We start from the raw sequence: 56,697 nt of genomic DNA, 5'->3' as shown, positions 1-56,697 counted from the left end.
TGGCGACGGCCGATCGGGAGCCCGTGCGCCTGCTCGACGTCGACGAGGTAGCGGTGCTCTAGTTCAGAGAGAACGCCGTCCCGCAGCAGCGTCACCGCGTCCGTGATGGCGCGACGATGACGTGTCGGCCGGCGGAGATCGATCGCCTGCTCGAGGGCGAGCGGATGGACGCCGGCATCGAGGGCGAACTGGTGGGCCCGTCGCATCGCTTCCCGCGCGTCCGGCGCCGCCACCGCGAGGTCCAGCACCGTGTGCACCCGGCTGGTGATCGGCGGGTCACTGCCGTCGACACCGATGTGGGCGAAGGCGCGGGATCGGTGCACCTTGACGCCGTCCAGCCGCACAGCCGAGCAGCCATAGCGAACGGTGACGTGGACCGGTTGCTCCGGATCGGGCTCCAGGAAACCGTGCAGCTCGCCCGCGGTCTCGTGGCTCAGCAGGGCGCCGCCCCGGCACGCCAGCAGCGCCGCGGCGCGCTTCGCCTCCGGCGACAGCGGGCCGGTGAAGAGCGCGTAGACGCTCTCGCGCACCCGTTCCCATCGATTCGCGTCCAGCTGGGCCTGGATCCCGTCGTCGGTGAAGCCCTGCGCGAGCAGCTGGGCCCGCGTCACGATGCGGTGCTCGGCCGCCAGCATCCGCTGCCAGTCGTCGAAGTCGTCCATACGACGTTCGACGCAGGCCGGTGCCGTCCGGCTCCATCACTCGGGGTATGTGAGCGAACTTTGGTGCTATGGCCCCAAAGTTCGCTCACATAGGTCGCTCACGTCGCCAAGGCGTCGACGGCGGAGACGCCGCGGTCGGGGAGGGCCGTCGGGGATTCCTGGTGGTACGCGCCGCCGGGCAGGATGCCCGCCGCGCCGGACCGCGCCATGACCTGCTGCTGAGAGTAGACGTCTTCCCCGTGCGCGTCCGGGGGCACGTCGCGCCAGAACTCGAACCCGCCGGCCTCCACCAGGCGAGCGCGGTCGAACAGCACGCACCCGGCCACCCAGGCCACCTTGTAGGGCACGTAGACCTCGGACGACGGCACGGCGCGCCCCGGCCCGTCGACGTCCACCGCCTCGGCGAGGTGCAGCCCGTTCGCCGCGTTGTGCAGGCGCCAGCGGTCCCAGCCCGGGCCGTCCTTGACCAGCCTCTCCGGCTCCACGGGGCCGTCCCAGACCGAGAACGACCCCACCTCGTGCGGCCGCCGGTCCTCGGCGTGCCCGAGCGCCTGCATCGCCGCCCCGACCATCCCGCACCGCAGCTCCCCCAGCGCCCGGTGCAGCCGCGCCAGCGCGCCGGGCTCGAGCCACACGTCGTCGTCGAGGTAGAGCACCTCGGGCGCCGACGCGCACGAGAGCAGGAACGCGCGCTGCTCGGCCATCCCCCGCGCGGGGAGGTGGCGGTGCAGCGCCACCGGGACGCCGCGCCGGCGCAGCCACCGGATCACCGTCCACGCCGACGGCGTCTCCCACGAGGCGTCGCCGTCGGACTGGTCGGAGATCGTCAGCGAGAAGTCCACCCCGGTCTGCGCCGCGAGCCCGGCCAGCGTGGTCGCGAGCTCAACGGGTCGATTCCGCGTGGGCACCAGGACGTCGATCACGGAAGATCACCGCGGATCCGCTCCACGATCGCGCTCGTCGACCGGTCGGGCAGGTAGTCGAGGATGACGACCCGCCCGCCGTAGGCGCCGACCGTCGCGGACTCGCGCAGCATCTGGGGCGTGTAGTCGCCGCCCTTCGCGTAGACGTCGGGCTCGAGCAGCTCGAGCAGCTCGGCGGGGGTGTCGTCGTCGAACACGGTGACGTGGTCGACGCAACTCAGCGCGCCGATCACCGCCGCCCGGTCGGCGAGCGGGTTGACCGGCCGTGACGGGCCCTTCAGCCGCGCCACCGAGGCGTCGGAGTTCAGCGCCACGATCAGCACGTCGCCGAGGCGCTTGGCCTGGTTCAGCGACGCGATGTGCCCGCGGTGCACGACGTCGAAGCAGCCGTTGGTGAACACCACCCGCCGCCCCGCGACGCGCTGCTCGTCGACGATCGCCGCGAGCGATGTCGCGTCGAGCAGCGGGCCCTCCGCAGCGGCGACGCGCTCGGCGAGCTCGCCGGTCCCGCACACCGAGGTCCCGGGCCGGCCCACCACGACGTCGGCGGCGGCCTGGGCCAGCTCGACGGCGGTGGCCGCCGGGGTGCCGGCGGCGAGCGCGAGCACCAGCGCGGCGGTGAACGTGTCGCCCGCCCCGCACGTGTTGGCCTCCGGCGACGGGCGCGCGAACGTGCGATGGGCCGGAGCGTCCCCGTCGGAGGGCAGCAGCAGCGCGCCGTCGCGGTCGAGGGTGACGACGACCGCGCCGGCCCCGGAACGTTCCCGCAGCTCGGCGCCCGCGGCCTCGGCGGCGGCGACCCGGTCGGGCCCACCGAGATCCCGGCCCAGCAGCGTCGCCGCCTCGCCGGCGTTGGGCGTGACGACGTCGGGGCGCGCCGGCGTCCAGCGCGCCGGGTCGTGGGCGTCGACGACGAGCCGGTAGGAGCGCTCCCCCGGCGGGCCGAGGAGGTCGACGACACCGTCGAGCGACCCGCCGTCGTAGTCGCAGACGACCACCGCGTCCGCGCCCTCCACGGCCCGGCGGAAGGCGGCGTGCACGGCGTCGCGCGCCGCGTCGCCCAGCCGGCCGCGGGTCGTCGTGTCGAAGCGGGCGACGAGCGCGTCGTCGGCGAGCACCCGGCGCTTGGCCGCGGTGGGACGGGTCGGGTCGGTGACGACGCCGTCGGTGCCGACGCCGTACGTCGCGAGCAGTTCGCGCACCGTCGCCGCGTCGGCGTCGTCGCCGAGCACCGAGACCAGCTCGGTCCGCGCGCCCAGCGCCGCGAGGTTGGCGGCGGTGTTGGCGGCGGCGCCGGGCGAGCCGCGGGTGTGGTCGACCTCGACGACCGGCACCGGCGCCTCGCGCGACAGGCGTTTCGACGGCCCGGTCAGCCACTGGTCGAGCACGGCGTCGCCCAGCACGACCACCCGCGGGGCCGCGGCGGCCAGGCGGGCGGGCAGGTCGGCGGCGAGCGGTGCGGCGTCCAGGGTCGTGGTGGCGCGGTCGATCTCCGGCGCGGCCATCAACCATCCGTCCTTCCGGGGGAACCCGCACGGGTGCGGTCGGCGGCACGCGTTCCCGCCGTACGGCGTGGGGCAGGCGGCCTCGGTACTGTCGCCCTTCGTTCTGTCGCTGACGGGGTGACTCGTCCGTCCCGGGAGTGCCGATGGCCGACGACCAGCCGACACCCGACACCGCCGTGTCCGCGGGCCTGCTGAGTCCGGAGATCGCGGTGGTGCGCCCGGTCGGCGACGTCGACACCGCCACCGCGACCCCGCTGCGCAGCGCGATCCAGCAGCAGGTGCAGGCCGGCGCCCGGCACGTGGTGCTGGACCTCTCCGGCGTCGAGTTCATGGGCTCGGCCGGGCTCGCGCTGCTCATCGCCGAGCGCGAGTCCGCGATCGCCCGCGAGGGCGAGCTGCGCCTGGCCGGGGTGCCGCGCACCGCGGGCCGCGCGCTGAGCCTCACCGGGCTCACCGAGCTGTTCGACACCTACCCCGACGCCGACGCCGCGGTCGCCGACCTGCGCTGACACCCGGATCACGGGTACGAGCCCTCCTCCGACGAGGTGGCCACCAGCTCGCGGATCTCGCTGCCCGCGGGGCGGGTCAGCGCATAGAGCACGGCGTCGGCGGTCTGCGCGGGGTCGTTGAGCTTGGCGTCGGCACCCGGCTTGTACTGGTCGGGGCGGTCGTCGAAGAAGTGGGTCCACATGCCGCCGGGGACCAGCAGGGTCACGCCGACGCGGCCCGCGGTCTCGGCGGCGAGCGCGCGGGTGAAGCCGACGACGCCGAACTTCGAGGCGCAGTAGGCGGTCGCGTCGGACACCGCCTTGACCCCGAGGGTCGAGGAGACGGTGACGACCTTGCCGCGCCGCGACTCCAGCTCGGGCAGCGCGGCGCGGACGACGGCGGCGGTGCCGAGCAGGTTGACCGCGATCACGCGGTCCCACTCGCCGGCGTCGACGTCGACGAGCTTGCCGCAGCGGTCGATGCCGGCGGCGGTGACGACGGCGTCGAGGCCGCCGACCTGCTCGCTCGCGCGGGCCACGGCGGACTCGGCGGCACGGGTGTCGGCGAGGTCGACCTCGACGAAGGCGTGCCCGGCGTCGGGGGCCTTGAGGTCGAGGACGACGGGGGTGCCGCCCGCGGCGGCGACGGCGTCGGCCACGGCGGCGCCGAGGCCGGACGAGCCGCCGGTGACGAGGACGGTGCCGGGGTTGCTGGTCATGTCGTTCCTCCCGAAGGGACGGGGTCGGTGGTCGGCTCGAGGCGGGCCAGCAGCCGGGTCGACGAGCGGCCCGCGTGGTACGGCACGGCGACGACCTCTCCGCCCCAGCTGCGCACCAGCGGGGTCTCGAGAAGTTCGTCGGTGGCGTAGTCGCCGCCCTTGACCCAGACGTCGGGGCGCAGGCGGTCGAGCACGGCGCGCGGGTCGTCCTCGTCGAACACCTCGACGGCGTCGACGGACGCGAGCGCGGCGAGCATCTCGGCGCGGTCGGCCTCGGCGACCACGGGCCGGTCGGGACCCTTGAGGCGGCGCACCGAGGCGTCGGAGTTGAGGCAGACGACGAGCACGCCGTCCTCGCCGGCCAGGCGTCGTGCGGCGGCGAGGGTCCGGGCGTGCCCGGCGTGCAGGAGGTCGAAACAGCCGCCGGTGGCGACGACGGTGGCGCCGCGGGCACGGGCGGCGGCGACGACGTCGGTGTCCTGCTTGGCGGGCTCGGGTTCGTCGTCCAGCCCCGCCGCACCCCCGGCGGCGACGAACGCGGCGGCGTCGGCGACCCCGCGGCGCACGGCGTCGTCGACGGCCGATCCCTCGGCGAGGGCGACCGCGACGCTCGCGGCGAACCGGTCGCCGGCGCCGCAGGGGTCGCCGCCGGTCGCGGGGTCGGCGGGCGTCACCGAGGTGCCGGTGGCGCTGCGCAGGACCGCACCGTCGCGCCCGGCGGTCACGGCGACGGCGTCGACGTCCCAGTGCTCGCGCAGCGCGTCCCCGAGCTCGGCGGGCTCCTGCGGGAACCCATGTGAGTGGAATTCCCGGCTATAGCCGGGAATTCCACTCACATACCCACGGGCCTCGGACAGGTTCGGGGTGACGAGCGTGGCGCCGGGGATCGGCGGGGCGCCGTTCGGGTGCGGGTCCCAGACGACGGGCACGCGCGTGGCCGCCTCGGTGAGCGCCTCGCGGATCGCCGGGTCGGCGGTCATACCGCGGCCGTAGTCGGAGACCAGCACGACGCCGGCGCCGGCGATGGCGTCGACGGCCGCACCGTCGGCCGCGGCCGAGGAGAGGCCCCCCGAGTCCACGCGCATGAGCACCCGGTCGTCGGCGAGCATCCGCGTCTTGGTCGGCGTCGTGCCCTCGCTCGGCACGGCGACGACGTCGACACCGGCCAGCAGCGCGCGGAGCTCGGGCTCGTCCGACCCGAGCGCGGTCACCAGGCGCACGGGGCGCCGGGTGCTGCGCGCGGCGAGCAGCGCGGTCAGCCCCGCGCCGCCGGGACGTTCCCGACGCTCGCGGAAAGACAGCACCGGCGCCGGCGCGTCCGGGCACAGCCGCTCCACGGCGCCGACGACGTCGACGTCGCGCAGGCAGTCGCCGACCACCACGATCGAGGCGCGCGTGCGGGGGCTCACGACACGAGCTCCTCGGCGACGGCCCGGGGAGAGGGCGCCAGCACCCGGTCGACGACCTCGCACAACAGGTGCACGGTCACCAGGTGCGCCTCCTGCACCGACGGGGTCTCGCCGGGCAGGCACAGCGCGTCGGTCGCGGCGGCGGCGAGCGGGTTCGGGCCCGGCCCGGTCATCGCCCAGACCGTGACCCCGAGCGCGCGGCCCGCCTCGGCCGCGGCGACGAGGTTGGGGCTGCGCCCGCTCGTCGAGAGCAGGACGAGGACGTCGCCGGGGCGCCCGTGGGCGCGGACCTGGCGGGCGAAGACCTCGTCGTAGCCGTAGTCGTTGCCGAGCGCGGTGACCGCCGAGGTGTCGGCGTGCAGCGCGATCGCCGACAGCGGCTCGCGCTCCCCGCGGTAGCGCCCGACGAGCTCGGCGGTCAGGTGCTGCGCCTCGGCGGCGCTGCCCCCGTTGCCGGCGGCGAGCAGCCGCGAGCCGTGGCGCAGGCGGGTGGCGAGCTCGACCCCCCAGCGCTCGAGGCGCTCGGACTCGCCGGCGAGGCCGTCGAGCGTGCCCCGCAGCCCGCCGAGGTGGCGCCGGACGATCTCGTGGCTGACGATCTCGTGGCTCATGCGGGGCTCCCCGTGGTGAGGCTGGACAGGGCGGGGACGGCGGCGGCGACCTCGCCGTAGACGCGCTCGTGCGCGGCGGCCACCTGGTCCCAGCCGTACTCGGTCTCGGCGCGGCGCCGTCCGGCGCGCCCCAGCCGGCGGGCCCGGCGCGGGTCGGCGCGCAGGCGCTCGAGCGCCGCGGCCACCGCCCCCGGGTCGCCCGCGGGGACGTGGTGGCCGGTCACGCCGTCGACGACGGTGTCCGCGAGCCCGCCGACCGCGGCCGCGACCACGGGGCGGGCGCACGCCATCGCCTCGAGCGGGACCAGGCCGAACGGCTCGTAGGCGGGCACGCAGGCCACGGCGTCGGCGGAGCGGTAGAGCGCCGGTAGCGCGTCGTGGCCGACGGCGCCGAGGAATCGCACGCGGTCCGCGACGCCCAACGAGGACGCCAGCGACCGCAGCCGCGCGACCTCCGGATCGTCGTCCAACGCCGCGAGGGCCGGACCCCCGGCGATCACGAGCTCGGCGTCCCGGGGCAGGCGGGCCAGCGCGGAGATCACGGTGTCGACGCCCTTGCGCGGCACGAGCCTGCTCACCGACAGCACGCGGAAGCCGCGGTGGTCATCACCAGGGCCGGGCGTGAAGTGCCCGACGTCCACGCCGCACGGCACCACGGTCGCCTGGTCGGCGGGCACGCCGAGGGCGACGAGCTCGTCGACCTCCTCGCGGCAGGTGGCGAGCACCCGGTCCACCGAGGCACCCAGGTCGCTCTCGACGGCGACGCGGCGGGCGGGGCTCGTGTCGTCGGCGCCCTGGTGGCGGCGCTTCACCGACCCGAGCGCGTGGAAGGTCTGCACGACCGGCACGCCGAGCACGCGGGCGGCGGGCAGCGCGGCGAGCCCGGACATCCAGAAGTGGGCGTGCACGACGTCGGGTCGATCGGCACGCCAGCTCGCGGCGAGCTCGGCCGAGAACGCGTCCATGTGGTCGACGAGGTCGTCCTTGGGCAGTTGGCGGGGCGGCCCGGCGTCGACGTGGTCGACGGTGACGCCCTGGGCGAGCGCGACGCGGCGCGGCGATCGCCGATCCGTCCGCCGTGTGTGGACGACGATCTCGTGGCCGGCGTCGGCCAGGGCCAGCGCCAGCGCGCGCACGGCGACGTTCTGGCCGCCGGCGTCGGCGCCGCCGAGCCCGCTCGCGGCCGCCAGCGGACTGGCGTGCTCGGACACCATCGCGATCCGCATGAGCACTCCTCCCTGGGGCGCGCAGGGGCGCGCCGGGGTCCGTGAAGCGAGGTGGCGACGCCCGTGGCGCCACCGAGACGTGCGAGTTCCGGGGGCCGGCCCTGGTCTGGACCGGTCCCTCGCTGCCTGCGGGCTCAGCCCGCGGAGACGAGGTGCGGTGGCCGGGGCGCGAGGCCCCCGTCGACCACCTCGGCGAGCAGCCGCTCCCAGTCGTCGGTGAAGCGGTCCACGCCGTGCCGGGCCAGCGCCGCGGCACGGGCGGCACTGCCCGCCTCGCGGGCGAGCCCGGGATCGTCGCGGTAGGTGCGCAGGCCCTCGTGCAGGACCCGCAGGTCGGTGGCGACGACGCCGGCCTCGGCCGGGACGTCGACCGCGGCCTCGGTGGTCGCCAGCGCCACCACCGGCATCCCGAGCATCATCGCCTCGATCAGCGACAGGCCCAGCGACGTCCAGCGCACCGGGTGCAGGTAGACGCGGTGACGCGCCATCTCGGTGTGCAGGCGGTCCTGGGGCAGGTCGCCCCCGATCGCGACGCCGGGGTGGGTGACGGCCTCGCCGAGGCGCTCGCTGCCGATCCCGTAGACGTCGAGACCGATCGTGTCGGCGAAGCCCGCGAGCAGGTCGGTGCCGGTGACGCGGTGGCGCCGCACCGGCTCGTTGACCACGACCGCCGCCCGGTCCAGCTCGCCGGTGTAGCGGTCACCGGGGTCGAGCACGCCGTGCTCGATCACCCGGACCGGCGCGCGTCCCGTGTCCCACATCAGCGCGTTGAAGTGCGTGACGTGGACGACCGGGATGTCGTCGCGGTCGGCCATCGGGTGCCGGGACGTCGGCACGTCGCCCTTGGGCGTGTTGTGCTCCACGAACACCGCGGGGAGGTCGACGCCCGGGCGCCGGCCGGTCCAGCGCTCGACGAGCTCGATCTCCTCCGGGCGCTGCAGCACCACGGCGTCGATCTCGTCGGCGCGCTCCCGCAGCTGCTCCGGGGTGGCCTCCTCGGCGCGGGCGGGCCAGTCCCAGGCCGCCGGCCTGCCGCCGCCCCACGGTCCGCCCTCGGGCAGCACCGGCAGCAGGCACGTGTGCCGACCCTGGACGAACGCGGTGGTCCAGGAGCCGTGCACGTGCCAGTGCAGCACGGTCCGCGCCGGGGCGGAGGGGGACGAGAAGGTCACCGGCGAGGTATTGGTTCCGCGTCGGACCCATAAACTCCACCGACCGAACTACTACTCTCCGTCGATCAGTCGGGCGACGGCGTCGACGACGTGGCTCCCCCGGATGTCGTCGAGACACGGGTGACCAGGCACGGGACAGTTCCGCGCCCGTGTGCCCCGGCACGGGGCGCCCTGATCTCCGAGCAGAATTCGTCGCACTCCGTAAGGAGCCCACCGTTCCGGGGGAACGACGGGAGCGAAGAGGGAGACGACCGGCACACCCACGGCGGCCGCCAGATGGGCGGGTCCGGTGTTGCCCACCACGACCGCCCGCGCCCCCGCGAGCACGGCTGCGAGCGCACCGAATCCCGTGCGCCCGCCGAGATCCACCCCGTCGTGTCCCGCGACCTCCGCGGTGAGCGCCCGCTCCCCCGGCGCGCCGGTCACGACCACCCGGTGCCCGGCGGACGCGAGCGCCGCGACACCCTCCGCCGCCCGGTGCGGCGACCACGCCCGCGCCGGCACCGAGGCCCCGGGGTGCAGCACCACGTACTCGCCCGTGACGTCGTGCGCGGCGAGGGCGTCGGCGGCCTCCCGGCGGGCGTCGGCGTCGACGGTGACCGCGAGCCGCCCGTCGTCACCCGGCGGCAGCGTGTAGCCCGCGCGCTGCGCGATCGCGAGCGCGCGCTCGGCCTCGGGGAGCTCCTCACCGAGGTCCTCGCCGGGGCGCAGCCGGACGTCGAGCAGGCTGCCGGGGTAGTCGACCGAGGCCGCGGTGATCCGCGCGACCCCGGCCAGGCGCAGCACCAGCGCGGTCGGCAGCGGGGACTGGTGGAACGAGGTCAGCACGACAGCCTCGTCGGCGTCGAGGGCCGCGAGCATCGCGACCGTCGCCTCGGTGTCCTCGCGCGTCACGGGCGGCGGCTCGGCGTCCACCCACGGGCAGCGCCACTCCGCGACGGCATCGACGCCCGGGAGCAGCCCGGCAGCCTGGCGTCCGCGGGGCCCGACGACGGCGACGACCTCGTCGGCGCCGGCGGCGACGGCGCGGACCGCGGGCCCGGAGAGCAGGACGTCGCCGTCGCTGTCGAGGCGCACGACGAGGACGCGCTTCATGCCCGGAACCCCAGCAGCTCGACCGCGTCCAGCAGATCTCCGGCGAGACGCCCGCGCGCCCGGGCGTCGTCGACCTCCTCGCGGCGGGTGCGCCCGGTCGGCACGAGCACGGCGCGCGCCCCGGCGGCGTCGGCGGCGCCCACGTCGGCGGCGATGTCGCCGATCACCGCGACGTCGGCGGGCGGGACGTCCAGCGCCGCCGCCGCGTCGAGCACCATCCCCGGCGCGGGCTTGCGGCACGCGCAGCCGTCGTCGGCGCCGTGCGGGCACCAGCGCCACACCGCGAACGGGCCCAGCAGCTCCTCGACCCGGGCGTTCACCGCGCTCACCTGCGCGGCGTCGAGGAGGCCGCGGGCGATGCCGGACTGGTTGGAGACCACACCGACCGGTGTGCCCACCGCGCGGACCCGCTCGAGGGCCTCGGTCGCGGCGGGCATCGGGCGCACGGCGGCGGGGTCGCCGTTGTAGGGGACGTCGACGACGAGGGTGCCGTCGCGGTCGAACAGGACCGCCCTGGGTTGATCGATACCGGGCCGGACGCTCACGGCGTGGGAGCACACCACGCGGAGGTGCCCACTGCAGGGGATGACCTGACCTGGGCGTCGGTTTGTGGGCAGGGGCCCCGGGTACACGCCGGGAGACCGGAGCCTCGCCGGTCCGTCCGACGCCCAGCCGGGCGTGACCGACCTGGAGGGACCCCCGTTGATCCGCCCGCAGCCACCCGATGACCGGGTACCGGGTGCGCCGCGTGACGTCGAAGTGCGCGTCCTGCCCGTGCCGGAGGCGCTCGTCACCGTGCGCACCGTCGCCGGAGACCTCGCGGCACGCGCCGAGTTCCCCCTCGACTCGGTCGACGACCTCCGTCTGGCCGTGGACGAGGCGTGCACGTGCCTCGCCGCGCTGGCCCGGCCCGAGACGAAGCTGACGGTGACGTTCACCGTCGACGACGACCGGATCACGATGACCGCGTCGGTCCTGACCACCGGACCGACCACGCTGCCGACCGACACGTTCGCGTGGCGGGTGCTCTCCGTCCTCGCCGACGACGTGCGCGTGCTCGCCGAGGCGCCGTCGGCCACCGGTGGTGCGCACCGCCTGGCACTGCGCGTGATCGTCCAGCGGATGACCGACGTGCCGCTCGAGGACGTGCTGCCCGACACCGGCGCCGCCGAGGTCGCGGCCGAGGGGGCGTCGGTGGCGCTGCTGGCCGACCGCAGGCCCGGGTCCGCGGGTCCGTGACGTCGCCCTCCGCCGGCGGGCCGCCCGACACGCGCGTCTCCCCGTCCCCCTACTCCACGGATGTGAGCTCGATCGACGCCATGACCGACACCGCCGGCGCCACCGGTGAGAAGACCGCCGACGGTGACGTGACGGCGCAGCAGAGCAGCACCCAGCAGACCGACGGACACCAGCAGGACGACCGGCAGAACGGTCGCCGCAACGGCAACCGCTCCGGATCGCGCGGCGAGTACGACCACCTCATGCCCAAGCTCGCCGAGCACGCCGCGCTCGAGAAGGGCTCGCCGGAGCGCCTGCGGCTGCGCGACGAGCTGGTGCGCGGGCACCTGCCGGTGGCCCAGCACATCGCGCGGCGGTTCTCGCGGCGCGGGGAGCCCGAGGAGGACCTCGAGCAGGTCGCGACGCTCGGGCTGATCAACGCGGTCGACCGCTACGACCCGGAGCGCGGCACCGACTTCCTGTCCTACGCGGTGCCGACGATCACCGGCGAGGTGCGGCGGCACTTCCGCGACCAGGCCTGGTCGATGCGCGTGCCGCGCCGGCTCAAGGACCTCAACGTCACGCTGTCGGCGGCGATGTCGCAGATGTCGCAGACGCTGGGCCGGGCGCCGAACGCCGCCGAGCTCGCCGAGCACCTCGACATCGGCAAGGAGGAGGTGCTCGAGGCCCTCGAGGCCTCGAACGCCTACCGCAGCGGCTCGCTCGACGAGATGCTCGTCGACGACCCCGACTCCGGCACCGTGTCCGACCTGCTCGGCGAGGCCGACGCGGCGCTCGAGCAGGTCGAGTACCAGCAGTCGCTGGCCCCGCTGCTCGAGAAGCTCCCGCAGCGCGAGCGCACCATCATCAAGCTGCGCTTCTTCGGGAACATGACCCAGTCGCAGATCGCGGAGCAGGTCGGCATCTCGCAGATGCACGTCTCCCGCCTGCTCGCCAAGACCCTCGTCCAGCTCCGCGAGGGGCTCGGCGACGCGCGGTGAGCTCGGGGTGACCTCTCCGACCGCCGTGGTCCTGCGCGACCTCGGCCTCGGTGACCTGCTCGTCGCGGTGCCGGCGCTGCGCCTGCTGCGCCGCGCGCTCCCGGACCACGAGATCGTCCTCGTGGCCCCGGCCGCCCTGTCCCCGGTGGTCTCGCTGATCGAGGCGGTGGACACCCATGTGCGTGATCTTCTGAGCTATAGCTCAGAAGATCACGCACGTCCGGACGTCGCCGTCAACCTCCACGGCCGCGGACCGGAAAGCCACGCGCGGCTGGACGCGCTGGCGCCGCGACGCCGGATCGGACATGCCGCGCCCGGCTGGGACGGGCCGGCGTGGACCGAGGACCCCGCCCGCTCCGAGCGCCGACGGTGGTGCGATCTCGTGGCCGCCGCTCTCGGCGTCGACGGTGCGGCCGACGACCTCCGCCTCCCCGGCCGCCGCGCGGTCCGGGGCGGCCCGGTCGTCGTGCACCCCGGCGCCGCGTTCGGGTCGAAGCGCTGGCCCGCCGCGCGGTTCGCGGTGTGCGCCGCGGTCCTGCAGGCGCAGGGGCACGCGGTGGTCGTCACCGGCTCCGACGACGAGCGGCGCCTGACCGCCGAGGTCGTCGCCCGCGCCGGCCTGCCACCGGACGCCGACCTCGGCGGGCGCACCGACCTCGCGGGCCTGCTCGACCTCGTCGCCGCCGCGTCGCTCGTCCTCGCCGGCGACACCGGCGTCAGCCACGTGGCCACGGCGTTCGGCACGCCCTCGGTGACGCTCTTCGGGCCCGTCCCGCCGACGCAGTGGGGACCGCCGCCCGGGGGGCCGCACGTCGTCCTCGGCGACGACACCGTCCGCCGCGGCGAGCGCTTCGCCGACGACCCGGACCCCGCGCTGCTCGCCGTCACCCCGGAGGACGTGCTCGCCGCGCTCCCGTCCCCGCTGGGCACCGTCCCCGCCTAGCATCACCGACCGTGAGGCTGCGCTACGAGCTCCTGGGCTGCGCGCTGCACGGGCACGCGCTCGTCGGCACCGACGCCGCGACCGTGCGTGCCCGGGACGCGCTGCTCGTGCGCGAGGACGACGCCGGCCAGCGCTGGTACCGGTGCCTGCGCTGCGACGCCTGGGAGCCCGGCCCGACGCCCGCCGAGCCCGCCCGCGACACCGTGCCCGGGCCCGACGAGGTCGAGGTGCCGCTGCGCGGGCGCCCGCTGCGCGACCGCTTCGTGCTGCGCCTCATCGCCCTCGACCGCGCCGTGCACGTCGTCGGCCTGGCCCTGCTCGGCACCGCGGTGCTGCTCTTCGCGGCCTACCGCGAGGCGTGGGGCGAGACCGCCGGGCAGATCGTCGGGGTCCTGCAGGGCGCGCTCGGTGGACCCGTCGGCCACGGCGGGCCCACCCTGCTCGTCGAGGTCGAGCGGGCCTTCGCCGTCCCGAGCGCCACCCTCTACTGGCTCGCCGTCGCCCTGCTCGCCTACGCGGTGCTCGAGGCCGTCGAGGCGGTCGGCCTCTGGTACGCCCGCCGCTGGGCCGAGTACCTGACCTTCGTCGCCACCACCGTCCTGCTGGTGCCCGAGGTCTGGGAGATCAGCCACGGCCCGACGCCGACGAAGATCGTCGCGCTGGTCGTCAACCTCGCCGTCGTCGCCTACCTCCTCGTCGCCAAGCGGCTGTTCGGGCTGCGCGGCGGCGGCCGCGCCGAGGACGCCGAGCGGGCGCACGACACCGGGTGGCCCGCGGTCGAGCGCGCCGGACCGGACCTCCATCGGCTGACGCCGGGCTGAAGACTCGTCACATCACGGGCACGGGGGGCTGCCCCGGGTGTAGGACGATCAGGTGACGACAACGCCGGTCGGCGCCCGGCGGGGGTTCGACGCCGACTGGCACGACGCGCCCGGCCACTGGTCGGAGCGCCTGGGCCGCGTGGGCCTCGCCGCGTACGGCGTCGTGCACCTGCTGCTCGCCTGGGTCGCGGTGTCGATCGTCGTCGTCGGCGGGACCTCGCCGCTCGACCAGCGCGGCGCCGTGGCGGTCGTCGCCCACGGCGGGATCGTCGGGCGGGCGCTGCTCGGGCTCGCCGCCGCGTGCCTGGTGGTCTTCGCGGTGTGGCAGGTCCGGGCCGGGGCGATCGGCTTCCGGTGGGTCGAGGGTCGCGGGCTGCGCTGGCGCAAGCGCATCGGCGCCTTCGCCAAGGCCCTCGGGGTCGGCGGCGTCGCCTACCTCGCCGTGTGCGTGATCGTCGTGCCCCGCCGCGACGGGTCCGACCTGCAGGTCGTCGCCGGCGAGGCGTTCGCCCTGCCCGGCGGACGGGTGCTCGTCGCGGTGGCCGCGGTGATCGTGCTGATCACGGCGGTCTCGACGGCGGTCACCGGCATCCGCGCGACCTTCCTCGGCGACCTCGTCCCCGAGAAGCTCACCCCGCGCGTGCGGCTCCTGGCGCGCTGGCTCGGCGCCGTCGGCAACCTGACGCGCGCCGTCACCTTCGCCGTCGTCGGCGTCCTCGCGCTCGACGCCGTGGTCGACGACGCCCCGGACGAGGTCGGCGGCATCGACCTCGCCCTGCGGACCCTCGCCGACCACACCCTCGGCACCACGGCGCTCGCGATCGCCGGCGTCGGCTTCGCGGCCTACGGGCTGTACTGCCTGGTCGACGCCTACGCCCGGCATCCCTGAGCCTGCGCCGCCTCCCGCACCGGGCCGGGCACGCAGGCCCCGGCCACCGCACCCGCGGCCACGATCGCGACGCACACCCAGATCGCCGGCACGAACCCGGCGAGGAAGCCCGCCGGGCTGTCGTAGCTGCCGAACGGCGCGAACACCGCCACCAGCACCGCGAGCCCGAGGACGCCGCCGAGCTCGCGCAGCGTGCTGTTGACCCCCGCCGCCTTGCCGACGTCGTCCGGCCCCAGCCCGCCGAGCACGGCGTTCGCCGCGGCGGGCATGGCCAGCGAGCCGCCGATGCTGGCGACGACGAAGCCGGGCACGAGGTCGCCGTAGGACAGGCCCGATGCCGCCGCGGCCACCCAGGCCATGCCGAGCGCGGTGAGCGCGAGGCCGACGGTGAGCGGGATCCGGTTGCCGAACCGGTCGGCGAGCACCCCGCCGACCGGGCCGAGCACGAACAGCGCCGACGTCCACGCCATCAGCCCGAGCCCGGTCTGCAGCGGCGTGAAGCCCAGGCCCACCGCGAGCAGCTGGCTGAAGAAGAACAGGCCGCCGAACACCGAGACGAACAGGGCCGCGGTGGCGAGGTTGCCGGCGACGAACCCCGGCGCGCGCACCAGGCGTCCCGGCAGCAGGGGCAGGACGGCGGCGCGCTGCCGGAGCACGAACGCGACGGTCAGGACGGCCGCGAGCCCGAACGCCGCGAGCACCTCGCCCGACGCCCAGCCCGCGACGTTGCCCCGGGTCAGCGCCCACACGACGCCGAGCGCGGCGCCCGCGAGCAGCACCACGCCGGGCGCGTCCATGGTGACGTCGCCGCCGCGCGACTCCGGGACGACCGCGAGCACCAGCGGCACCACGACCAGCCCGATCGGCACGTTGAGCCAGAACACGAACTCCCAGCCCACGAGGTCGGTGACGACGCCGCCGAGCCCGGGCCCGGCGAGCACCGCCAGGCCCGCGACGCCCTCGAGCACGCCGAGGGCACGGCCGCGCTGCTCGGGCGGGTAGGCGGCGCCGACCAGCGTCATCCCGAGCGCGGTGCCCGCCGCGGCGCCGACGCCCTGGACGGCGCGGGCGACCACGAGGGTCCCGACGTCCGGGGCGAGCGCGCAGCCCGCCGACGCGACGGTGAACAGCGCCAGCCCGGCGACGAAGACCCGCCGTCGCCCGAAGCGGTCGCCGAGCGCCGCGGCCGGCACGAGCAGCACGGCGAGGGTGAGGTTGTAGGCGTTGACCGTCCACTCCAGCGACTCGACGCTCGCGCCGAGGTCGTGGCGGATGGTGGTCAGCGCGGTGGACACGACGAGCGTGTCCAGCGCGGCCATCAGCGCGGTCACCGACACGAGCAGGAGCACGCCGGTGCGCTGTCGCGGGCTCATGAGGCCTCCCGACGACGTGGCGGAGCCTCTCCCCGCCCTCACCGGGTACGACTCGATAGCACTCCAGGACTCATCGGTCCTTGTCGAGGATTCTTCCCATGTGAGCGAACTTTGGTGCTATCGGACTGAAGTTCGCTCACAGACGCCGGACGGCCCAGCCCTGCTGTGACCCCGGTCGAGCTCGGTTGTGGGCACCCAGGGCGGGGTACGCCCGGCCGGTGCACGATCCCCTGTCCCGCGCCCCGGCCCTCGTGCGGAGCGTGGTCTCGGGCGTCGCGGAGACCCTGCACGGGCGTGACCTCGCTGCCGTCGCCGCGGGTCTGACCTACTTCGCCGGGCTCGGGGTCGTCCCGTGGCTGCTGCTCGCGGTGTGGGGCGCGGCGCTGATCAGCTCGCCGGCCACGGTCGCCGCGTACCTCGCCGACCTGCGCCTGCTCGTGCCGCCGGAGATGGGCGCGCGCCCGGTCTGGGACGCGCTCGTGCGCGCCGGGCTCGACCTCGGCCCGTGGGGCGCGCTGATCACGATCCTGCCCGCCACCTTCTACGGCGAGGGCCTGCGCCGCGCCTGCCTGCGCCTGTCCCCGCGCCACGACCGCTTCACCGGCTGGCGCGCGCGGCTCGCCCTGCTGCCGCTGGTGCTCGCCGTCCCGGTGCTCGCGCTCGGGGTGTTCGCCAGTGCCCCGCTGCTCGGCGACCTCGCGCGCGCCGGGGGCGTCGGCGGCACCCTCGGGTGGATCGTCGTCGCCTTCCACGTCTCGTTCGTGGCGCTCGGCGTCGTCATCGCCTGGGGCTTCCGGGTCGTCGCGCCGGGCCGTCTCGGCTGGCCCGCCACCCTGCTCGGCGCGTTCGGCACCGCCGCGGTGATCGCCGGGTTCCTGCAGGGCTTCCTGCTCTTCCTCGCGCTGCCGATCGACCTCGGCATCCCGTTCGGCGGGCTCGACGTCATCGGCGCGACCGTCGCGGTCGCCCTGTGGCTGTTCGTGCTGCACATCCTGCTGCTGGTCGGGTGGGCGACGACGGACGCGCTCGACCGGCGGTGGGGCACACCGGCACCGGTCGAGACCGCGAGCCCGGTCCTCGCCGGAGCCGGCCGATGAACCGGCTCGCCCCCGTCCGCACCTACGTCGCCGACCTCCCCCGCCGCCACCTCGTGCCGTGGCTGCTCGGCGCCGGCGCGGTAGCCGTGCAGATCGCGTTCCCGCTCACCGGCGGCGGGACGCCGACCCTGACCGTGGTCTCCGTGGCCCTGTTCGCGCTCGCGTCGATCAGCCACGCGCTGCTGACGCGCGGGCCCGGCGCGGCCGTCGGGCTGGTCGTCGTCGCCGGTGGCGGTGGGCTGGTGATCGAGGCCGTCGGGCTCGCGACCGGCCTGCCGTTCGGGGAGTACCGCTACACCGACGCGCTCGGCTTCTCGGCCCTCGGCGTCCCGCTCGTGGTGCCCGCGGCCTGGACGATGATGTCGTACCCGGCGCTCGTCGTCGGGCGACGGCTGGCGACGGCGCTCGGGCGCGGACGCGGCGTCACCACCGTGCTCGGCGCGTGGGCGCTGGCCAGCTGGGACGTCTTCCTCGACCCGCAGATGGTCGACGCGGGCAACTGGTACTGGCTGGACCCGACCCCGGCGCTCCCCGGCGTCCCGGGGATCCCCGTCTCGAACTTCGCCGGGTGGCTGCTCGTCGCCCTGGTCATGATCGCCGCGCTCGACCGCGTCATGCCGACCCGCCCCGCGACCGACGACCGGCTGCCGCTGGCCCTGTGGCTCTGGACGTTCCTGTCCTCGACCATGGCCGCCGCCGTGTTCTTCGGGCGCCCGTCGGTCGCGCTGGTGGGCGGGGTGCTGATGGGCCTGGTCGGCGTGCCGCTGATCGTCGTGCTGCGCCGCCACGGCAGCGGCGCCCCGTCCCGGCCGGCGCGGGACCGGGTCGCGGCATGAGGGCTCCGGTCGCCCTCGGCTCCGCCCTCGCCGCGGCCTCGCTGGCCCTGACCGTCGACAACCTGCGCCGCCTGCGGGTGCCCGACCCCGCCGCCGCACCGCCCCGCGAGCGCGTCGCCGTGCTCGTCCCGGCGCGCGACGAGGAGGAGCAGATCGGCGGCTGCGTGCGGGCGCTGCGCGCCGCCGTCGCCGGGTGGCCGGTGCCGGCCGAGATCCTGGTGCTCGACGACGGGTCCACCGACGCGACGGCCGCCCGCGCCCGGTCCGCGGGCGCGCGGGTCCTCGAGGGCACCGAGCCCCCGCCCGACTGGCTCGCCAAGCCGTGGGCGTGCGCGCAGCTCGCCGAGGCCACCCGCGCCGACGTGCTCGTCTTCGTCGACGCCGACGTCCGCGTCGCCCCGCACGGCCTCGCCGCCACCGTCGACCTGCTGCGCCGCAGCGGCCTCGACCTCGTCTGCCCGCATCCCCGTCAGGTCGCGGTCACCCTCGCGGAGCGCCTGGTCCAGCCGCTGCTGGCGTGGTCGTGGCTGTCGACGCTGCCGCTGGGCATCGCGGAACGCTCGCCCCGCCCGACGCTCACCGCCGCGAACGGGCAGCTGCTCGCCGTCGACGCCCGGGCCTACCGGGACGCGGGCGGGCACCCGCGCGACGCGGTGCTCGACGACATCGCCCTGCTCCGCACGCTGAAGGCGCACGGCTCCCGGGGTGTCGTCGCCGACGGCACCGACGTCGCGGCGTGCCGGATGTACGCCGGCGCCGCGGAGCTGCGCGCGGGCTACACGAAGTCGCTGTGGGCGGCGTTCGGCACCCGCCCGCGGGCCGCCGCGGTGATCGGGCTCCTGGGGCTCGTGCACGTGGTGCCGGCGCTCGCGGCGCTGGGCGGGTCGCGGATCGGGGTCGCGGGCTACCTCGCGGGCGTGGCGAGCCGGGCGCTCGCGGCGCGGCGGACCGGGGCGCGGGTGACCGACGCCCTCGCCCACCCGGTCTCCGTGCTGGCCCTGGCCGCGCTGACGGCCGACTCCTGGCGCGCGCGCCGTGCGGGCACGTTGCGCTGGCGGGGTCGCCGGGTGACACCGGCCGCGGCGTGACCACCGTCGTCGTCGGCGCGGGCCTCGGCGGGCTCGCCGTCGCGGCCCGGCTCGCCGCGAGCGGGCACGAGGTCACCGTGCTGGAGCAGGCCGAGCGGGTCGGCGGCAAGCTCGGGACGCTCGAGGTCGGCGGGTACCGCTTCGACACCGGCCCCTCGCTGGTGACCATGCCGCCGGTGCTCGAGCGGCTCTTCGCCGACACCGGTGCGCCGCTGCGCGAGGTGCTGGACCTGGAGCCGCTGGGCGTCGCCGCCCGGTACCGGTTCGGGGACGGGACCACGCTGGACCTGCCGGGGCGCCGCGAGGACGTCCCGGGCGCGCTGGACGCGGCGCTCGGCGACGGGGCGGGCGCGCAGTGGGCGGCGTTCATGAGCCACGCCGAGCGCGTCTGGCACGCCACGCACGAGCACTTCCTGGAGTCGCCGGTCACCCCCGCCGGGCTCGCGCGCCTGTCGCTGCGGGTCCGTGACCTGCTCGCCGTCGCGCCCTGGCAGAGCCTGCGCGGGGTCGGCGCGCGGTACCTGCGCGACGAGCGCCTGGGCATGCTCCTCGACCGCTACGCCACCTACTCGGGCTCCGACCCGCGCCGGGCGCCGGCGGCGCTCGCCGTCGTGCCGTACGTGGAGCAGGAGTTCGGGTCCTGGTACGTGCGCGGCGGGCTGCGGCGCCTGGCCGAGGGGGTCGCCGACCGGTGCCGCGCACTCGGGGTGACGGTGCGGACCGGGGCGCGGGTGAGCGGGATCGAGGCGGACGACGGGGTGCGCGGGGTGCGTCTGGGGTCCGGGGAACGGCTGCCCGCCGACGTCGTCGTGGCCAACGCCGACGCGGCGACCGTGTACGGGGCCGGCGGGCTGCTGCCCCACCGTGCGTCGGCGCGGCGCCTCGCCCGCACGACGCCGTCGTCGTCCGGGTTCGTGCTGCTGCTCGGGCTCGCGGGGCGTGACCGCGCAGGTTCCGGGGCGCCGCACCACCGCGTGCTCTTCCCGCCGACGCGCGCGGTCTACGACGGCGAGTTCGACGCCTACCGGCACGGGGCACCGGCCTCCTCGCCCGCGGTGTACGTGCACGCGCCCGACGACCCGGCGCTGCGCCCGGACGACGACTCGGAGGCGTGGTTCGTGCTGGTCACGGCTCCGCGCCACGACCCCGTGCGCGGCGTGGACTGGGACGCGCCGGGCCTCGCGCAGCGGTACGCCGACCGCGTCCTCGCGCTGATGGCCCAGCGCGGCGTCGACGTCCGCGACCGCATCCGCCACCGCGTCGTCCGCACCCCCGCCGACCTCGAGCGCGAGACGCTCTCGCCCGGCGGCAGCATCTACGGGACGTCGTCCGACGGCGCCCTCGCGGCGTTCCTGCGCCCGGCCAACCGCTCGCCGGTCGACGGGCTCTACCTCGTCGGCGGCTCCGCCCACCCCGGCGGCGGCCTCCCCCTCGTCACCCTGTCCGCCGAGATCACCGCCCACCTCGTATGTGAGCGCTTTCCGGCCCGATAGGGGCAGGAAGCACTCACATACGGAGGCGGCGGCGGACCGTCACGAGCACCTGGACGAACCCGACGACCGCGAGCACCGCGGCGATGAGGACAGCGATCGTCGCCACCGGCAGCCCCGGACTCACGACGGTCCCCAGCAGGCCCAGCGCCGTGACGATCACCCGCGACGGCCGCTCCCACACGCTGACCACGCCCACGTCGGGCAGCCGCGCCGACGATCGCACCGACTCCTGGAGCAGGGTCAGCGTCCCCACACCGACCGCGAGCCACCCCGGCGCGCCCGCCAGTACCAGGGCCACGAGGAACGCGACGTCGCCGATGCGGTCGACGAGCGGGTCGAGCACCCGCCCCCACGCCGTCGCCGTGTCGGTGAGCACCGCGACCGCCCCGTCCAGCCCGTCGAGCAGGGCGCACAGGACCGCGAACACCGCGCCGACCAGCGGCAACCCGCCGAGCACGAAGCAGGGCACCGCCACCCCGCACGCACACGACAGCGCCGTCAGCACCCACGGCGGCACGCCGCGCCGCGCCAGCGGGCGCGCGACGACGTACACGACCCGCAGCCACCCCAGCACCAGCCCCGACGGCTCGATCCCGCCGTGGGCCGCCGACCACCGCGCGAGGAACGTGTTCACTGCTCCCGCACGACGTCGCCGGGGTCCTTGTCCTCCCGGAGCCCCTGGTAGCGCGGGTGGCGCAGCCGGCCGTCGGTCGTCCACTCGCCGAAGCCCACCGCGCACACGAGCTCCGGGCGCACCCAGTGCAGGCCCTTCTCGTGCACCGCGTCGACGAACGGGCTCGCGTCCGCGGCCAGCCCGTCCAGCCGGTCACGCAGCATCGCCAGCGTCGCCGCGTCGTACCCGGTCCCGACCTTCCCGGCGTACCGCAGGTCCCCGCCGGCGTAGTACCCGACCAGCAGCGCCCCCAGCCCGCGCCGCGACCCGCTCGGGTCGGTCCAGCCGCCGACGACGAACTCCTGGTCGCGGACGCACTTGAGCTTGAGCCAGTCGCGGCTGCGCCCGCCGACGACGTACGGGGCGTCGCTGCGCTTGGCGATCAGCCCCTCCCAGCCGTCCCCGCACGCCTCGGCGAGCAGCTCCGACGGCTCGCCCTCCAGCGCCGGCGACCGGAACAGCGGCGCCGAGAACGACACCACCGCGTCGAGGATCCGGTGCCGCGTCGACTGCGGCAGCCGCGTCACGTCGATCGCGTCGAGCACCAGCAGGTCGAACAGGTGCGCCTCGACCTCCACGCCGGTCCGGCGCGCGCGGTTCGGGTCCTGGAGGTGCATGCGCGCCTGGAGGCTCGAGAACGTCCCGTCGGCGGCGGTGATCTCCCCGTCGAGGACGAACTGGTCGGGGCCCTGGTCGCCGAGCGCCTCGACGATCTCCGGGTAGCTCCCGTCCATCGACTTCTGGTTCCGCGACCACAGCCGCGGCGTCTGCCCCTTCTCGCGCGTGGCGATCACCCGCACGCCGTCGAGCTTGCGCTCGAAGATCCAGCCGGCCCCCGGCGGGTGCTCCTTCGACAAGGTCGCGAGCATCGGCGCGCGGAACCCGACGCCGTCGGCCTTGCGCAGCGCTCGCTGCTGCTCGGCGGGGAGGTCCCACACGTCGTCCGGCACCCTGCCTTCCTACCCCCTACCGTCGGGCCCCATGAGCGAGCAGCGCAACGACGCGGCGAACATCGAGCAGCGCTACGTCGCCGAGTACAACGAGGAGGAGGCGCTGGTCGAGGGCCTCGACCCGGCGAAGTCCGGCGACGAGAAGACCACCGACCAGGTGAAGGCCGCCGGGGACGACGTCGAGGAGCAGGTCGACGAGATGGCGGATCCGGAACGGTGAAGCAGAAGTGACCCGCCGGTAGGCGCCTCTCGGTGCGCTGTGCCACGATCCTGCGCCATGCGGTATCTGGTGACCGGCGGTACCGGGTTCCTGGGGCGCACGGTGCTCACGCGCCTGCTCGCCCGCGACGACTGCGAGGCCGTCTACGCGCTCGTGCGCGAGGGCTCGCGCGACCGGCTGCTGCGCCGGCTCGCCGACGTGGAGGGCCACGACAAGGTCGTGCCCGTCGTCGGCGACCTCACGGCACCCCGGCTGGGCCTGCACGACGCCGAGGTCGACGGGCTGCGCGACCGCGTCGACCACGTCCTGCACCTCGGCGCCGTCTACGACATCACCGCCGACGACGCCACCAACCACGGCGCCAACGTCGACGGCACGCGCGGCATCACCGAGCTCGCCGCGAAGATCAACGCGGGAACGCTCCACCACGTCTCCTCCGTCGCCGTCGCCGGCGAGTACGAGGGCACGTTCACCGAGGACGACCTCGACGTCGGCCAGCGCTTCGGCAACCCGTACCACCGCACCAAGTACGAGGCCGAGCGCATCGTCCGCGAGGAGTCGACCACCCCGTGGCGCGTCTACCGCCCCGCGGTCGTCGTCGGCGACTCGCAGACCGGCGAGATGGACAAGGTCGACGGCCCGTACTACCTGCTCACGGCCATCTCGCTGCTGGGCCGCCTGCCGAGTGCACTGCGCTTCGCCATCCCCGAGCTCGGCGCCACCAACGTCGTCCCGGTCGACTTCGTCGCCGACGCGATGGTCCACCTCGTCCACGAGCCGGGCCTCGACGGCCGCGCCTTCCACCTCGTGCACCCGCGCCCGCAGCCGCTCTCCGAGGTCTACAACGCGCTCGCGGGCCCGCTGGGCGCCCCGAAGGTGCTCGCGACGATGCCGGAGGCGATCGGCGGGCTCCTCAAGAAGGCGACCGACGCCGCCTCGACCGTCCCCGCCCTCGCCGCCGCCCGCGACATCGGGCTGGCCGAGCTCGACATCCCGCCCGAGATCCTCCCGCACCTCACGTTCCCGACGCGCTTCACCGCGGAGAAGACGGAACAGGCACTCGCCGGGTCCGGCCTGCGCAGCCCCGAGATCGAGGACTACGCCCCCGCCCTCGTCGCGTGGTGGCGCGAGCACCTCGACCCCAACCGCCACCGCCGCTCCCGCGAGGGCGGCCCGCTGCAGGGCCGGCGGGTCGTCATCACCGGCGCCTCGTCGGGCATCGGGCGCGAGACGGCGCTCAAGGTCGCGCGGGCCGGCGGGGTGCCGCTGCTGGTGGCCCGGCGCACCGAGGAGCTCGAGCTGGTCAAGGGCGAGATCGAGCGCGACGGCGGCCAGGCCTGGGTGTACTCGTGCGACATCACCGACGCCGAGTCGGTCGACGCGCTGGTCAAGGCCATGCTGAACGACCACTCCGGGCCCGACACCGGCATCGACATGCTGGTCAACAACGCCGGCCGGTCGATCCGCCGCGGCGTGCGCCTCGAGCTGGAGCGCTTCCACGACTTCGAGCGCACCATGTCGATCAACTACTTCGGCGCCGTCCGGCTGACGCTCGCCCTGCTCCCGCACATGCTCGAGCGGCGCTTCGGCCACGTCGTCAACATCTCGTCGATCGGCGTCCAGACCGGCCCGCCCCGCTTCTCCGCCTACGTCGCGAGCAAGGCGGCGCTCGACGCGTGGACGTCGATCGTGGCCACCGAGACCCTGGGCGAGGGCGTCACGTTCACCACGGTGCACATGCCGCTGGTGCGCACGCCCATGATCGCCCCGACGCGCATCTACGACGCCTTCCCCACCGACTCCCCGGAGGAGGCGGCGGACAAGGTCATGCACGCCCTGGTCGACCGTCCCAAGCACGTCGGCACGCTGCTGGGCACGCTCGGCGCGGTGGCGGGCGCGCTGACGCCGCAGATCAAGGACGGTGTCATGCACGTCGCCTACCGCGTGTTCCCGGAGTCAGCGGCGGCGCGTGAGGGTAGTGACCAGGCGAGCCACGACGACGCACGCACGCTCGACACGGGCCCGCTCTCGCGTGGCGCCCAGGCCATGGCCCGACTTCTCCCTGGAGTGCACTGGTGAAGACCCCGTTCGGCACACCGACCGAGCTCGCCACCGGGCTGCGGCTGCTGACCGGAGCGGGCGTCATCGCCCCGGTGGCGCCGCACCGTGCCGCGCTGTTCCCGACGGCGCTCTACCGCTACGGCTTCACACCGACCACGGCGTTCGTCGTCGGACGGTGGCGCCACCCGGAGCGCGTCGCGGTGGTCGACGACCGCGGCACCGTCACGTTCCGCGAGATCCACGAGCGCACCGACCGGCTGGCCCGCGCCCTCGCCGACCGCCGCGTCGGCCCCGGCAGCCGGGTCGCGGTGCTCTGCCGCAACCACCGCGGGCCGATCGAGACGATCCTCGCGGTCAGCAAGGTCGGCGCGGACGTCGTCCTGCTCAACACCGGGCTGTCGCCGGCGCAGATGAAGGCCGTCGCCGAGGAGCAGGAGATCACGACGATCGTCGTCGACTCCGACCTCGCCGACCGGCTCGACGAGGTGCCCGCCGAGGTCAAGCGGATCACCGCCTGGACCGAGGGCGTCGGGTGCTGGGGCGACGACACGCTCGAGGGGCTCATCGAGGCGGACGGGTCGCAGGCGCTGCCGACGCGGCCGCCGCAGGGCAAGACGATCGTGCTGACCTCGGGCACCACCGGCACCCCGAAGGGCGCCGAGCGCCCCTCCCCCAACGGCATCGGCGTCGTCAACGCGATCCTCTCGCGCATCCCGCTGACCGCCCAGGAGCCCGCGCTGGTGTCCGCGCCGCTGTTCCACACGTGGGGCTTCGCGGCGTTCCAGATCGGGTCGCTCATGGGCTCGACGCTGATCCTGCGCCGCAAGTTCGACCCCGAGGACGCGCTGGCCCAGCTCGCGCAGCACCGGTGCACGGCGATGTTCGCGGTGCCGGTGATGCTGCAGCGCATCCTCGAGCTCGACGACGAGGTCAAGGCTCGCTACGACACGTCCGCGCTGGCCACGGTCACCGCCACCGGCTCGGCGATGCCCCCGGCGAAGGTCACCGCGTTCCTCGAGACCTTCGGCGACAAGCTCTACATGCTCTACGGCTCCACCGAGGTCTCCTGGGCCTCGATCGCCAAGCCCGAAGAACTGCGCTCCGAGCCCGGCACCGCGGGCCGCCCGCCCGTCGGGACGACCGTGAAGATCCTCGGTGAGGACGACGCGGAGCTCCCGGCCGGCGAGACCGGGCGCATCTTCGTCGGCAACGACATGCTCTTCACCGGCTACACCGGCGGGCGCGGCGAGACCGAGGTCGTCGACGACATGCTCGGCACCGGTGACCTCGGGCACTTCGACCGCAACGGCCTGCTGTTCATCTCCGGCCGCGCCGACGACATGATCGTCTCGGGCGGCGAGAACATCCACGCCGGCGAGGTCGAGGGGCTGCTCGCCGACATGCAGGGCGTCAAGGAGGCGGCGGTCGTCGGCGTCGACGACGAGGAGTACGGCCAGCGCCTCGCGGCCTACCTCGTCCTGGAGCCGGGCGCGTCCGTCGACGCCGACGGCGTGCGCGACCACGTCAAGAACCACCTCGCCCGCTTCGCCTCGCCGCGCGACGTGGAGTTCCTCGACGAGCTGCCGCGCAACAACACCGGGAAGGTCCTCAAGAAGGAGCTCGGCTCCTCGGCGTCCTGATGTTGGGCAGACTGGTCCGGTGACGACGCCGGGGACGGGCGAGCGGCGCCTGCGCGCGCCGGCGCACCGCGTGAGCCCGCGCGCCCGGCGCTGGTGGGCGCTGCGCTCGGCGCTCGGCACGCTCGCGCTGCTCGTCCCCCAGGTCGTCGTCGCGCTGCTGTTCCCCCGCTACGGCCAGCTGATGCTGCTCACGGGCGCCGCGACGGTCGTGGTCGGCGTCGTCCACCTGCTCGTCGTCCCGCGCTGGCGCTACGCGCTGCACCGCTGGGAGATCACCGACGACGCCGTCCACACGCTCTCGGGCTGGCTGCGCCTGGAGTGGCGGATCGCCCCGATCTCGCGGGTGCAGACCGTCGACACCGACCGCGGCCCGCTGCAGCGCCTGCTGGGGCTGTCGTCGGTGACCGTGACGACGGCGTCGTCCTCGGGGGCGCTGACGATCGACGGGCTGGAGGCCGACGCCGCGGTCACCCTCGCCGACCGCCTCACGCGAGCGACCGAGCACCTCGGCGAGGACGCGACGTGAGCACGCCGGTTCCGGACTGGCAGCGCCTCGACCGCCGCATGCTCGTCGTCCACCCCGTGGTCGACCTGGCGAAGCTGGTGCCGGTCCTGCTCGTCATCGCGATCACCGGCGGGTCCGCCGACGACCGGTGGCGGCTCTGGGGCGGGCTCCTGCTCGCCGCCGCGGTGCTCGCGTTCGGGATCTCGCGCTGGTTCACGACGACCTACCGCATCGGCGCCGACCGCGTGGAGCTGCGCACGGGCCTGCTGCGCCGCCACCACCACGCCGTGCACCGCGACCGCATCCGCACCGCCGACCTCACCGCCAACCCGGCGCACCGGCTCTTCGGGCTCGCGGTCGTGCGGGTCGGCACGGGACGCCGCGAGGGCGGCGACGACGCCGAGCTGACCCTCGACGCCGTGGGCCGCGGCGAGGCCGAGCGCCTGCGGGCCCTGCTGCTCGGGGAGGCGGCACCCGGCACCGCCGAGGCACCCCTGCTCGCCCGTCTGCGCTGGTCGTGGGTGCGTTTCGCCCCGCTGACGTTCTCGGCGATCGCGGTCGTCGGCGCCGTGTGGTTCGGCCTGCTCCGCCTCGCCGAGGAGTTCTCGTTCCGCCCCGGGCGCCAGGTCCTCGAGGAGACCGCGGGCCGGGCGCCGATCTGGCTGGGCGCCGCCGCGCTGGTCGTCACCGCCGTGCTCGGCGCGGCCGTCGTGTTCGTCGAGGGCTGGTGGGGCTACCGGCTCACCCGCGCGGACGACGGCGGCCTCGTCGTGCGCCGCGGGCTGCTGACCCGCCGCACGCTCTCGCTGGAGGGCCGGAGGGTGCGCGGCGTCGAGGTCGACGAGCCGCTGCTGCTGCGCCTCGGCCGCGGCGCGCGCCCGCTCGCGCTGACCACGGGCCTGCACTCCGACGGCTCCGGCGAGCACGTCGGCGCGGTCGGCCCGGCGATGCCGCGTCGCGAGGCCCACCGGCTGGCGGCGGGCGTGCTCGGCGTCCCCGAGGACGACGCGACCCGCACCCCGCTGGAGCGTCACCCGCGCGCCGCGATCGTGCGCCGCTGGACCCGCGCGCTGGGCCCGACGCTCGTCGTCGCCGCCGTCCTGCTCGCGCTGCCCCAGGCACCCGCCGACGGGATCGTCGTCCCGCTCCTGCTCCTCGGGGCCACGCTGCTCGGGCTCGACCGCGTCCGGTCGCTCGGCCACGCGCTCACCCGCGACCACCTCGTCGCCCGCCAGGGCGCGTGGGTGCGCCGGACCGTCGTGCTGCGCCGCGCCGGGGTGATCGGCTGGCGGCTCACCCAGACGATCACCCAGCGACGGACGGGCCTGGTGACGCTGCACGCGGTCACCGCGGCGGGCCGGGGCCGCTACGAGGTGCTCGACGTCGACGCCGCCCGCGCCCTCGATCTCGTCGACGACGTCACGCCGGGCCTGCTGGCACCCTTCGTGATCGACGGTGGAGGGGCCGGGCGACTCGCGCGCCGTTAGGGTCGGACGGGTGAACGCCCGTCTGGTGTGGATCGACTGCGAGATGACCGGGCTCGACCTGCGGAACGACGCGCTGATCGAGATCGCGGCCCTGGTGACCGACGCGGACCTCGTCCCGTTCGGCGAGGGTGTCGACGTCGTCATCCACGCGTCCGACCCCGCGCTCGAGGCGATGCCGGACGTAGTCCGCGACATGCACGCCAAGTCGGGCCTGACCGACGAGGTCCGCCGCTCGACGGTGACGATGGCCGAGGCCGAGAAGCTGGTCCTCGACTACATCCGCGAGCACGTGCCCGAGGGCCGCTCGGCGCCCCTGTGCGGCAACTCGATCGCCACCGACCGCGGCTTCATCGCCCGCGACATGCCCGAGCTCGACGGCTACCTGCACTACCGGATGGTCGACGTCAGCTCGATCAAGGAGCTGTGCCGGCGCTGGTACCCGCGCATCTACTACGCGCAGCCCGAGAAGGGCCTCGCCCACCGCGCGCTCGCCGACGTCCGCGAGTCGATCCGCGAGCTCGAGTACTACCGGCGCACGGCGTTCGTGCCGATGCCGGGCCCGAGCAGCGAGGAGGCGCAGGCCGCGGCGTCGTCGGTGGTCGCCGACGACCGCGCGGGCGTCAACGCCGCCGAGGCCACGGAGAAGGGCCCGGCCGGCGGTCAGGCACCGCCGCCCGGGAGCTGATCCCGCACCACGCAGCGGAACCCGAGGTGGCTCATGCCCGTGTCCACGGGCTGGGGCCGGCGCGCGGCCGGGCGGTAGCGCGAGCAGTACTCGTCGGCGCAGAGGAACGAGCCACCCTTGACGACGTGGCTCGGCTCGGCCGCCCCGTCCCATCGGTCGGCCGTCCACTCCCAGACGTTGCCGGCCATGTCGACGAGGTCGTAGCCGTTGGGCGGGAACGTGCCGACCGGCGTCGTCGCCCCGTAGCCGCGCTCGGCACGCCACGGGAACGCGCCGTGCCAGTGGTTCGCCATGCCGTCGCGCGGCTCGTCGCCCCACGTGTACGCAGCGCCGTCCAGCCCGCCGCGGGCGGCGGCCTCCCACTCGGTCTCGGTCGGCAGCGCCCGCCCCGCCCAGGTCGCGTACGCGGCGGCGTCCTCGTGGGCGACGTGCACGACGGGGTGGTCGGCGCGCTGGGCGAGCGACGACCCGCGCCCCTCGGGGCGGCGCCACAGCGCGCCGGGCGTCCAGGCCCACCACTGCGCGAGGTGGCGCAGGTCGACCGGGCCCGGGGTGCCGGTGAAGACCATCGAGCCCGGCACCAGGTTCTCCGGCGGGGCGCCCGGGAAGTCGGCGGGGTCGAGCGGGCGCTCGGCGACGGTCCGGTAGCCGGTGTCGCGGACGAACGCCGCGAACTGGGCGTTGGTCACCGGGTGCCGCTCGATCCAGAACCCGTCGACGCTCGCCGGGCGCGCCGGCGCCTCCTCGGCGTGGTGGCGGTCGGAGCCCATGGTGAACGTCTGGGCGGGGACCCACCGCAGATCAGTCAAAGACCTTCTCCCAGTCGTCCTTCATGCTGACGACCGTCCATCCTTCCTGCTCCGCGCGCGCCAGCAGGTCCTCCGCGCCACCGGAGTCGTCGGCCTCCCGCTCGGCGTCGTCGTGGCGCACGACCAGCCGCAGCGCCGGGAGTCCTCCGCCGGCGAACTCGAGCATCGGCAGGTCGCCGTTGGCGTTGCCGATCGCGATCACCGGGCGCCGCCCGATCCGGCTCCAGATCCGCACCGGCTTCTCCGGGCCGTCGTCGAAGAAGTCCATCTCGGCGCGGTAGAGCAGCTGCCCGTCCCGATAGTCGATCCCGAGCGCGCTGCCGATCACCCGCTCCGGCGGCACCCCGTAGAGCTCCGGCGCGATCGGGCGCATGAAGTCCCGGTCGCCGCCCGAGGCGATGTAGACGGTGAAGTCGTGCGCCTCGAGATAGCGCAGCAGCTCGACCATCGGCGCGAAGCCGCACGTCCGGTACGGGCGCTCCAGCGTCGGGTGGTCGGCCTCGGCGAAGAACGCCCGCACCGCGCGGTCGTACTCCTCGACCTCGACGGCGTCGAACGCGCTGGTCACGGCCGCCTTGAGCAGGCCGAGGTCGGTGTCGTCGCCGCGGTAGTGCTTGACCATCGCGGTGCCCATCCACCGGATGTCCCGCTCGTAGGCGGCCCGGTACGGCTGCTGGTCACGCAACGACGGGTCGGCCGTGGCCAGCACGCCGAGGCGCCGGACGAGGAAGTCGAGCTGGATCGGCATCGGCTTCTCGCACCACAGCGTGCCGTCGTTGTCGCTGACGACGATCCGTTCGTCGCTGGGGATCACCTCGGGCGAGGCGGGGTCGGTGGTGCGGCGGACGAAGTCCTCGATCGCCCGTCGCGCCGGCCCGTCACGCCAGGAGTCCAGCACCGTCAGTCCTTGGCCAGGAACTTGTGCAGCTTCTCCACGGCGTGGGTGATCGTGAAGCTGGCCGGCTCCTGGCGCGGCGGGAACTCCCGGAACGTCTCCAGGAACGCGGTGACGATCCCGCCGCCGTAGAGCGCGATGTAGTCGTGGTCGAGGAACCAGTCCCAATAGGTGTTCGACGTGGCGTCCGCCCGCTCGAAGGGGTCGGTGCGCAGGTTGAACAGCTTCGGCACCCGCAGCACGGTGAACGGCTCGGCCCAGATGCCGAGCGTGCCCTCCTTGCGCTGCTCCTGGAACACGATCTTCCAGTTCTCGAAGCGCAGGCCCAGCACGTCGCCGTCGTCGGAGAAGTACACGAACCCGCGCCGCGGCGAGTGCTCGACCTCGCCGGTCAGGTAGGGCAGCAGGTCGTAGCCGTCGATGTGGACGCGGAACCCCTGGTGGCCGGTCTTGAGCTTCTCCACGATGTCCGGGTCGCCGGCCGCGGACAGGAACGTCGGCAGCCAGTCGTGGTGCTGGACGATGTCGTTGGAGACCACCCCGGCCGGGATGTGGCCGGGCCAGCGGATCACCTCGGGGACCCGGAACGCGCCCTCCCAGTTGGTGTCCTTCTCGCTGCGGAACGGGGTCGTCGCCCCGTCCGGCCAGGTGTTGGCGTGAGGGCCGTTGTCGGTCGAGTAGATGACGATCGTGTCCTCGGCGATGCCGAGCTCGTCGAGCAGGTCGAGCAGCTGCCCGACGTTGCGGTCGTGGTCGATCATCGTGTCGTGGTACGGCGACTGCCAGAAGCCGGCCTGCCCGAGGCTCTCCGGCTTCGTGTGCGTCCGGAGGTGCATGTGGGTCATGTTCATCCAGCAGAAGAACGGCGTCTCGGCTTCGTGCTGCTTGCGGATCCAGCCAGCGCACGCCGTCGTGAACTCGTCGTCGCAGGTCTCCATGCGCTTCTTGGTCAGCGCGCCGGTGTCCTCGATCCGCTGCTTGCCGACGCGCCCGTACTTGGGGTCGACGGTGTCGTCGTCCTCCTCGGTCGCCCAGCAGTGCAGGACGCCGCGGGGGTACAGGAACCCGTGCAGCCGCGGGTACGCGTCCTTGCCCGGGTAGTCCGGCAGCTCCGGCTCCTCCTCGGCGTTGAGGTGGTAGAGGTTGCCGAAGAACTCGTCGAAGCCGTGCACCGTCGGCAGGTACTTGTTGAGGTCGCCGAGGTGGTTCTTGCCGAACTGCCCGGTGGCGTAGCCGAGCGGCTTGAGCAGCTCCGCGATCGTGGGGTCGGCCGCGTTCAGGCCGACGTCCATGCCGGGGAACCCGACCTTGCTCATGCCCGTGCGGTAGACGCTCTGCCCGGTGATGAACGCCGCCCGCCCGGCCGTGCAGCTCTGCTCGCCGTAGGAGTCGGTGAACCGCATGCCCTCGTCCGCGATCCGGTCGATGTTCGGCGTGCGGTAGCCCATCAACCCGTCGCTGTAGCAGGACAGGTTGGTGATCCCGATGTCGTCACCCCAGATGACGAGGATGTTCGGCTGGCCACCGGGCATGGGTCCTCCTCGGGTTGCTGCTGTCTCACGGGGTCGGCTCGATCTCGCCGGGCTGCCACGTCTTGTCGAACCAGCCCTCGAGCGGGCCGTAGAGCCGCAGGATCGTGAACCACGACTTGCCGGGCACGGTCTGCACCCAGTTGGCCTCGTGCCCCGCGGGGGCGGTCGGGCCGAACCAGACGTCGGCGCTGCCGTCGGGGTTCACGGCGACGCGCTCGTCGAGGCTCATGACCGACGGGTAGGGGTCGTCGGTCTCGAGCAGGGAGCGGGTCTGGGTGTCGTAGACGTCGACCGACCAGAAGTTCTTCGCCGGGATGCCGGCGGACAGGTGCAGCCGGTAGGAGCGCCCGCCGTCGAGCCACGCGCCGTCGGCCGCCTGCGCGGTGTAGACGTAGGCCGACCCGGCGCCGACCTGCGCGTGCGCCATCGCCGGGGTGATGACGGTGGCGACGTAGTGGAACTGGACCCGCGCGTCGAGCAGGCGGGCGTGGTCGCGGAGGAACTCGTAGCTGCCGCTGGGGAAGAGGTCGAGCCAGTTGCTGCCCGGATAGCGGTGGGCAGCCGGGTCGCGGGGCGCGTAGACCAGGGCACGGGACGCCGCGGCCGCGAGGCGCGCGCCCTGCTCGAGGATGCCGCGCATCCGCTCGTCGGGGGCGAACGGGCGACCGTGGACGATGCCGATCGCCTCACACTGCCCGGCCCGTTCCGGATCCAGGGCCTCGGGCGGCTCCTCCTGGACCAGCGTGTCGATCTCCTCGTAGAACGACGCGTCGTTGGCGTGGACGGTGTTGAAGTGATGGACCGCGATGTCGATGTAGGTCATGGCGGGCGGGTCGGCCGCCTTCTCCAGGGGATAGACGCGCGTCCTCGTGATGTCGTCGACCCCGCCGAGCGCCCGCACGACCAGCCAGTTCGTGAACGTGGGCGGGCGCAGCACGACGTATCCGTCCGGCTCGGGGCCGTCGTGCCCGGGCGGCAGCAGGACGTACTTCCCGCCGGCGCCGCGGTCGGGGCCGGCGATCCCGAGGTCGGCGACGTAGCGGAACCAGAAGTCGTCGAGGACGCACAGCGAGTTCGGCGGGTTCTCGACGACCAGCGGGCCGTCGCGCAGGTCGAGGAACATGGTGCCGTAGGTCGTCTCGGTGTTCGGGGTGAGCGCGAACGACCTCGAGTTCGCGCGCGGCGCCGTGTAGCCGAGGACGGTGTTGCCGTCGACGCCGATGCTGCGGAAGCCGCGGCGCATCGCCACCAGCGAGGCCCCGGGCACGGTGTTCAGGTAGACCTCGATCGCCCGCGTCAGGTCGAGCATGTCGTAGATCGTGGTGATCGAGTCCTGCGTCGGGACGCCGTCGAAGAAGCGCAGCTCGCCGAACGGCGAGTCCACGCGGTCGGGCACGGCGATCGTGGCGCGGGCCTGCTCGAGATCAGCCATGGACCCACCGTCGCGGGCGGGCACCGTGCGGGTCCTCATCCGCCGCGGATGAGCCGTCACGCCAGCCCGGCGATCCCGTCGCCGACGAGCTTGAGCCCGATGACGAGCAGCAGGACGGTCATGATCGCCGTGTTGTGCGCGGACATCCACCGCCGCAGGCCGTCGAGCACGTGCGCGCTGCGCGCGCCGAGCGCCACGTCGATCGCGACGGGCAGGCCGGGGCCGAGGGTGCCGAGCACGACGAACACGGCGAGGGCGACGGCCTGACCGCCGGCGCCGACCCCGGTCTGCGCGATGGCGGCGGCCGCCCCGACCGTCAGCAGCAGGTTCTTGGGGTTGACCGCCGAGAGCAGCACGCCGAGCCCGGCCGCCTTGCCCGGCCCGAAGGTGTCGATGGTCGCCATCCAGCCCGGCAGCGCGGGCTCCTCGCCGCCGCGGGGACGGCCGCGCCACTGTCGGAGGGCCAGCACCAGCAGGCCGAGACCCAGCACGATCTTGACCACGTCCACCCACGTGGCGGGCTGCGACGGCCCGTCGGACGCGCCGGCGCCTGCCGAGACCAGCAGCACGATCGTCCCGGCCGCGGCCAGGCCCACGATCCACCCGGCGAGAAACGCCGGCCCGTTCACCCGTCCTCGCGGAGTGGCCAGCATGAGCACCACCGCGATGATCGGCACCGGGCTCAGCGCGACACCGATGCCCAGCGGCAGCACCGCCCCGATCGCGGCGTCCACGCCGGTCAGCGCTTCCGGCGCCGCAGCATCAGGCCGATCAGCAGCCCGATGATCAGCGTGATGGTCAGCGCGGCCCACTGCGGCATGACGACCACGGGGATGAGCAGGCGGATGGTCACGAAGGCGCGGTTCTCGAGGATGAAGATGATCACGAGGACGGCCAGGACCACCGGCAGGAACCAGCGGGAGCGGTAGAAGGGCGTCGACTCGGCCGCTCGGGCGGCGTTGCGGGGTGGGGTGTCGGTCATGGTTCGCTCCTCAGGGTTCCTTCGTGAGTGACAGGACCGCCTCGTCGACGGTCGGGAACACGGTCGCCGCGGACTCGTCGGTGAGTCGCAGCAGGTCACGGACCTGCCCGATGTCGCGGGCGATCGCGAGCGTCACGCCCTGCGCGCGCAGCGTCGTCGTGAGCTCGATCAGCATCCGCGCGGCGGTGACGTCGATGGTCGGGACGGAGCGGGCGTCGAGGACGACGGCGTGGGTCCCGTCGGTCGCGAGCGCGGCCAGCGCGTCGCGGACGTGGTCGGCGTTGGCGAAGAACAGGCCGCTCTCGACGCGGACCACGGCGACGCCCGGGGTGACGGCGGCGTCGGCGTGGCGCTCGCGGTCGACCCAGAGGCCGGGCTGCGCCTCGCCCAGCACGGCGATGTGCGGCCGCGAGGCGCGGTAGAGCAGCAGCAGGACCGAGATGCCGATGCCGATGAAGAGCCCGGGCAGCGTGTCGAAGACCAGCACGCCCAGCATCGCGGCGACCGCGGCGGTGAAGTCGGCGCGTGCGGCGGGCCCGCTCAGGTAGCGGGCCCGCATCCGGTACAGCACGCGCAGCGCCGGGATGTCGATCAGCTCGACGACGGCGGCGATGACGATCGCCGCGAGGGCCGGTTCGGGGAGCAGGGCGAACAGGCCGGTCAGGAACAGCAACGTCAGCACGGTGAGCACGGCCGCGGTGATCGCCGAGACCTCGCTGCGCGCGCCGGCGCTCCCGTTGACCGCGGTCTTGGAGAGGCTGCCGTTGACGACCATCCCCGACGTCAGCCCTGCCCCGAGGTTCGCCACGCCGAGGCCGACGAGCTCGCGGTCGACGTCGACGCGGTAGCCGCCGCGGGTCGCGTAGGTCTTCGCCGCCCCGAGACCCTCGGCGAAACCGACGAGCGCGACGCCGACGGCCCCGCTCGCGAGGTCGAGGTAGCTGCTCACGGGCACGTCGGGCAGGCCCAGCGGCGGGAGCCCGGACGGCACGGGGCCGACGACGTCGAGCCCGTGGGCGTCGAGCCCCAGCACCCACACGGCCGCGATCGCCAAGGCCACGGCGACCAGCGAGCCCGGCACGACGGGCAGCCACCGGCGCAGGCCCAGCACGATCGCGAGGACGGCGGCGCCGACCACCAGCGCGAGCAGCTGGGTGTCCCCGAGGTGCGTGACGACGTACCAGAGCTGCGCGAAGAAGTCGCCGTCGCCCTTCTCGATCCCGAGGAGCTTCGGCACCTGCCCGACCGCGATGGTCAGCGCCAGCCCGATGATGAACCCCTTGAGCACCGGCTCGGAGATGAACGAGGCGAGGAAGCCCAGGCGGAAGGCGCCCGCGACGACCGCGATGAGCCCGACGGTGATCGCGAGCGCGGTGGTCATCGCCACGGCGTCGGGACCGGTCACCCCGAGGTCGCCGATCACCCCGGCCGACAGCGCGGCCGTCGCAGCCATCGGACCGACGATCAGGTGCCGCGAGCTGCCGACCAGCGCGTACAGCACGAGCGCGGGCACGGCGGCGTAGAGGCCGACGGCCGGCGGGACCCCGGCGATCGTGGCGTAGGCCAGCGACTCCGGGACGAGGACCGCCCACACGGTCGCCCCGGCCACGAGGTCACCGCGCAGCCACGCCCGGCGGTAGCCACGCAGCGACGGCGCGAGGACAGCGGGCATCGACCACGCTCCCGGGGACGTCGGTGCGGGCGAGCTTGGTCGTCGTGCCCGGTGTCGGGCCTCATGCGGCGGGGGTGAAGCAGGATCGCGCCCGGTCCCCGGAGCCGCCGTCGGGGAGACGGTCCGTCCGGCCGCGGCTCATCCGCCACGGATGACGACGTACCTCCGTCCGCGACGCGACGGTGACCCGGTCGGGCCGCCCGTGCCGACGGACAGGAGGCGTCGATGAGCCCCGACCGCTATGAACTCCGCATCGAGGGCCGCGTGTCCGAGGACGTCTCCGGGGACTTCGCGGAGTTCGAGGTCCGCGAGGCGCCCCCCGAGACCCTGATGTACGGCGAGATCGTCGACGACGCCCACCTGCACGGCGTCCTCGCCCGACTGCAGGACCTGGGGCTGCGCGTGACGTCGTTCCGCACCGTGCCCGCTCCGCGCGACGGGGACGGCCGGTGAGCGAACCGGTGCCGCGCCGCGTCCCGCTCTGGGATGTCGCGGCGATCACCGCCACGGTGCTCGTCGTCGGCCTCGTGGCCCTCGCCGTCTACGCGGCGCGCGGCGCCCTGATCCTCGTGTTCGTCGGCTTCTTCCTCGCGACCGGCCTCGAGCCCGCGATCCGCTGGTGCGTCGCGAAGGGCCTGCGCCGCGGCCTGGCGCTGGTGCTGGTCGTCCTGGCCCTGCTGCTGGTCGGCGCCGGTCTCGTCGCGGTGCTCGTCGTGCCGGCGGTGCGCGAGATCGGCGCCCTGTCCGCGCAGCTCCCCCAGCTGCTCGCGCAGCTCGGGCAACGCACCGGCGGATCCTTCGGGCAGGCGCTGAGCGACCCGGCGCACCACGACCAGCTCCAGCAGGCGCTCGGCAGCCTCGGGCCCGTGATCACCGGGGCGATCACGACGGTCTTCGGCGTGCTCGGGGTGGTGTTCGGCAGCGTGTTCTCGGCGCTCACCGTGCTCGTGCTGCTCGTCTACTTCACCCTCGCCATGCCCCGCATCCGCGCCGGGATCGACCGGATGCTCGTCCGGGAGGACCGCATCGCCACCGCCGACCAGGCCCTGGGCCGGATCGGCGGCTACGTGTCCGGCCAGTTGATCGTCTCCGCGATCGCCGGGGTCGCCTCGTTCCTGTTCTTCCTGGTCGCCGGGGTGCCCTACCCGGCGCTGCTCGGGATCGTCGTGGCGGTGCTCGACGCGATCCCCCAGATCGGGGCGACCCTCGCGTCGCTGGTCGGGATCCTCGCCGCCCTGTCCGTGAGTGTCGGGCTGGCCGTCGCCACGCTCGTGTTCTTCATGATCTACCAGGGCGTCGAGAACTACCTCATCGCGCCGCGGGTGTTCTCGAAGGCGATCGAGCTCTCCCCCGTGGCGGCGTTCGTGGCGGTGCTCGTGGGCGGCTTCTCCGGCGGGTTGCTCGGCGCCATCACCGCCCTCCCGCTGACCGCGGCGGGCAAGGTCGTCATCCGGCAGGCGATGGCGGAGCGCCGCGGCGATCACGAAGGAAGCTCGAACGACCCCGCTCCGGACACGGACGGTAGCCCGATCGTCTGAACGTGTACCGGATCTCGGGCCAATTCGAACAGATCCTCTTGGTCATCTCCATCGACCGCCGTACAAACGTCGGTAGGGCGGAGGGCGGTGGGACCTGTGCGTCAAGCGAAGATCACTGCCCCGCGCCCACCGCCGCGTCTCGTCGACCGGCCGGACGTCCGGAAGATCCTCGACGACGACGCCGAGCCCGTCGAGCTCGGGCGCGTCGTGCTGGTCAGCGCGCCCGCGGGTCACGGCAAGACCGTCGCGATCGCCGACTGGTGCGATGCCACCCCCGAGCTGCCGACCGCCTGGGTGACGCTCGACCCGTCCGACCGCGACGAGGCGCCCTGGTGGTCGTCGGTGCTGGCCGCGCTCGGGGCCAGCACCGCAGTGCCCGCCGACAACCCGCTGCGGCGGCTGCGTCCGAGCTGGACGGCGACGACGTCGAGCACCGTGCGGAGCGCGTTCGTCAGCGCTGCGCTGGACGCGCTCGACGCCATCCCGGGACGCCTGCGCCTGGTGCTCGACGACGTCCACGAGATCGTCGGGCATCCGGCCCTCGACGGGCTGCGGGAGCTGCTGCGCCACCCGATGCCGCGCCTCACGATCGTCCTCGGCACACGCGTCGACCCGCCCGTCGGGCTCGACCGGCTGCTCCTGCAGGGCCGGCTCGGGCAGCTGCGCGTCGACCGGCTCGTGTTCTCGACGTGCGAGGCCGTGGCGCTGTTCCGCGAGGAAGGCCTGCCCCTCGACGACGACCAGGTCGCGACGCTCGTGGACCGCACCGAGGGCTGGGCGGCGGCGCTGCGCCTCGCCGCGCTGTCGGTGCGCCAGGCCGGTGACCCGGCGCGGTTCGTGGCCGAGTTCGCGGGCGACGACCGCTCCGTGGCCGACTACCTCTTCGGCGAGGTGTGGGACGCGCTCCCCCCGAGCGACCGCGAGGTGCTGCAGGTCGCGAGCGTGACGTCTCCCCTGCCGGTCGAGCTCGCCGCGGTCCTCGCCGGGCGCGACGACGTGGGCGCGGCGCTGGAGCGTCTCGAGGCGACCAGCGGCATGGTGGCGCCCACCGACCGTCACCGGGAGCACTACCGCCTGCACGAGCTCATGCGCTCGCATATCCGCGCCCGCCTACGTCGCCACCGGCCCGAGCACCTCGCCGAGCTCTACCGGCGCGCCGCGACCTGGTACGACGCGCGCGGCCAGCACCTCGAGGCGCTGCACTGCGCCAGCGAGGCCCACGACGTCGCCGTCACCCGGACGCTGCTGCGGGCCCGCGCGGTCGAGCTGATGGCGTGCGGGGAGTTCGCCGTCCTCGAGCGCTCGGAGGAGCTCACCCACGCCGGCGACGATCCCCACGTCGGGCTGCTGCTCGGGCTCGCGGCGCTGGAGCGCGGCGACGTCGAGCTCGGCCGCGCCCGGATCTCGGCCGCCGAGCAGGAGCTCCGCGACGACACGAGCACCACCCTCGGGGTGTTCCGCCGCGTCGTGGCCGTGCGGCTGCTCGACGCCGACGGGGACACGGCCCACGAGGTGGCCGAGTCCCTCGCGCCCGAGCTCGCCGAGGGCCGCCCCCTGCGCGCCGTCGCGTACCTCACGCGCGCGACCGGCCTGGTCACGGCCTCGCCCGACCGGACCCTCGCCGACCTCGACCGGGCGCGCGAGGAGATCGGCGAGCACGACTGGCCCTACCTGTGCGTGCAGGTCGAGAGCACCGCGGCGCTGGCGCACATGGTCGCGGGCCGACACCGCGAGAGCGCCCGGCACGCGCAGGCCGCGATCACCGAGGCGACGGCCCGCGGGTGGGGCGGGACGTCGTGGCTGCTGCGGGCGCGGGAGGCGCTCGCGCTGGCCCAGGTGATGGCCGGGCCGCCCGCGGACGCCGGCGAGTTCCCGCTGGTCCTGGCCGCCGTGGAGTGCGACACGGGCGCGCCGCTGCACGGCTGGCGGCGGTTGCGTCACGAGCGCCTCGTCGGCGCGCCCCGTCCGCCGTTCCGGATCGCCCTCGCCGCGGTGCTCGAGCACGAGGCGGCCTTGCAGGTCGGGCGGGTGCACGAGGCCGCGGAGGTCGTGCGCGCCACTCGCGACCGTCTCCCCGGCTCCGCCGAGACTCTGCTCTTGGAGGCGCGCCAGGAGTGGGCGGTGCGCCAGGACCCCGCTCGGGTGCGTGCGTTGCTGGCGCCGCTGCTGGCCGGCGAGGTGCCGGCGCTGACGGCGATCGGCGCCCTCGAGCCCCTCGTGCTCGACGCCGAGGTCGCCCTGGCCCGCGACGAGAACAGCACCGCGCACCACCGGCTCACCTGTGCGTTCGCCCTCGCCGACCGTCTCGGCGCGCAGCGGCCGCTCCTGGCGATGGCGCCGTCACTGCGGGCCTTCGTCGCCGCCCAGCACGAGTCGTTCCCGGGGCATCGGGAGGTGATCGACCGGGTGCTCGCGACAGCTTCGGCCGAGTCGGTGCGACTGCTGACGGAACGGGAGCGCGCCGTCCTCGAGCGCCTGCCCACCATGCGCAGCGCCTCGGAGATCGCCGACGACCTCGCGGTCTCGATCAACACCGTGAAGACCCACCAGCGCGCGATCTACCACAAGCTCGGTGTCGACAACCGCCGCGAAGCCGTCACCCGGGCTCGTCAGGTCGGCCTCCTGGAGTCCGCCGAGCGGTGAGGTGTCCCCGCCGCAACCGCCTCGCACCCGGCTTGTAAGCTTGACGACGGCTCACCGGGGAGACCCGGAGGGTTGCCATGGTGGGTGTAGCTCAGTTGGCAGAGCACTGGGTTGTGATCCCAGGTGTCGCGGGTTCAAGTCCCGTCACTCACCCGGAGGGCAGCGGGGTGACCCGCTGTCAGATCGGTCTCGAAGCTTTGCTAGGGTTCCGATCACGCGCCGTTAGCTCAATGGGCAGAGCAAGTGACTCTTAATCACTGGGTTCGGGGTTCGAGTCCCTGACGGCGCACTTTTCCGCTGGCCACAGCTCTACGGAGCGACTTTCGATCTGACTGAAGATCTCACGGCGGGCTCGCCGCCCCACGACCGCCAAACTCGCCGCGAATCCTCGGCTGCGCGAGTGCGTGATCGAACGGCTCGCCGGAGAGATCATCGCCCCAGACGCGCGCACCGGCTGCCGGTCGACTCCCCGACAATGAGTCGATGCGGGTCTCTCACGAGGCGGATATGCCAGTCGATCTACGTGCAGGGACGAGGCGCGCTGCGCCGCGAGCTGGCCGCCTGTCCACGCACCGGACGGGTGCTGCGGGTGCCCCGGGCCCGGGTGCGCCGGCAATCTCCCGTACAGCGCGTGGGTCATCGCGACTCGATGCTGATCACACCCCGCGGGGCAGCCTCGTGTCGACAGCACCCCGTCCGAACGCGCGCCCGGCCGGTTGCGAACCCCGGGCATGAGCTCCTCACCCCCTCAAACCGAGGATCCGAGGCCGGAGGAGGGCCGGCGCCGCCTCCGCGTCGTCCTCGCCGCGGCGTCCGCCCTGCTCGTGATCGCCGTCCTCGCCATCGTCACCGTGACCTCCGGGTCGCCGTCCGATCCGGGCGTCCCAGCCGCGGGTCCGGCCGCCGCCGACCCGACGGCCCAGGCACGACGGGACGTGGCCCGCCGCGAGGACGGTGACCCGCTCGCGCTGGGACGGGTGGACGCGCCCGCCGTGATCGCCGAATGGGGCGACTTCCAGTGCCCGTTCTGCCGTCTGTTCGCGACGACCACCGAACCGGAGCTGATCCGTCAGTACGTCGACTCCGGGCAGGTCCGCATCGAATGGCACGACTACGCCTACCTGGGCCCGGAGTCGGTGCTCGAGGCCCGCGCCGCCCGCGCCGCCGGCCGGCAGGGCCGCTTCTGGGACTTCCACGGCGCGCTCTACCGCGACCAGGCACCCGAGAACCGCGGCGACGTCACCGACGCGTCCCTGAACGCGACCGCCGGGCGGCTCGGCCTCGACGTCCCCCGGTTCGCGCGCGACTACGCCGACCCGCAGATCGCGCGGGACGTCACGGCCGACCAGCAGCTCGGCGCCCGGCTCGGTGTCGGCGGCGTGCCCAGCTTCGTCATCGGCGACCAACTGATCTTCGGTGCGCAGCCTCGGGCCACCTTCCAGCAGGCGATCGACGCCGCGCTGGCGCGGGCCCGCTGACATGCTCGACATCGGCTACGCCGCGGCCTTCGCCGGCGGCGTGCTCGCCCTGCTCAGCCCCTGCAGCGCCCTGCTCCTGCCGTCGTTCTTCGCCTACGCCGTCGGCGGGCGCACCGAGCTGGTCGCCCGGACCGGGGTGTTCCTGCTCGGGCTGGTCGTGGTCCTCGTCCCCCTCGGCGCCGGATCGGGGGCTCTCGCCTCGCTGCTGACCGCGCACCGCGCGACCGTCGTGGTGACGGCGGGCGTCGTCATCGTCGCGCTCGGCGTCGTCCAGATCCTCGGCGGCGGGTGGGCCCTCGCCCCGGCCACCCGCCTGCAGGCCCGGATGGCGCAGCGCGGGACCTGGCTGGCGACGCTCGGTCTCGGCGCCGCCTACGGCCTGGCGGGCTTCTGCTCCGGGCCCATCCTCGGCGCGGTGCTGACCGTCGCCGCCGCCGGCGGGCAGGCCCTGCGCGGGGCGGCCCTGCTCGCCGTCTACGCCGCCGGGATGGCCCTGCCGCTGTTCGTGCTCGCCGCGCTGTGGCAACGCTTCGACCTCGGTCGCCGTCGATGGCTGCGCGGGCGCGCCTACCGGCTCGGGCCGCTGCACCTGCACACCACGTCCACGATCTCCGGGCTGCTCTTCGTCGCCATCGGCGTGCTGTTCGTGCTCGTCGACGGCACCGCCGGACTCGTCGGCACCGACCCGTCGACCGCCGCCGGCGTCGAGAACGCCGTCGTGTCGATCGCCGGCGACGTCCCCGACCTCGCCCTGCTCGGCCTCGCCGCCGCGGCAGTCGTCGCGACGGTCACGTGGACCCTCACCCGCCGGCGGGCCCCGAGCCGCCGATCTCCCGACACGCCACAGCACGACCGGCAAGGCTCGTGACCTGATCCGGCCAGGTGTCACTCGGCCACCATCTGCCGCTGACACCGCTGCCGGCGTCAGAGCCGATGGTGGTCGTCCGGTTCGGAGACGGGATACGGCGCCGTGGCCGCCGCATCGAAGCGCTCTCCGAGAAAGACAGAAACAACGGCAACGAGAATCAACCAGAGAACCGGTGCCCCGGTACCCGCCTGGAGAACGAACAGACCCGTCGCCATCAGCACCAGGCAGGCCGGCTCGCCGTCGGGCACTCCCCCACGTCGTGTACCTGCTCGACGTGAAGGGCAGGTGAAGTTCCAGTTGGATTCCGGTCGGTGCCGAACCGAACTCGGACAGTGAACGGAGACCGGGACGAAGACGGCGTTCGACATCGAGTCGGGGGCCATTCTCACAGAAGAGAGGTTCCTGTTCATGCGAGCTCCGCGAAGGATTGCCGGATTGCTGGTCTCGGGAGCCGCCGCACTGGCGTTGACCGGGCTCGGCGCGGGCGCGGCCTTGGCAGCCGAACCGATCGCCACCATTCCCGACCTGACCGGCCAGTCGACCTCGGTCCGACTGGACTCCGGTTTCACCGACGCGCTGCAGTCGCTCGAGGTGACCCCCGGCACCGTCGGCGACGCCACCATCTCCGACGGCAGCGCCCGGTTCCCGATCACCGGCGGCAACGTCACCGTCTACGAGCCCGGTGCTGTCGACCCCTACGTTCAGGGCCGCATCGAGCACGAGGGCAGCGGGCTGAGCCTGACCAAGGGCGACACCGAGGTCGAGCTCACCGACTTCGTGGTCGACCCGGGCAACCCGGCCACCCTCTCGGGCAAGGTCACCGCCAACGGCGAGACCGTCGCCGAGTCGACCGTCCTGTTCGACCTCGACGGCTCCACCCTGCAGCCGATCCAGACCGACATGGACGCCGGCACGGCCACCCTGACCGGCACGACCGTGCGGCTCAACGACGGTGCGGCGTCGGCGCTGAACCAGGCCTTCTCCACCGACGCGATCCAGGGAGGGCTGACCATCGGCATCGCCACGATCGTGGTCAACCTGCCCGGGCAGATGCCCGACATGCCGCAGGGCGGCGTTGAGACCGGCGGCGGCTCCACCGCCGGCGGCCCGGACACCGCACTGATCGCGGCCGGCGGGCTGGCCCTGCTGGCCGCCGGCGGCACGGTGCTGGCGGCCCGACGTCGCGGAGCAGCCCGGCGCTGACCTGTCACGACCTGTCGGCCGTCCCACCCGGTGTTCGTGCGGGGTGGGGCGGCCGCGTCTCTCGGGAAGGAACCACGGTGCGTCGACGCCCGCTGCTGACCGCCCTCGCGGTCGCCCTCGCCGGTCTCGGCTTGGTGCTCGCGGCCGTCGGGCTCGTCGCGCCGTCCGGCCCGCCGGCGACGGAGAACGCCACCGCCGTCTCGGCCGGTCCCGGCCCGGCGCCCGGGACCGCGGAGGGCGCCACGCCCTCCCCGGACCTGCGCCAGCGCCCCGCGTCCGGGGCCGCGCCCATCTCCCTCGACATCCCGGCCATCGGGGTCTCCACCCCGGTCAACGATGTCGGCCTGAACCCCGACGGCACCCTGGAGGTCCCGGCGCCGGGGCCGCAGTACGACCAGGCGGCCTGGTACCGCGGCTCCCCCACCCCCGGCCGCGTCGGCCCCTCGGTGATCATCGGTCACGTCGACTCCGCAGCCGACGGGCCCTCGGTGTTCTACGACCTCGGCCGCCTGCGTCCCGGCGACCGGGTCACCGTGACGGTCGCGGACCGCTCCGTGCGTGCCTTCGAGGTCGGCAGCGTCCGCCGCGTCCCCAAGGACGCCTTCCCGCGCCTCGAGGTCTACGGCGACACCGCCGGGCCTGAGCTCCGTCTGATCACGTGCAGCGGCCCCTTCGACGCCGCCGAGCGCTCCTACGAGGACAACACCGTCGTCTTCGCCCGGCTCGTGCCCTGACCCGTGCGCGCCCGCGCGACGGGAACGACGAACGGCGGCAGCGCGGGTCGATCCACCTCCGAGTGGCCGAACGAAGGTGCCCGTGTGACCGCCACCTCACTGCTCCGTCCGGCAGAGCACGCGGGGAGCGGGAACGAGAGGGTCCCGTCCCCGCGCGCACGCAGGCGCGACCACCTGCGTCGGCTCCTCCTCGGTGTCACTCTCGTCGTCGGTCTCGCCGCGACCGTGGTCGCGGGACTCGTCGCCATCGCTCCGGTCGAGGCCACCACCTCCACGATCACCTGGCCGCGGGCAGGAGAGGAGCCCGCGCCGACGACAGCCTTCCTCGTCCCCTACCGGCCGGCGCAGTTGCAGGCCACCGTCCCCTGCACCGCGCTGCAGGGGGCGTCGCGGGCCTCCGCCGAGACCACAGTGCTCGCGACCACGACCACCGGGGCCTCCTCCGGGCTCGCGATCCGCATCGTGGAGGGCACTCCACGGCTGCTGGCGGGGGGCCGGGCCGAGGCGCTCGCGCTGCCCGGGGGCGACTGCACGCTGCGGGTCGACGCGGACGCCGCCGGGTTACGGGCCTCCTTCGACGATCGTACGGTCATCGACCTGCCCGGTGACCCGGTCCCGGAAGTCTTCGCGATCACCACCGACCTGCGCGGCGATGCCGCGGGAGGCCTCTCCTTCCGCGCCCGCACACCGTCGTGGTTCGACAACGCCCGAACCCCGGAGAAGTCGACCCTGCTCGGACTCCAGCTCGGGCTCGCCGGACTCGCTCTGACCCTCCTCGCCCTTCTCGGCGTCGTCGACCGCTCCGGTCCGGTCCGCGACGACGCCCGAGGCGCCACCGTGCCGGGGCCGGGCCGCACCCTGCGACGGCGACTCGACGTGCTACGCCGACCCCGCACCTGGGCGCTCGCCGCGCTCGACGTCGGCGTGGTCGTCGCCGTCTCCTGGTGGTCGGTGGTGGGCCCGTTGACCGACGACGACGGATTCGCCGGGCTCATCGCGCGCGCGGCCGCCGACGGGGGGCCGGTCGGCAACTACGTGCGGTGGTTCGACGCGTCCGAGGCCCCGTTCGCGACGAGCCAGTTGCTGGTGAGCCTGGTCGTGGACCGTGGCGTCGACGCGCTCACCCTGCGGCTGCCGAGCGTGGTCGCCGGCATCGCGCTGTGGTTCCTCGTGACCCGCGGGGTGCTCCCGGCCCTCGGGCGACGAGCCGGAGCCGGCATCGGCGTCCGGCTCCTGACCATGGTGGCGCTCGGTGCCTGGTGGCTACCCTACGACCTCGGCACGCGCCCGGAGTCGTTCGTGGCCACGGGGGTGACGGCGGTCCTCGTGCTGGTCCTGCGGGCCGTGCACGCCGACACCCGCCACCCGCTGCCGTGGCTGGGGATCGCCGCCGGCGTCGCCGCGCTGACGGTGACCGTCGCGCCCTCGGGACTGCTCGGACTGGCGCCGTTCCTGCTCACCCTGCCGCGCCTGGGGCAGCTGGTCCGCGGCGAGCACGCGGGTTCGGCGGCCGCCGGGCGCGTCGCGGCGGTCCTCGTCGCGCTCGCCGGGATCGCCGCCGTCGCGGTGGTCGTCGTCTTCGCCCGCCAGTCGTGGCACGGGCTGCTCGTCGCGACCTCGATCCACCAGCAGTTCGGCCCGAGCCAGCCCTGGTACGCCGAGTGGCTGCGCTACAGCTATCTGCTCGGTCAGGACAGCTGGGGGTCGGCGACCAAGAGACTGCCGGTCCTGCTGCTGGTCGTGACGACCCCGGCCTCGATAGCGCTCCTGGCACGCCGCGGGCGGGCCGCCCTGGGCCCCCGCGCGAGCGAACCGGTCCTGTTGCTGCTCGGACCCGTCGGCCTCGCGCTGCTCGCGGTGACGCCGTCGAAGTGGTCGCACCACTTCGGCGCGCTCGCCGGCTTCGGGGCGGTCTCCCTGGTCGCCGTGGTCGTCGCGTTCGCACGACTCGGGGCGGGACCGGAGCCGGGCAGGGCCCTGCGCGCTACGGGGGCCGGGACGGCGCTGGGCGTGGTCGCCGCGGCGACCGCGGCCTTCTCGGGACCGAACGCCTGGTGGGGATACTCGAACGCGCACGTGCCGTGGGCGACGACGCCGGTGACGCCCTTCGACTCGCCGGTGCTCTGGCTCGTCGCCGGAGCGGTCGCCACGTCGGCGGTGAGCGCCGGGGTCATCACCCGGCGCCGACGGGCCGCGGGAGCGCCGAGCCGGCTCGCCGTCGCCTCCGCGGTCGGCCCCGCGGCACTCGCGGTGTTGGCCGCCGCCACCTCCGTCGCCGTCCTCGCCGGTTCCTTCGCCGTGGCCGCGACGCCACCGCCGGGTGGCTGGTCGCTCGGCGCCGCGAACCTGGCCTCGGCACGCGACCCGGAGGCCGGTGCCGCGTGCGCCCTGCAGGACCGCGTCCAGGTGCTCACCACGGCGAACGGCGGGCCGCTGCTGCCGCAGAGCGGGTCCGATCGGGCCGATCTCGACGGCTTCGTGGCCGGGGGCGGATGGGGCGACCCGCTGCCCGCGCGGCCGGGCCAGGACGACGAGGGCACCCGGGACGACACCTTCGCCTGGGGATCGAAGGATGTCGGACCGACCGGCGTCGGGACCCTCACCAGCCCATGGTTCGCCCTCCCGACGCCCCGCGCCGGGCAGGAACTGGCCCTGTCGGTCGCCGGCCGTACCGAGAACGGGGCCTCGATCATGCTCGAGTACGGTCGCTCAGGACCGGACACGGTCACGCCCCAGGGCACACGCCGTCTGCTCGAGGCACCGGCTCCCGAGCGCGGATACCGCGGCTTCGCTCCCGACCCTCAGGGGGCCGAGCTGCAGGACCGCTTCCGCGACGTGTCCACGTGGCGGACCCTCACCGTGTCCTCGGACGCGATCCCCGCCCGCACCGACCGCGTTCGGGTCGTCGCGCGCGACGATCGCACCGACGAGCGTGGCTGGGTCGCGGTCACCGGTCCGCGGATTGTGGACCTCACGCCGATCACCGCGTACCTGGCGGCCCGCGGACGCGTCCTGGTCGATTGGACGCTCGCCCTGGCGTGGCCGTGCCTGAGGGACCTCGCCACCGTGGGCCGGGGGCTCGCGACGACACCCGGCGCGCTGATCCTCGCTCCGCGAGGACCCACCGACCCGGTCGGCGGCCGCATCCTCGACGACGGCATCCCCGGCGACATCGTCCCGGAAGTGTGGACCGGCGGCGGTGCCGGCCTCTCGACGGGGACCGACGTCGGAGGGAGCTTCGCCGGAGCATTGGAGGCAGGCGACCTCGAGGAGGTCGACACCCGCCTCGCCGGAGAACCCGGCCGTGCGTGGGGCCGCCTGCTCGTAGCCGACGACGACCTCGCGCGGGACGCCTACGACGTGCGGTCCGTCACCACCCGCATCGCGGGCACCGACGGCGATCCCCCTCCCGTGCGCGAGCCTCGGACCGTCTTCGCGCCCTGATCGCGACTCGGCCGCGGTTCCGCGCCGTCGCCTCGACAGGGCGAGCCCGCCCTTGGCCTGCTCGATGGCGACCCTGCTGTTCAACGCCCCCTGCGGCTGCATCCGACATCACGCGGTCGCGACAACTCGTGCGTTCCGGGGGTACTCCGTGCGATGGTCGTCCGCATCGTCGGTGTCGCGGCTGCGCACGCGCGCGTCATCGCCTTCTGCGCAAGCAGGTCGGCTGGCGTGAAGGGGGGCGACATGCCAGGTAACCACGATCCGATCGACGTTGCTCTCGGCGTGCTCATGGAGCGGTACCGCCAGGATGTCGAGCTGGCTTCGACGATGTTGGTGGCGATGGCACGGGACAGCGACCGAGGGGTCCGAGACTTCGCCGAGACGTTGGTGGCAGGGCCACGCGAGGAGCACCTCAGCGCCGCTTCACACACGGTGAGGCGCGCGGTCTCGTTCATCGACGCCAACGCCCGGAGCGTGATCGGCATCGAGGAGATCGCCGCAGCTGCTCACATCGGCGTTCGTGGGCTGCAGCAGTCGTTCCGCAAACAACGACAGCAGACGCCGTTGGGCTATCTGCGCCAGGTCCGCCTGGAGGGCGCCCGTCGCGACCTCTCCGCCGGTCACCGAGGCAACCGGGTCACGGTGAGCGACATCGCCAGCCGATGGCACTTCGCCAACACCGGGCGGTTCGCCGGCGAGTACAGGCGTGTCTTCGGGTGCTCTCCGAGCCAGACCCTGCACGCCTCGAATGGTCCAGACGTTCCCGATCCACGCGACGTGCTCGACCGTGCGGTCGATGCCGTACGTCGATCGGAGTCGTTCCAGCATCGGTCCATCGAGGTCTCGATCCAGGCATTGATCGCCACAGCACGCGCTCAACGGCTGCCGATCTCGACCGCAGTCGAGGAACGTCTGCACCTGCTCGTCGCCCAGGAACTCGCCGCCGACCGCTCTCGAGGGCAGAGCTCTGTGCCACCTCGGACGGCCAGCGGCCTGCGCCCTTGCTGAGCCCAGCGTTGACACGCTGGCCCGACTCGTGCTTCAGGGGGCGTTGCGGAGGGCCGGCCCCGTCCCGCGCACCCTCCATGCCTTCCGCGTCGGGGCCGTCGCTCGTGGCTGGTAGTGACCTGGTGGCATCGCCCGGCCGGCGGCGACGACGGGGCTCCGTCGGCGACATGACCAGGGACCGCGCCCCTACCCTCCTGCTCTCGCGGGCGTGCACCGCGGCATCGTGGCCGGAACGAGCCAGCTCGTGCGATGCTCCGGCGCCGACAACGGCTCGAGGCGATGATCGAGGTCCGGCTAGTGGCGTAGGAGAGTCGCGTGGTACCGAGCGTTGATGACCACCGGGTCACGACGGCACCGTGCGATCCGATCTCCGATCCGTCACGCATGCGCGCGCTGGCTCGCTCCGGCCTGAACGAGGCACCTGACCCCGTCCTCGACGGGATCGCCGAGCGCGTCCGACGCTGGTTGGACGTGCCGGTGGCCCTCGTCTCGCTCGTGCAGTCCGACCAGCAGGTCTTTCCCGGCCAGGCCGGTCTTCCGGAGCCGTGGGCCGAGCGCCGCCGCACACCGCTGAGCCACTCGTTCTGCCAGCACGTGATCGCGACGTCGCAACCGCTCATCGTCAGCGACTCCCGCGAGGACCCGAGGGTGCGCGACAACCTCGCGATCCGCGACCTGTCGGTGATCGCCTACGCCGGAATGCCCCTCACCGACGCCGCCGGTCACGTCCTCGGTTCGCTGTGCGCGATCGACCAGCACCCGCGGGCCTGGACACCGCGGGACCTCGAACTCCTGCGCGGCCTGGCCGAGGGATGCTCGGCCGAACTGCGACTGCGCCTGGCGCGGGTGGACGCCGAGGAGGAACGCCGTCGCCGCGACAGCGTCGAACGGGACCTCTCCACCTCGTATCGACGCAGCCAGTCCCTTCTGGCTGCCTCTCAAGCCTTCAGCGACGTCTCGGACCTCGCCGGACTCCGCGCGCGCCTCGCCGACTTGATCACGCCGACGCTGCGCCCCTCGTCGGTCGCACTCGCGCTCCAGGACGAGGGCGGCGGCGTCTACCGGCTCCACGACGGCCGACCCACCACCCCGCCCGACGGCGCCGTCCTTCCCTGGACGGAACCGAGCGCGGCGGCGACGACCGCCCCGCATGACGCCGTCGTCGACATCGGCTCGGGAGGTCAGACCGACGGCGCCTTCCCCACGGGCGTCGGCTCCTGGCTCGCGGTCCTCGACGCGCACACGGCTCTGGTGGTGCGGCTCACCGGACGCGTGAGCGACCTCGGCCTGATGGTGCTGGGCTGGCCTGTCGACCCTCACCTCTCGGATGCGGACCGCCTCTTCGCGGCCACCGTGGCGGGTTACGTCGCTCAGGTCGTGCCCCGGGTGCGGTTCGTCGAGGGACGGGTCCTCGTCGCCCACGAGATGCAGGCCGCGATGCTGGCGCCGCTGCCCGCGGTCTCGGGTGTCGAGATCGCGGCCCGCTACCAGCCTGCCGATGACCGCGAGGACGTCGGCGGCGACTGGTACGACGCCTCCCTGCTTCCCGGAGCCACGGGGGAGTCGCCGCCGATCGTGGCGGCGTCCGTGGGCGACGTCGTCGGACATACCCTCGACTCCGCAGTGCGGATGGGTCAGATGCGCTCCATGCTGCGCCAGGCGGCCTGGGACGTGGCCGGCCCGCCCTCCCGGGCCCTGGCCGCGGTCGAACGGGCCAATGCCGGCGACGGCCTCGGACTCGTCGGGACCGCGGTCCTCGTGCACCTGCGCCGTCGGACCCACGGCGGTTGGTCGATGACCTGGACCAACGCGGGGCATCCCCCACCGCTGATCGTCGCCCCGGACGGGTCCACTGCACTGCTCGAGGGTGTCGACCCGCTCTTCGGGTTCCCCGTCGCGGTCCGCCGGCCACGGATCGATCATGAGGTCGTCCTCGACGACGGGTGCACCGTGTTCCTGCACACCGACGGCCTGATCGAGCGGCCCGGCGGTGACCTCGACGAGGCAACCGCCCGCCTGCGCGACACGCTGACCCGCCACGCAGCCCTGTCACCGCAAGACCTGGTGGACACCGTCGTCTCTGAGCTCGCGCCCGGCGCCGACGACGACGTCGTCGCGCTGGCGATCCGGCTCGAGCCTGCGCCACGCGCCAACCACGGCGAGAACGAGAGCGTCAGGACAGACGGGCCGAGCGGGCGTCGTCGAGGCGGATGAGCAGGTCGGCGGGCAGGGTGGGCAGGTCGAGTGCCTGGCGCAGCCGCGGGATGGCGTGGCTGTCGATACGCCGTCGTAGCGCGGTGATGTCCGCGGCGTCCTCGGTGCCGACCACCAGGTGCAGGAACGGGCGGGTCGCGGTTCCGGAGAGTCGGGCCGATGCGCGGTGCACCCCCGGGTAGGTCCCGACCTCGTCGACCAGAGGGTCCACCGCGATCTGCGCGTCCAGCCGGGTGGTCCCGGTGGCTCGGTCGTTCTCGAGTCGCCACGTTCCGGAGGAGGGCTTGCGGATGGTCTGGGCGACGAGCCACCGCACGCAGAGCAGCCCGACCGCCACGGCGACGACGATCGTCACGTAGGCCACCCACGTCGGCGGGGCCGGCGATGCCGCGGTGAGCGGTGAGCCGGGTTCGGGGCTGGTCACGCCGAGGCCGGCGAGGACCCCGAACCCGAGCAGCAGCGTGAACGCTGCCGCGGCGAGCAACACGATCGCGATCAGTAGGAGCAGGCTGCGGTTGAGCCGGGCGGGCCGGTTGGGACTGGCCATCACGGCCTCCTGTCCGGGATGAGGTTCATGGGTCGGCTCTCAGCCCGTGTCGGCGCGGCGAGCCTTGACGCGGACTTTCGGTCGGGGAGCGGGACCGACCTCGATCAGGCGGTACTCGAGGCGTCCACGGACCGTGTCGGGGACCGCGGTGGGGTCGGCCGCGGCGACGGTGATGGTTGCGGTGACCCGGCTGCGGCGGGCGCTGACCGTTGCCCTGGCGACGCCGGGTACACCTTCGGCGGTCGTGGTGAGGTCCTTGCTCAGGCTGGTGCGGCGTACGCCGGCGTCAGCGCCGGGCGCGCCGTCGGCATCGGTCATCCGCACCAGGGGCATCACGGTCGGCTTGCCCGGGCGGATCGCGGCCAGGAGAAGGACCAGCCCGAGGACCGCGAGCACGATCGCGACGGCGATCGTGGCACCACTGTTCCAACGCTGCCCCGCGGTCACCTCGAGCACCTGGGAGAACCTGATGAGCGGGGCCTGGCCGAGAAGGGCCTGCACGCAGCAGACGACGACGAGCACGCAGACCGCGAGTACGACCAGCGCGACGATCGTGGCCGGAGTGCTGCGGCGAGGGCGGCGGATCATGCGACCACCCGCTTCGCGCTCGTCCTCGTGGCCGTCAGGGCGGCGACGGTGATGTCGACCCGGGTCACGGTGAGCTCGGTGAGCTCCTGGAGACGGTCCCGGACGTGCGCCCGGACGGCTTCGGTGGTGGCGCGCACCGAGGCCGGATAGGCGACGGCCAGGCGGATCTCGAGCGACGTGAGCTGCCCGGAGACCTTCGCCGACACCCGCGGACGACCGTCTCCGTCCTCGTGGCCGGTCGGCACCCCGAGCACCCGGCGGGTGGCGCCCCCGACGTGCTCGACCTCCGAGGCCGCAGCCGTGGCGACCTTCTCCACCACGACGTCGTGAATGGTCAGCGACCCGCGCTCGGCGGCATCGTCGGTGCTCCTGTCGTCGGTTTCCTCCGGGGCGGCGTGGCGTCCGGTCGTCGGCGAGGGGGTGTTGACGGTGGTGGCGACCAGGCGTTTTTCCAGGGCCTGGGAGGGGTGCGCTCCGGGTTCATGGCCGACGCCGGTGTCTGGTGTGGTCATCGCCGGCCCTCAGAGCCGGGTCTTCGACCGGCCGCGACCGGTCAGGCCGTCGACGTCGAGCTGCCCGTCGAGGAATCGCCCGACCACGAACCCGAGCAGGCCCAGGACGAGCACGACCAGGAACGCGTTGACGCCACCGAAGGCAGCGGCGAGACCGAGGGTGAGACCGACCAGCAGGCCGAGAACAGTGTTGGACACGAGGGAGCTCCAGAGGAGATCGGCGCCGCGGGCGTCCGGTGGGACCGGCGGCGGAGTGGGAGACGGCGAGGGGTCAGCCGGCGTCGAGGTCGTCGACGCCGAGCTGCACCGGCAGGCCCGGCGCCAGGGGCGCGACCGCGGCGCGGACCTCGGCCTCGATGCGCCGCAGCGGCGCGGGCCGGGCCACGATGCGAACCGTGACCTCGGCGTCGGTGATCTGGACCCCGGTGACACGGCGCCCGGGCAGGTAGGTGCCCACGGTCCCGAACGGGCCGCCGGACAGGCCCGCCACGCTCGGGCAGGCCAGCACCGCGGCGGCGACCGGCTCGGCGAGCGCGTCGACGTCCCGTGCGACCGGCGCCGCGAGCGGACCAGCCGGATCGAACCGTGGCAGGCCGCTCGCCGTCGGCTCCGTTCCCGGTGCGCCGGTGATACCGGCCGGCATCGGCCCGGGACCGGTGGAGGCCGGCCCCGGGTCCTGCGGGGTGGTCACTGGACCCGGTTGGTCGAGCGCGCCGGCCCCTGGTCCTGCGAGTCGTCGTCCGAGTCGTCGTCGCTGGGCAGGTGCAGGTCGACGACGTTCACGTTGACCTCGACGACCTGCAGGCCGGTCATCTGTTCGACCGCGCCGATCACGTTGCGGCGGATCGCGCGGGACAGGTCGGCGATCGCGACCCCGTACTCCACCACGATGATCAGATCGACCGCGGCCTGGCGCTCGCCGACCTCGACCGACACGCCCTGGCTCGAGGACGTCCGGCCACCGGGCAGGCGCTCGGTGATCGCCCCGAACGCCCGCGACGCGCCGCCGCCGAACCCGTGGACACCGGGGATCTCGCGGGCAGCCAGGCCGGCGACCTTGGCCACCACCGGGTCGGCGATGGTCGTCCTGCCGAACTCGGTGTCGAGACCGCCGGCACGGGCGGGCGTCGAGGACATCGCCGAGCCGACGCCCGTGGCGGGGCCGTTCGGGGCGGCATTCGTGGTGGTCGCGGTGGGACCGGTGGACGTAGCGGGCGTGGTCATGGCAGACGGCTCCTAGAGCTAGGGAAGATCGATCGGGGACCCGGCGTCGAGCTGGCGCGAACACGCAGGGGCTGGGCGCGCTCGGTGGGTCTCAGAACGTTGGACGCGGTCCACCGGGATTCGTCACGGCCATGGCCTTGTGTGCTGGGTCACAGAGAGGGGCGCTAGGCGAGGACGTCGTCGACGAGCACGTCCACCGCGGTGGGCGCCCGACCCGTCAGCTGCCGCACCTCGTCGACGACCCGGACTCGGATGCGTTCGGCCAGCGCATACAGGTCCTGGCCATAGTCCGCCGCGATCGCGACCTCCAGCACCGTGCGCTCGTCCTGCGAGCCGTCGGGAGCCGGAGAGCCGACCTGGGGGGGAGCCGCCGAAGATGTAGCGGACGGCGCAGCGACAAGGTGACCCAGGGCGACCCGAACACCGTCGACCTGCTCGGCGGCCAGACGGGCCGACCGGATCACCACCCGCGCGGCGATCCACGACTCCCCTGCCGGTCCGGTCCGACCGTCCGGCAGGTCCGCCATCCGGAACCTCGCCGCCTGCGGCTGGTCTCCGGCCATCTCCCGCACCCACGCGAGCGCGCGCGCCACCACGGCCTGCGGTGCGCGGACCGGCTCCCGGGCCAGCCCGTCGACCGGCGACCACAGCTCGCGGCAACGCCTGAGCTCGGCCTGGCAGTGGGGACAGGCCGCCTGGTGCTCGGTGAGCTCGCTGCCCCGGCCCTCGCACACCTGGGTCAGCAGGCTCGCCGAATCTGTTCCACACGGCAGCGTGTCCGCCCGCTCGGGATCGGCCGCTCGAGGCCGGGCATCGTCGGTCATGCCCACTCCTCCATCGCCTGTGCGAGTCGCTCACGCGCCCGGGCCAGACGGCCCCGCACGGTGGTCTCCGGAAGGCGCAGGATCACCGCGACCTCCCGGTAGCTCAGTCCCTCGAGCTGGCAGAGCACGAAGACGCTGCGCTGATCGTCCGGCAGGCCGGCGACCGCATGGGCGGCCACCGCGAGCTCAGCCTGATCCTGCACCTGCCGGCCCGCGGCCGGTGTTGTGGGATGGCCCGCCTCGCTCGGTCCGGGAACCGTCTCGGTACGGCGAACGCTGCGGGCCCGGCTCAGACATCGGTTCACCACGACGCGGTGCAGCCAGGTCGTGAACGCGCTGGTGCCCGCGAATCCGGCCAGTCCGGTCCACAGCTGGATCAGGACATCCTGCATGACGTCCTCGGCGTCGTGACGGTTGCCGAGCACCCGTAGTGCGATCCGGAAGATTCGATCCTGGTGCCGCGTGATCAGCACCTCGAACGCCTCGGCGCTCCCTGCGCGGGCCTGCCGGACCAGCCAGCCGTCCTCGGCGTCCCGCGTCGCGCGCAGGGCAGCGCCGTCGCCGCCGACACCGGTATCGAGCGCCCGGCGGTGACGCCGGGTTTCCTCGCCGTTAGGAACCGGACACACGGCTCCGTCCAGGTCGCTCGGCTTCCGGGACCGCCTTCTCACGGCTGCCCTGACCTCAGACCTGATCGTCTGACGAGATCGGGCGCCGATGCGGAATCACAGCCCGGCATCGCGCAACCGGGTTCTGCGCTGCCTCATGGCTGGTGCGCTTCGTGATGATTCGGCCGCGGGCGCGGGGTAGGAATGTTGTCCGCCTCACCGATGGTGTCGGCGACCAGCCACGCGGCGACGTCACGCAGCTTCACGTTCGTGGTCTGCGACGAGTTTCTCAATCTCTCGAAGGCTTCCTCGTCGTTCAGGCCGAACCGCTCGATGAGGATGCCTTTGGCTCGGGCGATGACGTCACGGGACTCTAGCGCCTCAGCGAAGTCGGCCATGCGTTGGGCGGCGTGCACCGCGAGCGCGGCGTGGGATGCCATCAGCGACGCGGTGGCGAGGCAGGAGGCGTCGAACGCTCCGGGCTGGGTGGCGTAGAGGTTCAATGTGCCCGCCGCGCTGTGGTGGCGGGCGACGAGCCGAACCGAGCACATCGCTGCCACCCGATGCTCGAGCGCAACCGGCGCGAACCGCGGCCAGCGGTCGACCCCGGCAACGGCCATGTCGTTGACGATCGCCGGGGACTGCTCGCGGATGCAGTCGTAGCACGGTCCCTCGCTCAAGGTGCCCTGCAGCGCGTCGAGGGCGGCCACGTTGTCGTCGCTGGAGGCGTACGAGGTCACGCTGCCATCCCGCGTCACCAGTGAGACGCCGGCTCCCTGCACGGCGGGAAGGCTGTCGACGGCATGGGCGACCACCAGCCCAAGGGTGCGCTCGAGCTCGTCGTGCTCGTCGTGCCTCTCGTGGTTGAGGAGCGCGCGAGCAAAGGCCTCGAGGACGTCGACATCGGCGACTGACCGATCGCCCGTGTGATCGCGCGAGGGGTCGTGAGAAGTCATCGTCGGCGGCTCTCCCTTCGATCCCGGCCAGGTCGGTGTAGCTGGTCGAAACACCGATGGGCGAGCGGGGTCCGGGCCCGTCAACGGAGCAGCCGACCCCAACCTAATGGGGCTACACCGGCGTGGTCGTGGTCCAGACTCCGGTGTCCGAGCCGCCGGCCGGTGAGCACTGTCCGAACCGGATCCCAGATGGTTG

The 56,697-nt window shown here is 74.2% G+C and carries 56 protein-coding genes and 2 tRNA genes (1 of these 58 only partly in view); 28 read left to right on the top strand and 30 right to left on the bottom strand.

What is annotated here, in order from left to right:
• The 3 genes from EV188_RS30785 to rfaE2 form a co-directional block, all read right to left on the bottom strand.
• A protein-coding gene (locus tag EV188_RS30785) for a hypothetical protein (RefSeq protein WP_133830165.1) crosses the window boundary here: on the bottom strand, positions 1–662 show its 5' portion. It extends 304 nt beyond the left edge of the window; only the first 662 of its 966 coding nucleotides appear in the window; it begins with the start codon at positions 660–662; its stop codon lies off the left edge, out of view.
• 98 nt (positions 663–760) lie between these two features.
• Positions 761–1,585, bottom strand: a complete 825-nt coding sequence (locus EV188_RS30780) for a glycosyltransferase family 2 protein (protein ID WP_133830164.1) — start codon at positions 1,583–1,585, stop codon at positions 761–763.
• The gene (gene rfaE2, locus EV188_RS30775; RefSeq protein ID WP_133830163.1) at positions 1,582–3,090 is read right to left on the bottom strand and encodes a D-glycero-beta-D-manno-heptose 1-phosphate adenylyltransferase; all 1,509 of its coding nucleotides are present in this window, start codon (positions 3,088–3,090) and stop codon (positions 1,582–1,584) included. Before rfaE2 ends, EV188_RS30780 begins: the two co-directional genes overlap by 4 nt.
• A gap of 143 nt (positions 3,091–3,233) precedes the next feature.
• Between rfaE2 and EV188_RS30770 the strand changes: the two genes are divergently transcribed.
• Positions 3,234–3,599, top strand: coding sequence for an STAS domain-containing protein (locus tag EV188_RS30770; protein WP_133830162.1), 366 nt, complete (start codon positions 3,234–3,236; stop codon positions 3,597–3,599).
• 8 nt (positions 3,600–3,607) lie between these two features.
• On the opposite strand, the gene EV188_RS30765 is transcribed toward EV188_RS30770, so the two are convergent.
• The 7 genes from EV188_RS30765 to EV188_RS30735 form a co-directional block, all read right to left on the bottom strand.
• The gene (locus tag EV188_RS30765; protein ID WP_133830161.1) at positions 3,608–4,297 is read right to left on the bottom strand and encodes an SDR family oxidoreductase; all 690 of its coding nucleotides are present in this window, start codon (positions 4,295–4,297) and stop codon (positions 3,608–3,610) included.
• The gene (locus EV188_RS30760) at positions 4,294–5,706 is read right to left on the bottom strand and encodes a PfkB family carbohydrate kinase (protein ID WP_133830160.1); all 1,413 of its coding nucleotides are present in this window, start codon (positions 5,704–5,706) and stop codon (positions 4,294–4,296) included. The genes EV188_RS30765 and EV188_RS30760 overlap by 4 nt, the downstream gene beginning before the upstream one ends.
• The gene (locus EV188_RS30755; RefSeq protein WP_133830159.1) at positions 5,703–6,317 is read right to left on the bottom strand and encodes a D-sedoheptulose-7-phosphate isomerase; all 615 of its coding nucleotides are present in this window, start codon (positions 6,315–6,317) and stop codon (positions 5,703–5,705) included. Before EV188_RS30755 ends, EV188_RS30760 begins: the two co-directional genes overlap by 4 nt.
• A complete protein-coding gene (locus EV188_RS30750) occupies positions 6,314–7,543 on the bottom strand; it encodes a glycosyltransferase (protein ID WP_133830158.1) in 1,230 nt (409 codons plus the stop codon). The genes EV188_RS30755 and EV188_RS30750 overlap by 4 nt, the downstream gene beginning before the upstream one ends.
• 134 nt (positions 7,544–7,677) lie before the next feature.
• A complete protein-coding gene (locus tag EV188_RS30745; protein WP_133830157.1) occupies positions 7,678–8,715 on the bottom strand; it encodes a glycosyltransferase in 1,038 nt (345 codons plus the stop codon).
• Between the two features lie 51 nt (positions 8,716–8,766).
• The gene (locus EV188_RS30740) at positions 8,767–9,810 is read right to left on the bottom strand and encodes a glycosyltransferase family 9 protein (protein WP_133830156.1); all 1,044 of its coding nucleotides are present in this window, start codon (positions 9,808–9,810) and stop codon (positions 8,767–8,769) included.
• Positions 9,807–10,355 carry a D-glycero-alpha-D-manno-heptose-1,7-bisphosphate 7-phosphatase gene (locus EV188_RS30735; protein ID WP_243742125.1) on the bottom strand — a complete coding sequence of 183 codons (549 nt, stop codon included), beginning with the start codon at positions 10,353–10,355 and terminating at the stop codon, positions 9,807–9,809. The genes EV188_RS30740 and EV188_RS30735 overlap by 4 nt, the downstream gene beginning before the upstream one ends.
• Positions 10,356–10,569: 214 nt before the next feature.
• On the opposite strand from EV188_RS30735, the gene EV188_RS30730 reads away from it, so the two are divergent.
• From EV188_RS30730 to EV188_RS30710, 5 genes are all read left to right on the top strand, one after another.
• Positions 10,570–11,049 carry an ATP-binding protein gene (locus EV188_RS30730; RefSeq protein ID WP_243742124.1) on the top strand — a complete coding sequence of 160 codons (480 nt, stop codon included), beginning with the start codon at positions 10,570–10,572 and terminating at the stop codon, positions 11,047–11,049.
• Between the two features lie 242 nt (positions 11,050–11,291).
• A complete protein-coding gene (locus tag EV188_RS30725) occupies positions 11,292–12,029 on the top strand; it encodes a SigB/SigF/SigG family RNA polymerase sigma factor (protein ID WP_208114441.1) in 738 nt (245 codons plus the stop codon).
• Between the two features lie 7 nt (positions 12,030–12,036).
• A complete protein-coding gene (locus EV188_RS30720; protein ID WP_133830154.1) occupies positions 12,037–12,972 on the top strand; it encodes a glycosyltransferase family 9 protein in 936 nt (311 codons plus the stop codon).
• 11 nt (positions 12,973–12,983) lie between these two features.
• A complete protein-coding gene (locus tag EV188_RS30715) occupies positions 12,984–13,793 on the top strand; it encodes a DUF2127 domain-containing protein (RefSeq protein WP_133830153.1) in 810 nt (269 codons plus the stop codon).
• A gap of 52 nt (positions 13,794–13,845) precedes the next feature.
• Entirely contained in the window at positions 13,846–14,682 is an 837-nt protein-coding gene (locus tag EV188_RS30710; protein WP_133830152.1) for a DUF1206 domain-containing protein, read from the top strand.
• On the opposite strand, the gene EV188_RS30705 is transcribed toward EV188_RS30710, so the two are convergent.
• Positions 14,664–16,055, bottom strand: coding sequence for an MFS transporter (locus tag EV188_RS30705; protein ID WP_133830151.1), 1,392 nt, complete (start codon positions 16,053–16,055; stop codon positions 14,664–14,666). The genes EV188_RS30710 and EV188_RS30705 overlap by 19 nt on opposite strands.
• 218 nt (positions 16,056–16,273) lie before the next feature.
• On the opposite strand from EV188_RS30705, the gene EV188_RS30700 reads away from it, so the two are divergent.
• Genes EV188_RS30700 through EV188_RS30685 form a run of 4 tightly spaced genes read left to right on the top strand, consistent with a single transcriptional unit; the run spans position 16,274 to position 20,569 of the window.
• Positions 16,274–17,152 carry a YhjD/YihY/BrkB family envelope integrity protein gene (locus EV188_RS30700; RefSeq protein WP_133830150.1) on the top strand — a complete coding sequence of 293 codons (879 nt, stop codon included), beginning with the start codon at positions 16,274–16,276 and terminating at the stop codon, positions 17,150–17,152.
• Positions 17,149–17,988 (top strand): carotenoid biosynthesis protein, encoded by an 840-nt coding sequence (locus tag EV188_RS30695; protein WP_133830149.1) that lies wholly within the window; start codon positions 17,149–17,151, stop codon positions 17,986–17,988. The genes EV188_RS30700 and EV188_RS30695 overlap by 4 nt, the downstream gene beginning before the upstream one ends.
• Complete coding sequence (locus tag EV188_RS30690; RefSeq protein WP_133830148.1) at positions 17,985–19,076, top strand: glycosyltransferase family 2 protein; 1,092 nt, start codon at positions 17,985–17,987, stop codon at positions 19,074–19,076. The genes EV188_RS30695 and EV188_RS30690 overlap by 4 nt, the downstream gene beginning before the upstream one ends.
• Positions 19,073–20,569 carry a phytoene desaturase family protein gene (locus EV188_RS30685; protein WP_133830147.1) on the top strand — a complete coding sequence of 499 codons (1,497 nt, stop codon included), beginning with the start codon at positions 19,073–19,075 and terminating at the stop codon, positions 20,567–20,569. Before EV188_RS30690 ends, EV188_RS30685 begins: the two co-directional genes overlap by 4 nt.
• Before the next feature lie 13 nt (positions 20,570–20,582).
• On the opposite strand, the gene EV188_RS30680 is transcribed toward EV188_RS30685, so the two are convergent.
• Entirely contained in the window at positions 20,583–21,203 is a 621-nt protein-coding gene (locus tag EV188_RS30680; RefSeq protein WP_133830146.1) for a CDP-alcohol phosphatidyltransferase family protein, read from the bottom strand.
• On the bottom strand, positions 21,200–22,192 hold the full coding sequence (ligD, locus tag EV188_RS30675; RefSeq protein WP_243742123.1) for a non-homologous end-joining DNA ligase: 993 nt from the start codon (positions 22,190–22,192) through the stop codon (positions 21,200–21,202). Before ligD ends, EV188_RS30680 begins: the two co-directional genes overlap by 4 nt.
• Before the next feature lie 31 nt (positions 22,193–22,223).
• Between ligD and EV188_RS30670 the strand changes: the two genes are divergently transcribed.
• The 6 genes from EV188_RS30670 to orn are packed head-to-tail and all read left to right on the top strand — an operon-like array spanning position 22,224 to position 28,790.
• Positions 22,224–22,412 carry a hypothetical protein gene (locus EV188_RS30670; protein WP_133830145.1) on the top strand — a complete coding sequence of 63 codons (189 nt, stop codon included), beginning with the start codon at positions 22,224–22,226 and terminating at the stop codon, positions 22,410–22,412.
• Between the two features lie 57 nt (positions 22,413–22,469).
• Positions 22,470–24,491 carry an SDR family oxidoreductase gene (locus EV188_RS30665; RefSeq protein WP_133830144.1) on the top strand — a complete coding sequence of 674 codons (2,022 nt, stop codon included), beginning with the start codon at positions 22,470–22,472 and terminating at the stop codon, positions 24,489–24,491.
• Positions 24,488–26,113 carry an AMP-binding protein gene (locus tag EV188_RS30660; RefSeq protein WP_133830143.1) on the top strand — a complete coding sequence of 542 codons (1,626 nt, stop codon included), beginning with the start codon at positions 24,488–24,490 and terminating at the stop codon, positions 26,111–26,113. The genes EV188_RS30665 and EV188_RS30660 overlap by 4 nt, the downstream gene beginning before the upstream one ends.
• 19 nt (positions 26,114–26,132) lie before the next feature.
• Positions 26,133–26,639 (top strand): PH domain-containing protein, encoded by a 507-nt coding sequence (locus EV188_RS30655; protein ID WP_133830142.1) that lies wholly within the window; start codon positions 26,133–26,135, stop codon positions 26,637–26,639.
• Entirely contained in the window at positions 26,636–28,105 is a 1,470-nt protein-coding gene (locus tag EV188_RS30650) for a PH domain-containing protein (RefSeq protein WP_133830141.1), read from the top strand. Before EV188_RS30655 ends, EV188_RS30650 begins: the two co-directional genes overlap by 4 nt.
• A 10-nt stretch (positions 28,106–28,115) precedes the next feature.
• Positions 28,116–28,790 (top strand): oligoribonuclease, encoded by a 675-nt coding sequence (orn, locus tag EV188_RS30645; protein WP_133830140.1) that lies wholly within the window; start codon positions 28,116–28,118, stop codon positions 28,788–28,790.
• On the opposite strand, the gene EV188_RS30640 is transcribed toward orn, so the two are convergent.
• Genes EV188_RS30640 through EV188_RS30610 form a run of 7 tightly spaced genes read right to left on the bottom strand, consistent with a single transcriptional unit; the run spans position 28,766 to position 36,112 of the window.
• A complete protein-coding gene (locus tag EV188_RS30640) occupies positions 28,766–29,599 on the bottom strand; it encodes a formylglycine-generating enzyme family protein (RefSeq protein ID WP_243742122.1) in 834 nt (277 codons plus the stop codon). The two genes, orn and EV188_RS30640, sit on opposite strands and share 25 nt — an antisense overlap.
• Positions 29,592–30,497 (bottom strand): HAD family hydrolase, encoded by a 906-nt coding sequence (locus tag EV188_RS30635; protein ID WP_133830139.1) that lies wholly within the window; start codon positions 30,495–30,497, stop codon positions 29,592–29,594. The genes EV188_RS30640 and EV188_RS30635 overlap by 8 nt, the downstream gene beginning before the upstream one ends.
• Before the next feature lie 2 nt (positions 30,498–30,499).
• Positions 30,500–32,026 (bottom strand): arylsulfatase, encoded by a 1,527-nt coding sequence (locus EV188_RS30630; RefSeq protein ID WP_133830138.1) that lies wholly within the window; start codon positions 32,024–32,026, stop codon positions 30,500–30,502.
• Between the two features lie 25 nt (positions 32,027–32,051).
• Complete coding sequence (locus EV188_RS30625; protein ID WP_208114438.1) at positions 32,052–33,458, bottom strand: DUF1254 domain-containing protein; 1,407 nt, start codon at positions 33,456–33,458, stop codon at positions 32,052–32,054.
• Positions 33,459–33,514: 56 nt separating this feature from the next.
• A complete protein-coding gene (locus tag EV188_RS30620; RefSeq protein ID WP_133830137.1) occupies positions 33,515–34,192 on the bottom strand; it encodes a GAP family protein in 678 nt (225 codons plus the stop codon).
• A gap of 5 nt (positions 34,193–34,197) precedes the next feature.
• Positions 34,198–34,440, bottom strand: a complete 243-nt coding sequence (locus tag EV188_RS30615; RefSeq protein WP_133830136.1) for a LapA family protein — start codon at positions 34,438–34,440, stop codon at positions 34,198–34,200.
• A gap of 10 nt (positions 34,441–34,450) precedes the next feature.
• Positions 34,451–36,112, bottom strand: a complete 1,662-nt coding sequence (locus tag EV188_RS30610; RefSeq protein WP_133830135.1) for a SulP family inorganic anion transporter — start codon at positions 36,110–36,112, stop codon at positions 34,451–34,453.
• A gap of 225 nt (positions 36,113–36,337) precedes the next feature.
• Here EV188_RS30610 and EV188_RS30605 point away from each other — a divergent pair, with 225 nt between their 5' ends.
• The 7 genes from EV188_RS30605 to EV188_RS30575 all read left to right on the top strand — a co-directional run bounded on the left by EV188_RS30605 (position 36,338) and on the right by EV188_RS30575 (position 42,639).
• Positions 36,338–36,565: a hypothetical protein gene (locus EV188_RS30605; protein ID WP_133830134.1), complete on the top strand. Its 228-nt coding sequence runs from the start codon at positions 36,338–36,340 to the stop codon at positions 36,563–36,565.
• Positions 36,562–37,650, top strand: coding sequence for an AI-2E family transporter (locus EV188_RS30600; RefSeq protein ID WP_133830133.1), 1,089 nt, complete (start codon positions 36,562–36,564; stop codon positions 37,648–37,650). Before EV188_RS30605 ends, EV188_RS30600 begins: the two co-directional genes overlap by 4 nt.
• Before the next feature lie 96 nt (positions 37,651–37,746).
• Entirely contained in the window at positions 37,747–40,293 is a 2,547-nt protein-coding gene (locus EV188_RS30595; RefSeq protein ID WP_133830132.1) for a winged helix-turn-helix domain-containing protein, read from the top strand.
• An 80-nt stretch (positions 40,294–40,373) separates the two neighbouring features.
• Positions 40,374–40,446: transfer RNA gene (locus tag EV188_RS30590), tRNA-His, on the top strand.
• Between the two features lie 63 nt (positions 40,447–40,509).
• Positions 40,510–40,582 (top strand) — tRNA-Lys (locus EV188_RS30585).
• 442 nt (positions 40,583–41,024) lie between these two features.
• Positions 41,025–41,771, top strand: a complete 747-nt coding sequence (locus EV188_RS30580; RefSeq protein WP_133830131.1) for a DsbA family protein — start codon at positions 41,025–41,027, stop codon at positions 41,769–41,771.
• A 1-nt stretch (position 41,772) separates the two neighbouring features.
• Positions 41,773–42,639 (top strand): cytochrome c biogenesis CcdA family protein, encoded by an 867-nt coding sequence (locus EV188_RS30575; RefSeq protein ID WP_133830130.1) that lies wholly within the window; start codon positions 41,773–41,775, stop codon positions 42,637–42,639.
• A gap of 56 nt (positions 42,640–42,695) precedes the next feature.
• Here the strand turns inward: EV188_RS30575 and EV188_RS30570 are convergent, their stop codons facing one another.
• On the bottom strand, positions 42,696–42,887 hold the full coding sequence (locus EV188_RS30570) for a hypothetical protein (RefSeq protein WP_133830129.1): 192 nt from the start codon (positions 42,885–42,887) through the stop codon (positions 42,696–42,698).
• A 187-nt stretch (positions 42,888–43,074) separates the two neighbouring features.
• Between EV188_RS30570 and EV188_RS30565 the strand changes: the two genes are divergently transcribed.
• The 5 genes from EV188_RS30565 (at position 43,075) to EV188_RS30545 (ending at position 51,242) form a co-directional block, all read left to right on the top strand.
• The gene (locus EV188_RS30565; RefSeq protein ID WP_243742121.1) at positions 43,075–43,842 is read left to right on the top strand and encodes a hypothetical protein; all 768 of its coding nucleotides are present in this window, start codon (positions 43,075–43,077) and stop codon (positions 43,840–43,842) included.
• A 77-nt stretch (positions 43,843–43,919) separates the two neighbouring features.
• Positions 43,920–44,576 carry a class F sortase gene (locus EV188_RS30560; RefSeq protein ID WP_133830127.1) on the top strand — a complete coding sequence of 219 codons (657 nt, stop codon included), beginning with the start codon at positions 43,920–43,922 and terminating at the stop codon, positions 44,574–44,576.
• 225 nt (positions 44,577–44,801) lie between these two features.
• The gene (locus tag EV188_RS30555) at positions 44,802–48,020 is read left to right on the top strand and encodes an arabinosyltransferase domain-containing protein (protein ID WP_166660182.1); all 3,219 of its coding nucleotides are present in this window, start codon (positions 44,802–44,804) and stop codon (positions 48,018–48,020) included.
• A gap of 153 nt (positions 48,021–48,173) precedes the next feature.
• On the top strand, positions 48,174–49,028 hold the full coding sequence (locus EV188_RS30550; RefSeq protein WP_133830125.1) for a helix-turn-helix domain-containing protein: 855 nt from the start codon (positions 48,174–48,176) through the stop codon (positions 49,026–49,028).
• 384 nt (positions 49,029–49,412) lie between these two features.
• A complete protein-coding gene (locus EV188_RS30545) occupies positions 49,413–51,242 on the top strand; it encodes a GAF domain-containing SpoIIE family protein phosphatase (protein ID WP_133830124.1) in 1,830 nt (609 codons plus the stop codon).
• Here EV188_RS30545 and EV188_RS30540 read toward each other — a convergent pair.
• From EV188_RS30540 to EV188_RS30500, 9 genes are all read right to left on the bottom strand, one after another.
• Positions 51,202–51,789 (bottom strand): alkaline shock response membrane anchor protein AmaP, encoded by a 588-nt coding sequence (locus EV188_RS30540; RefSeq protein WP_133830123.1) that lies wholly within the window; start codon positions 51,787–51,789, stop codon positions 51,202–51,204. The genes EV188_RS30545 and EV188_RS30540 overlap by 41 nt on opposite strands.
• 39 nt (positions 51,790–51,828) lie before the next feature.
• Positions 51,829–52,311, bottom strand: a complete 483-nt coding sequence (locus tag EV188_RS30535) for a DUF6286 domain-containing protein (protein ID WP_133830122.1) — start codon at positions 52,309–52,311, stop codon at positions 51,829–51,831.
• Between the two features lie 62 nt (positions 52,312–52,373).
• Positions 52,374–52,889, bottom strand: a complete 516-nt coding sequence (locus tag EV188_RS30530) for an Asp23/Gls24 family envelope stress response protein (RefSeq protein WP_133830121.1) — start codon at positions 52,887–52,889, stop codon at positions 52,374–52,376.
• Between the two features lie 9 nt (positions 52,890–52,898).
• Positions 52,899–53,087, bottom strand: coding sequence for a hypothetical protein (locus EV188_RS30525; RefSeq protein ID WP_133830120.1), 189 nt, complete (start codon positions 53,085–53,087; stop codon positions 52,899–52,901).
• 73 nt (positions 53,088–53,160) lie between these two features.
• The gene (locus tag EV188_RS30520) at positions 53,161–53,580 is read right to left on the bottom strand and encodes a hypothetical protein (protein WP_243742120.1); all 420 of its coding nucleotides are present in this window, start codon (positions 53,578–53,580) and stop codon (positions 53,161–53,163) included.
• Positions 53,577–54,113, bottom strand: coding sequence for an Asp23/Gls24 family envelope stress response protein (locus EV188_RS30515; RefSeq protein ID WP_133830119.1), 537 nt, complete (start codon positions 54,111–54,113; stop codon positions 53,577–53,579). The genes EV188_RS30520 and EV188_RS30515 overlap by 4 nt, the downstream gene beginning before the upstream one ends.
• A gap of 164 nt (positions 54,114–54,277) precedes the next feature.
• Positions 54,278–54,937, bottom strand: a complete 660-nt coding sequence (locus tag EV188_RS30510) for an Asp23/Gls24 family envelope stress response protein (RefSeq protein WP_243742129.1) — start codon at positions 54,935–54,937, stop codon at positions 54,278–54,280.
• A complete protein-coding gene (locus tag EV188_RS30505; RefSeq protein ID WP_243742119.1) occupies positions 54,934–55,566 on the bottom strand; it encodes an RNA polymerase sigma factor in 633 nt (210 codons plus the stop codon). The genes EV188_RS30510 and EV188_RS30505 overlap by 4 nt, the downstream gene beginning before the upstream one ends.
• A 134-nt stretch (positions 55,567–55,700) precedes the next feature.
• Positions 55,701–56,501, bottom strand: coding sequence for a GAF and ANTAR domain-containing protein (locus tag EV188_RS30500; protein WP_133830117.1), 801 nt, complete (start codon positions 56,499–56,501; stop codon positions 55,701–55,703).
• Between the last annotated feature and the right edge of the window lie 196 nt (positions 56,502–56,697).

Origin of the sequence: Actinomycetospora succinea, assembly GCF_004363095.1 — a bacterium.
Taxonomy (GTDB): Bacteria; Actinomycetota; Actinomycetes; order Mycobacteriales; family Pseudonocardiaceae; genus Actinomycetospora; species Actinomycetospora succinea.
Note: the sequence above shows the minus strand (reverse complement) of the source record. Positions and strands in the feature narration are given on the sequence as shown.

Excerpts from the sequence above, each read along its gene's own strand:
- EV188_RS30670 (WP_133830145.1), top strand. The coding sequence starts at position 22,224 with ATGAGCGAGCAGCGCAACGACGCGGCGAACATCGAGCAGCGCTACGTC.
- EV188_RS30695 (WP_133830149.1), top strand. The coding sequence starts at position 17,149 with ATGAACCGGCTCGCCCCCGTCCGCACCTACGTCGCCGACCTCCCCCGC.
- EV188_RS30605 (WP_133830134.1), top strand. The coding sequence starts at position 36,338 with ATGAGCCCCGACCGCTATGAACTCCGCATCGAGGGCCGCGTGTCCGAG.
- EV188_RS30630 (WP_133830138.1), bottom strand. The coding sequence starts at position 32,026 with ATGCCCGGTGGCCAGCCGAACATCCTCGTCATCTGGGGTGACGACATC.
- EV188_RS30665 (WP_133830144.1), top strand. The coding sequence starts at position 22,470 with ATGCGGTATCTGGTGACCGGCGGTACCGGGTTCCTGGGGCGCACGGTG.
- EV188_RS30725 (WP_208114441.1), top strand. The coding sequence starts at position 11,292 with ATGCCCAAGCTCGCCGAGCACGCCGCGCTCGAGAAGGGCTCGCCGGAG.
- rfaE2 (WP_133830163.1), bottom strand. The coding sequence starts at position 3,090 with ATGGCCGCGCCGGAGATCGACCGCGCCACCACGACCCTGGACGCCGCA.
- EV188_RS30750 (WP_133830158.1), bottom strand. The coding sequence starts at position 7,543 with ATGCGGATCGCGATGGTGTCCGAGCACGCCAGTCCGCTGGCGGCCGCG.
- EV188_RS30510 (WP_243742129.1), bottom strand. The coding sequence starts at position 54,937 with ATGACCGACGATGCCCGGCCTCGAGCGGCCGATCCCGAGCGGGCGGAC.
- EV188_RS30615 (WP_133830136.1), bottom strand. The coding sequence starts at position 34,440 with ATGACCGACACCCCACCCCGCAACGCCGCCCGAGCGGCCGAGTCGACG.
- EV188_RS30515 (WP_133830119.1), bottom strand. The coding sequence starts at position 54,113 with ATGACCACGCCCGCTACGTCCACCGGTCCCACCGCGACCACCACGAAT.
- EV188_RS30625 (WP_208114438.1), bottom strand. The coding sequence starts at position 33,458 with ATGGCTGATCTCGAGCAGGCCCGCGCCACGATCGCCGTGCCCGACCGC.
- EV188_RS30705 (WP_133830151.1), bottom strand. The coding sequence starts at position 16,055 with ATGAGCCCGCGACAGCGCACCGGCGTGCTCCTGCTCGTGTCGGTGACC.
- EV188_RS30575 (WP_133830130.1), top strand. The coding sequence starts at position 41,773 with ATGCTCGACATCGGCTACGCCGCGGCCTTCGCCGGCGGCGTGCTCGCC.
- EV188_RS30690 (WP_133830148.1), top strand. The coding sequence starts at position 17,985 with ATGAGGGCTCCGGTCGCCCTCGGCTCCGCCCTCGCCGCGGCCTCGCTG.
- EV188_RS30580 (WP_133830131.1), top strand. The coding sequence starts at position 41,025 with ATGAGCTCCTCACCCCCTCAAACCGAGGATCCGAGGCCGGAGGAGGGC.
- EV188_RS30740 (WP_133830156.1), bottom strand. The coding sequence starts at position 9,810 with ATGAAGCGCGTCCTCGTCGTGCGCCTCGACAGCGACGGCGACGTCCTG.
- EV188_RS30500 (WP_133830117.1), bottom strand. The coding sequence starts at position 56,501 with ATGACTTCTCACGACCCCTCGCGCGATCACACGGGCGATCGGTCAGTC.
- EV188_RS30610 (WP_133830135.1), bottom strand. The coding sequence starts at position 36,112 with ATGCCCGCTGTCCTCGCGCCGTCGCTGCGTGGCTACCGCCGGGCGTGG.
- EV188_RS30540 (WP_133830123.1), bottom strand. The coding sequence starts at position 51,789 with ATGGCCAGTCCCAACCGGCCCGCCCGGCTCAACCGCAGCCTGCTCCTA.
- EV188_RS30770 (WP_133830162.1), top strand. The coding sequence starts at position 3,234 with ATGGCCGACGACCAGCCGACACCCGACACCGCCGTGTCCGCGGGCCTG.
- EV188_RS30530 (WP_133830121.1), bottom strand. The coding sequence starts at position 52,889 with ATGACCACACCAGACACCGGCGTCGGCCATGAACCCGGAGCGCACCCC.
- EV188_RS30755 (WP_133830159.1), bottom strand. The coding sequence starts at position 6,317 with ATGAGCCACGAGATCGTCAGCCACGAGATCGTCCGGCGCCACCTCGGC.
- EV188_RS30765 (WP_133830161.1), bottom strand. The coding sequence starts at position 4,297 with ATGACCAGCAACCCCGGCACCGTCCTCGTCACCGGCGGCTCGTCCGGC.
- EV188_RS30550 (WP_133830125.1), top strand. The coding sequence starts at position 48,174 with ATGGTCGTCCGCATCGTCGGTGTCGCGGCTGCGCACGCGCGCGTCATC.
- EV188_RS30545 (WP_133830124.1), top strand. The coding sequence starts at position 49,413 with ATGCGCGCGCTGGCTCGCTCCGGCCTGAACGAGGCACCTGACCCCGTC.